This is a genomic window from Acetobacter oeni, assembly GCF_011516825.1.
GTDB classification, from domain to species: Bacteria; Pseudomonadota; Alphaproteobacteria; order Acetobacterales; family Acetobacteraceae; genus Acetobacter; species Acetobacter oeni.
Genome location: NZ_WOTA01000004.1, coordinates 1 through 57,171 on the forward strand (window position 1 = coordinate 1; position 57,171 = coordinate 57,171).

The following is a 57,171-nucleotide window of genomic DNA, read 5'->3' on the forward strand; positions in this document are numbered from 1 at the left end:
TGCCAGACTGAAGCAGTTCAGAGGTATTGCAACACGCTACGAAAAACTAAAGTCAACATGCCTCGCTGCCGTGCAACTCGTCTCCGCAATCAGCGGTATTAAATGACGACATGCCCTAGGGAGTTTCTGTCCAGATCGGAAATGTTTCTGTGTTCAGGGAAGAAGCGCGGGATTTCGCCAGCCCTGAAGACCATCCACGATTGTGACAGGCTTTTTGCTGTCCAGCGTGAAAATGCAGGGACGTTCGATTTCGGGTATCCATCCGGCGGCAGACAGGGTCGTAAAGAGACGCCCTTCGATTTCGCGTGAATGGGTGCCGATGACGAGACAGGCAACGGTGCTGTTCAGTTCCGGCAGGCAGTCTTCGATAAAATCCGCCTCACCGCCCTGGATATCCATATGGAGCAGATCGAGCCGTCCCCCGGGCGGGATGAGATCGGCAAGCGGCAGCATAGGCACTTCGACATGCGATCCTCTGGCTGTCGCTTCGCGCCGTTGCTGTTCCGATGCGTTGAAGACAGGCTCCAGGCCCCAGGACGCACCTTCGACCTGCTGGGTCGGAAAAAGGGCCATGCCTTTCCGACGCCCGGCGACCCCGTGAACAATCATGAATTCTTCGGGCTGAAACCCGTTTGTCAGACAGGCCTCTCTGGCAAAAGTCGCGTAAGCGGGTTCGCCTTCAACACCGATCAGGGTGACGCTTTTGCCGGCCCGACGTGCTGCGGCGCCGGCGTTGTTGATCCAGCACCCCCAGCCGCAGCCCAGCTCCATGACCGTAAAAGTCGGGCCGGACAGATCGACGGCCCGCAGAGCGGCACCCCATTCAGCGATGTCGGTATGCCAGTTTGCAGGAACGGGAAGACCGGCATTTACCTCACCTTCGCGGCCGGTGAGGATGCCGGGGAAAAAACGTGTGTCCGTATAGACGCCAAGATAATTGGCAAGGTGACCGACTTTGGGTCTGACATCGGTCGCCTGATATTTTTTCATCAGACCAACGGCATCGAATGCGCTGTTATAAAACCAGAACGGACTTTGGTGAGTGTTTCCGGTTCCTGCCGGACCGGTCAGGACCGCATCAAGCCGTGCCTGAACGGCATCCCGCTCTCTGACAAGGTCGTTTCGTTGTCTGTGAAGACGACGAAGCGGAGGAATACAAAGAGCCAGGGCGAGAGCGAGTTTTCGACCGATATCTCTGATATGTCCGGACCACCAGGAGATGATGCCGCCGGATGCAGCTTCGTGCGGCATAGACATATCAGTATTTACCCCGGCGACCTGTCAGAAACCATTATAGTGTAACAGGTTGCGGAAAATAACAAAATATTGCAGCAAAAAAGCACAATTATCAGAGACCCGGATTGTCTCTTTTTTCAGGTTTCTCTTCACGCTCCGCCGGAACGCTTTCGGGTGAAACGGTTCGCAGAAAACGTTCGGCGAGGGCGCCGTAAAGTGGTTGTTTGCAGATCATGCGGGAGACACCAAAGGCCAGAAAGGAACTGGCCAGAAGAGCAAGCGTCACCTGCTGATTGTCGCACATTTCCATGACGATAACAGTAGCAGTCAGAGGAGCCTGCACGACTGCGGAAAAATACGCCACGGTTCCAAGAAGAACGACTGCGCCGGGAGTGGTCTGAGGCAGAAACTGAGCCACCCAGCCGCCCATGCCGGCGCCCACGGAGAGTGACGGCGCAAACAGACCTCCGGGAATACCAGAGCAATATGAGACAATAGTGGCAATATACTTCAGGATAAAATAGGAGGCCGGGTAGTGTTCTTCGCCCTGAATGATGGCGCGGGCCTGAGCATATCCGGTTCCGTAGGTCATCCCGCCGGAAGCCAGACCGATGACGGCGAGAACCAGTCCGCAAAGGGCCGCAAAAGCGATGGGATGCTGAGCAATAAAACGTCCGGCCGTGCCTGGCAGCCCCCTGGAAGCACGGATCAGAATGGCAGAAAATGTCCCGCCGGTAATACCACCCAGCAGACCGCAGGCAATGACGGCCAGCCAACTCGCTCCGACGGGCACGACGGAATCTGTATGGCCGAAATAGCTGTAGTTACCGACCAGAGCGATCGCGGTGACACCGGCGAGAACGACACCAGCCAGCACAACGCCGCTGGTGCGCTGTTCGAAAGAGTGGGCCAGTTCCTCAATACCAAACACGATTCCTGCGAGCGGCGTGTTGAAGGCTGCGGCGACGCCGGCTGCTCCGCCTGTAAGGACGAGCGCGCGCCGGGAAAGAGCGTCACCGATATCTGTAAACCGGCCAACAGCGTTCATAATGGCGGCCCCGACCTGAACGGTCGGACCTTCGCGCCCGATCGACGCGCCCGCGAAAAGCCCCAGACAGGTCAGCAGGATTTTGGCGGCAGCGATTTTAAGAGAGAGAACGCGATTGACGACATCACCGTCGGAGAGATGCATGCAGGCGATGGCCTGAGGAATGCCGCTGCCCTGCGCACCGCGAAAATATGTGCGTGTCAGCCAGATAGACAGCGCGAGACCGCCGGGCGTAATGATCAGTATCAGCCAGGGACTGTAATCAAGAACATGATGACGGAGTTTTGCCGCATCATCGGCGAGAGTGGCGAAGGTGACCGCCACGATACCAACCATGACAGAGCCACCCCAGTAGATCAGTTTACGACGCCATTCCGCCGTTGTAATGCGGGCAGTTTCGCGAAAATGTCTGATACGGCCTGTAGCGGAGGACATGCGGTTTTTGTCAGCTTATTCCGGGATACGTGACGGGCGCCTTCGGAAGAACAGCGGAAGGCGAGGGACCTGATGTGGGCTTACGCCTCGCGGTATGACTTTCCAAGTCCTGAGATACAGTAATTACGTGGAATCTTACAGGCTGGTAACGCGGGTGCCATGACCGGGTTCATATCGTTTTTAGGAAAAGATTATTGTTCCCGCCGCATTGCATTTATGTGGAGATGAAAAATATCAACGCTGCATCACTCCGCCGGCAAGCGTTTCGATGCCGGAAATAATAAGGAAATGACTGGCTGAACAGCTAGTTAAAAGGAGAGTGAAATTATGATCCGTGTTCCGGACAAATCCCGGGGTGCGGACCAGAGCCATCCCCGGACAAAAGGTAGTCGACCGCAATCGTGGAAAGCACCCACCGAAATATAGCAGCAGAAAAACTTAAATCCGGACCCATTACAAAACATTGCTTTCAGCAGAATGCCTCTGCGATGCCGGAAAGACAGGATTCAGGATAATGCCCGTATTTTTCGCCTTATATTCCGGCTCGACATGGATATTGATCAGAGCGCGACCGATAACGCGGCGCAAACCGGCCTCAATGCGGTCGCAGATTTCGTGAACGACGGCGACGGTCATGGTGCCCGGAACCACGAGATGAAATTCGATGAAGGTGACCGCACCGACTTCACGCGTGCGGATGTCATGAGCCTCAATGGCGCCGGTAGCATTATCAGCGATTACTTCACGAAGTTTCTGCAGGGTCTCGGGGTCAGGCGCCTCATCCATGAGCCCCGCAACCGACTGACGAAGCATTTCCCAGCCAACGCGGAGCACGTTCACGGCGACAAGAGCGGCGAGAGCGGGGTCGAGCCAGCGCCAGCCGGTGAAAGGTATCAGGGCAAGCCCCGTGATGAGGCCAAAGCCAGTCCAGACGTCGGAGAGGACATGCTGTCCGCCGGCGACAAGGGCGGGCGAGCGCTTTGATCGACCGATCCGTAGCAGGGTCACGCCCCATGCGAGATTGAGAATTGTGGCAACCCCGTTGAGCACGATGCCGGCCCAGGGAGACGCAACGGTGGCAGGGTGGAGAAAGCCATCAACCGAGGCCTTGCCAATGGCAAACGCAGTGACGAGCACCATGGCGCTTTCGATAATGGCAGACAGATATTCGGCTTTATAGTGGCCGTAAGTATGGTTGTCGTCGGCCGGACGCTCGGCGAGTCTGATGGCCCACAGGCCGCCAATGGCCGCAACGACGTTGATGACGGTCTCCAGCGCATCCGATTTCAGCGCGACGCTGCCCGTACAGGCCCAGGCCGCGTATTTCAGGCAGAGAGCGAGAATCGCAACACCAAGACTCAGCCAGGCGACCGCTGTTTTGCTTTTATCGTCCGCTGTCACAGATACGGTGCTCTGTCCGCTAAGTTCAGCCTGAGGGGACGTTTCAGGCAACCGGCATCTCTCCGAGGCTGCACCCGGCATCACAGCGGGTCAGTTCGATCTGAAGGGTTGGGTGAATGATCCCGAAGCGCTCGCGCAGGGTCTGACCGGCGGCTTCGAGAATGGAATCATTGCCGCTGCTGTCTGCGGCGGTGCGGACAAGATGCGCGGTCAGGGCGGTTTCCGTGGTGCTCATGGCCCAGACGTGCAGATCATGCAGGCCGGTGACTCCCGGCAGACTGAGGAGATAGGTCTCGACGCCGCTGATGTCGATGCCTTTGGGAACACCGTCCAGCGCCATGTCGAGTGAGTCGCGCAGGAGAGACCAGGTCGCGGCGACGATCATTACCGAAATGGCAAGGCTGATGGCCGGGTCAAGCCAGAGAAGCCCTGTGAGCATGACGAGGGCGCCTGTGACGACCACGGCAAAGGAGGCGAGGGCATCCGTGGCCATATGCAGAAAAGCACCGCGAAGATTGAGATCGTTTTTCTGTCCGCCCATGAAGAGCAGGGCCGTGCCACCATTCACAAGGATACCGACAGCGGCGACGATCATAACGGTTTTGCCGACGACCGGTGCCGGATGCAGGAGGCGCAGCACGGCTTCCCAGGCAATGCCGCCCGTGACGAGCAGCAGAATCACGGCGTTGCTCAGTGCGGCAAGAATGGAGGAGCGACGCAGACCATAGGTAAAGCGGGCCGAGGGGGCGCGTCGGGCCAGATCGTGCGCGAGCCACGCGGCCCCGAGCGCCAGGACGTCCGACAGGTTGTGTCCGGCATCGGCCAGCAGGGCAAGGGAGTGGGAAAGCAGGCCCCAGATGGTTTCCGCGACCAGGTAGGCGGTATTAAGGCCGATCCCGAGAGCGAAGGCGAAGCCGAAGGATGAGGGGGCATGATGATGGTGCCCGAAGAGACCATGGTCATGATCGTGCTCGCCATGACCATGATCTCCGTGATCATGGTCGTGATTGTGCATGTGGTTCCCGTGATCACGCGAAATCTGAATACCGGACGATTCGTCATCTACGTGCGTATGACCGTCGTGGTCATGACCACAGGCCGTTGCGTGCGCGTGATGCGGATCGCTGTCTGTCAGGCGGGCTGTCATCGCACGGTCTCCTGGGGCGGACGAAAGAGCGCACGGCTCTGCATAAAAAAATATAGTCGGCGGACTTTAGTCCTGCGCTCCGTTTCCTGCGCCAGGGACGATATGGCGCCGGCCGGTGAATTTGCCTGCGGACGGGTATTGGGAAGATCAGAACGCTTTTGCGTCAAGAACGGATTTAACGATCCGGATCGCCTCGGCAAGAACCTGTTCGGCGATCAGCGTGTCCGTTTCGATTTTTACTGCGTCTGCCGCCATGCGAAGCGGTGCGGCCGAGCGGGAGGTATCGGCGCGGTCGCGTTCCGTCAGAGCGGCTTCGACTTCACTGATGCGGGCTTCCCGGTCAGGAGCGTCCACGCTTCCGCCTGTCTGCATATAGCGGCGTTCAGCCCGCGTCCGCACGGACGCGGTGATGTAGAGCTTAACGTCAGCATCAGGGAAAATTACGGTGCCAATATCACGACCGTCCAGCACGCCGCCGCGTTCGGCAGCGAAAGCACGTTGTGTGTGGACGAGGGCCTGTCTGACAGCTTGGTCACCGGCGACCAGGCTGGCGGCACGGTCAACATCCGGAGTGCGCAGATCGGTACGTTTCAGGTCGTCCGGACGCAGGGCAGCGGCGATCTGCTCGCCGGACTGCGTGGCAGGATCGAGATCTCCGTCAAGCATCAGACGACCGACGGCGCGGTAAAGCAGTCCGGTATCGAGATAGGGGAGGCAGAGGGCATCGGCGAGACATTTCGCGAGTGTCCCCTTGCCGGCGGCAGCAGGACCGTCCACGGCGATGACCGGTAGCGATTTCGTCATGGCATCATTCCTCTCTGCCGGTCTTTGTCATCCAGGCGACGTGTAGGGCAGGGCGATACCCCGTGGGGAAATTAACCGTCAACCTGCCGGCGCTGAGTCGGAAGCGGACAGATCAGGAGTGTCACTGTCAGAACACGCCTTCCGGAGAGCCTGTTTGCGGGTAAGCCCCACAGACACCAGGAAAGGGACCATTCTGACGCATAATGCGGTGACAGGGAAAGTGACAGCAGAAAGGACCGGTGGCACAGGCACGCAGACGGCACGGCTGACGCCGGTGATCCGGGCCGCATGGAAGTTCGACAGCGCCTGTTGTCCTGCCCGATGCGCGACCTGTTCAGGTGGAGTTCCCTGGGATGGACTGTGCTCATGTTGGTGTGAGCGTGCCTGTCGGCTGGAAGCATTCCCTCCGTTTCCTGTGCTGCAATCGAGGCACAGGCATAATGGTGTCGGGATCGTGAAGGCGGCGGGCGTGGCTTCGGGTGCGGCTGCGTGCAACGAACCGGGAGCGATCTGGAGACATTGCATGAACACTGAGCATATTTCCGCGTCTTCTTCCGGTGGGACAGCGGGTTGTGATCTGGCGACGGCGCGGCATGTTGTCGCCGCCTCTTTTCTGGGCTGGATGCTGGACGCATGCGATTTTTTCATCGTGCTGTTTACACTCGACAATGTGGCGGAAAGCTTTGCCGTTCCATTGAGCACGGTTCTGCTGGCGCCGACGCTGACGCTGCTGACCCGACCGATCGGCGCATTTCTGTGCGGCCGGGCCGCTGATAAATACGGACGGAAACCGGTCCTGATCTGGACGATCATGATTTACTCCGTGATCGAGGTCTCATCGGCTTTCGCGCCTACGATCGGCGTGTTTCTGGCGCTCCGGACACTGTTCGGGGTGGCGCTGGGCGGCGAGTGGGGCGTGGGTACATCCCTGATCATGGAGAGTGTGCCGTCGTCCTGGAAAGGCATGAGTTCGGGAATTTTACAGGCGGGCTATCCGGCGGGCTATCTGCTCGCTTCACTGATGTTTCTGCTTTTGCCGGCGTTCGGCTGGCGCGGTCTGTTTATCCTTGGCGGAAGCGCGGTGATTTCCGCGCTTTATATCTGGTGGCGGGTGCCGGAGAGCCCGGACTGGCTGGCGCGGCAGAAAGCTGGCAGCCGTGAGGTGGCTCCGGGACTGTGGAGCGTTATTCGCGGCAACACGGCTCTGTGCGTGTTTGCCGTGGCGCTGATGGCGTCGTTCAACTTCATGAGCCACGGCTCGCAGGATCTGTACCCGAAGCTGTTTCTGGCGCTGGAACGGAAAATCACACCGGATCATGTGACACTGATTGTGGTCCTTTATAATATCGGCGCGATAGCAGGCGGTATATTCTTCGGCTTCCTGTCCCAGAAAATCGGTCGTCAGTATGCGATTGCGACAGCAGCTTTCCTGGTTCTGCCGCTGTTGCCGCTGTGGACACTGCCGCATTCTTCGGTGTGGCTGACCATCGGAGCAATCTGTATGCAGTTCTGCATCCAGGGAGCCTGGGGGGTGGTCCCGGCTTATCTGAGTGAGTTGTCACCGGCGTCGGTGCGGGCGACATTTCCGGGTGTGGCCTATCAGTTCGGCAATCTGATTGCGGCAAGCAATGCGCTGTTGCAGCATGGAATTGCATCCTCTCTGGGGGTGGGACTGGCGTTGCCTCTGATGCTGGTTGTGGGCGCGGCGGCACTTTCGGTACTGACGCTGACGCTGTTGAATGCGAAGCTGCATCCAATGGAGCGGGTATGACGCTGACGGAGTAAGGCCGGAATGTCACGATTGCTGATTATGACAGGTCTGGCAATTGTGGCGGCAGGCGTGCTGTGGCCGTGGCTGATGCGGCTTCATCTCGGGCGGTTACCCGGAGATATCGTGATTCAGCGGCCCGGATTTACTTTTTATATGCCCATCATGACGGGGATATTGCTCAGTGTCGTGCTGTCACTGATTATGTGGCTGGCCAGGCGATAGAACGGCAGGACAACTCTGGTCCTGCTCACACCACAATCAGGCTGTTCTCTGCCATGCCAGCGCATTCCGGAGTCATTCCTGTGAGAATATGGCGAAGCGCCGCCGGATAGAGGACGTGCTCCTGTGCCAGCACCCGGGCCGCGAGAACGTCGGGGGTGTCTGTCGAAGGGAAGACCGGAACGGCGGCCTGAGCAATGATGGGGCCTTCATCCATGCCCGCCGTAACATGGTGGACGGTGCAGCCGTGAATACGCACTCCGGCTTCAAGCGCCCGTTCATGGGTGTGGGTGCCGGGAAAAAGTGGCAGCAGGCTGGGGTGGATATTGATCATGCGTCCGGCCCAGGCGTTTGTGAACCATGGAGTAAGCAGGCGCATGTACCCTGCGAGACAGACAAACTCGATACCGGAGGCGGTAAGAGCTTCGTTAACGGCGCGTTCGTGGGTTTCCCGATCTTTGCCGCAGGATTTGTGAGGGACAGCAATGGCCCGCACTCCGGCTTCACGGGCATAGGTCAGACCGGCGGCATCTTCGCGGTTACTCAGAACAAGAGCGACCGTTGCCGGAAAATCGGCAGCGGTACAGGCCGTAACGAGAGAGCGCATATTGCTGCCCCGGCCACTGATCAGAATGGCAATCCGGATTTTGCGTCGGGCAGGCAGGGAAGAAGACGTCACGGGCGATCTGATCCTGAGTGGCAGCTAAATTTGAGAAAATTTTATAATCAACATGCTATCTATGTTTTCTAAAGCATTTTCTCATAAAGCTTATTTTTATAAAAACTTTAAAAACAATAAGTTATATAGATTTTCTTATGTAAAGCCTGAATTACTCAGGGCCACGTGAATTCCGGCATGATCTTCATGTCGAGTGTCGGTGCATCATCTTGCGGAGCGCTTTCGATACGGCCCAGGACAACGGGGGCTTCACCAAGTTCCAGCAGGCGGGCGCATGTTTCATCCGGCTTCGGAGTCAGCAGGATCATGCCAAGGCCGCAGTTGAACACCCGGAGCATTTCATCGGGTGCTACATTTCCGGTCTGTGCCAGCCAGCAGAAGACGGGCAGCGGCGCCCATGGCCGATCGATGACGGCGCTGGTACCGGCAGGCAGGACGCGCGGAAGGTTACCAGGCAGCCCTCCGCCGGTGATATGGGCCGCGCCGGAAATCAGACCTTCGCGGTGAAGCGTAAGAACCTGCTGCACATAAAGCCGCGTCGGAGTCATCAGGGCTTCCGCGAGCGTTTTGCCTTCCGCAAAAGGAGCCGGATCGGAAAGGCTGAGGCCCGCGCTTTCCAGAATGCGGCGGACAAGGGAGAAGCCATTGGAATGCACGCCGCTGGAAGGCAGGCCGATGAGTGTGTCGCCTGCGCGGATGGAGCCGGGCAGAAGATTATGTCGCTCGGCAGCCCCGACAGAAAAGCCGGCGAGATCGTAGTGACCTGCGGCATACATGCCCGGCATTTCCGCCGTTTCACCGCCAACAAGGGCGCATCCGGAAAGGCGGCAGCCCTCCGCGATACCTCGGACAACACGGGCAGCATCCTCGACAGCGAGTTTGCCTGTGGCAAAATAATCGAGAAAGAAAAGTGGTTCGGCACCCTGAACAACAAGGTCGTTGACGCACATGGCGACAAGATCGATCCCCACGGTATCGTGCAGGCCGCTGTCGATGGCGAGATTCAGCTTGGTGCCGACTCCGTCGGTGCAGGACACGAGGACGGGGTCGGTAAAACCGGCCGCCTTGAGATCGAACAGTGCCCCGAAACCGCCCAGTCCGCCCATGACGCCACGCCGTGTGGTGGCTTTTGCCGCCGGTTTGATGGCTTCGACAAGAGCATCCCCTGCTTCAATATCCACACCGGCTTCACGATAAGTGAGGCCCTGGTTCCGGGCGCCGGACTTCACGGTGTCGGGTTTGGAGTGGCTCATCGGTCTGCTCGTCTTGTCTGAGGATGTCCGATCAGTGCTCGAACATCCGTGGCGTTTGAGGTAACAGGGTTCCGGGTTTCTTTACGGCAGGCGGGGCGGCGCGCATAGCGGTGACTGAGCAGGTTTCCGATCCGGAATGGTCTGAAGCGGCGCCCTCGCGCATCAGGGCAGGTGCGACCGGAGAAATCCGCGGGCCTGAAATGTCGACTCAGACAGCCTTTCTGTTCCGCCATCAGCCGCGATTTGATGAAACGGGATTTGTTGCGGCGCAATCCAATGCTTCAGCGCGGGCGTGGCTTTTTTCACGGGATGCCATGCAGGGCTGGTCGGAGAGCCGGCTGATTTTATGGGGCGCGCCGGGACGCGGCAAGACACATCTGTTACAGGCATGGGCAAAGCGATGCGGCGCTGCGGCTATGGAATGCAGCGATGGCATTCCGGACGCGGCGGTTCTGATGGAAGACGCTCCCGCAGCTCTGGCTCTTGATTCTGTTCCGACTGCGGATTTTGATGAGCTGGCGCTCCTGCGGATCGTCAATATGGCCCGCGAGCATCGGGTGCCGCTCCTGATGACAGCGCGGCTGCCACCCGGACGATGGAGAGTTTCTCTTCCCGATCTTTGCAGCCGTCTGAGGGCAACGATGACGGTGGAGCTGAAGCCCGCCGAGGATGCGTTGCTGCTCCGTCTGATGTTGCGGCTGCTCGCGGAGCGCCAGCTTGTGGTGACACGGCCGGTCACGGAGTGGCTGCTGCACCGCCTGCCGCGTGAAGCGCGGGCAGTGCACGAGGCTGTTGCCAGGATTGATGCCATGACACTGGCTGCCGGAATACCGCTGGACCGCAAAGGTGCCGCGCGGGTGCTGGAGGACATATGCGGAACCTCGGAATGACACGGAACCAGAACACCTGTCCGGTCGATTCAAAAAAAATGTCATGTGACAGCAGTGGATTGTCGGCGTACGGTTGCCGCTCTGAATTGACCCGGCGATGACCGGACCGGACTGACTGGAGTAAAGCGTTGGCGGGGAGTGAAGGTGGTAGCAGGACACGAGGCACGGGGCGCAGGGTAAAAGGCACGACGGGAGCAGAGGCAAAGGCCCGATCCCGGTCAGCGCGGAATGTTGCGGCAGTTGCCGAAAAAAAGACAGGCAAAACCAGGTCGGCTCTTGCTGCCGTCCGGACCAGAGACGCGGTCAGCCATACGATTGACGCAACATCTTCTGACCGTTTCATCAACAGGGAACTGTCCTGGCTGGCATTTAATCAGCGTGTCGTGGAAGAGGCGGAGAACGTCCGGAACCCTCTGCTTGAACGGCTGCGCTTTCTGTCGATCAGCGCCAATAATCTTGATGAATTCTACTCGGTGCGCGTGGCCGGTCTTGTTGGTCAGGTGCGGGAAGGGCTGATCTCACTGTCGCCCGACGGTCTGACGCCGGCACTGCAACTCGCTGCTGTCCGGGAAAGGTCGGCGCAGCTTCTGCGGGAACAACAGCGTATATGGACGCATCTGCGGGAGCTTCTGGCCGATGCAGGCGTGGTACTGTGCGGCCTTGAGCAGCTTGATGAAGCTGACAGGGTCTGGCTCACAGATTACTTCATGGAGCGTGTGTTCCCGGTTCTGACACCGCTTGCGGTGGACCCGGCACATCCCCTGCCATTTATCCCCAATATGGGGCTGGCGCTGGCGCTGCGTCTGATTTCGGCCGAGACGGATAAGTTCGTGATGAACGGGCTCATTCTGCTGCCGGCGCAGGTGGACCGGTTCATTCGTCTGCCATCTCCGCCGGGAAAGCCGCTTGTTGTCCGGTTCGTACTGCTTGAGAACCTGATTACGCTTTGTATTGACCGGCTTTATCCGGGTCTGGTGATCGGCGAAGGCGGTATGTTGCGTGTCGTGCGCGATACCGATGTCGAATTTGAAGACGAAGCGGAAGATCTTGTCCGTTCCTACGAGACGGCGTTGAAACAGCGGCGGCGCGGCGTGGTCATCCATGTGGATATGGAAGCACGGGTTCCTCCCGAACTGGCAGCCGCGATTGTCGACGAGCTTGATCTGCCGCCGGAAGAGGTCTCCGTTCATTCCGGAATGATCGGCGTGGTCGATCTGAAGCAGATGATCGTCGATGATCGCCCGGATCTGCTGTTTCCCCCTTATACGCCACGTTTCCCGGAGCGGATTGTCGATTTCGGCGGGGATTGTTTCGCTGCGATCAGGGCTAAGGATCTGATCGTTCATCACCCGTTCGAGAGTTTTGATGTGGTGGTACAGTTCCTGCGTCAGGCGGCGCTGGACCCGAATGTTATCGCGATCAAGCAGACGTTATACCGGACATCGCGTGATAGTCCGATTGTAAAGGCGCTGATCGAGGCCGCCGAATCCGGAAAATCCGTGACGGCGATGGTTGAACTGCGGGCGCGGTTTGACGAGGAGGCGAATATCCGTCTGTCCAGGGCACTGGAGGCAGCGGGCGTGCAGGTGGTCTTCGGGTTTGCGGATCTGAAGACGCATGCAAAGCTGAGTCTCGTTGTCCGGCGCGAAGGGAGCACGGTTCGCTCTTACGCGCATTTCGGGACCGGCAATTATCATCCGATCACAGCGAAGATTTACACGGATCTGTCCTTCTTCACCTGTAATCCGGAACTGGTGCGGGATTCGGCCCGGCTGTTCAATTATGTGACCGGCTACGCGATGCCGTCGAAGATGGAAGCGATTGCCTTCTCTCCGCTGACCTGCCGCAAGACGCTGGAGAAGCTGATCGACGATGAAATCGCCTTTGTGCGGGCAGGGAAACCCGGACAGATCTGGCTGAAGATGAATGCGCTTGTCGATCCTGAACTGATCGACAAGCTATATGCGGCGTCCTGCGCGGGCGTGAAAATCATGTGTATCGTTCGCGGGATGTGCTGTCTGCGTCCCGGTGTGCCGGGATTGTCCGAGAATATCCGGGTAAAGTCGATTGTCGGACGCTTTCTGGAACATGCGCGGATTTACGCATTTGGAAACGGGCACCGGCTGCCATCACGTTCAGCGAAAGTGTTTATTTCATCGGCTGACTGGATGACACGGAATATGGACTGGCGGGTGGAAAGTCTGGTTCCGATTATGAACAGCACGGTTCACGCTCAGGTGCTGGATCAGATCATGGTAACGGATCTGAAGGACAATCTGAATTCGTGGGTTCTGGAACGGACAGGACGTTATCGTCGGCTGGATCCCGGCACGAAGCCGTTTTCGGCGCATGAATGGTTCATGACGCATCCGTCCCTTTCCGGGCGCGGTTCCGCGGCCGTCGATGTGGGTATGCGCGCAGCATTGCCACCGCATCCACGGGACCGTCTGGCCGAAGATTAGGTTGTTTCGTTAGCGGGACAGAATGGATGCAGCAGCGAACCTGATGCGCGCTCGTTCTGTTCTGCTGCAATGTCGGTCTCAGCGGGTCGTTGCGGACCATTTTCCGCAAGGTTGTCAGATTTCCGTCTTTTTTAGAGCAACCGCACCGCGCCTGTGTATCCGGGCAGGCATGCTACCGGTCAGCACGTATCATTGCTGCAATCGATAGTCAGGAGACAAAAAAGCGCTCAATCGAGCCTCTGTGCGCAGGTTTTTCTCCGCTGTCATGACTTCGATATGTCCTTTGCGCCGAAGAGGCACGCGGTGTGATGCGTCAGGAGGTGCGTGTCTATCCGTTAAACACGCTCATTATGGTTGCAATGATCCCCCTTGGTAATCTGGTTCCCGGACTATGTGCAGCATGACAGATTTTTTGAAACGCCGAAGTTTGCTTATAAAGCTGACAATCTGTCCTGGCCCGTCCTAGTCATTAAGTGCTGAAGTTCTCGGTTATCTGCTTTTTCCTGAAATGGTTCTATATATAAACAAAGTTAAATCACGGATATTATGTTTGTCTATAGCATCCATTTCTCGTGCTCTCACCTGCCCTATACTCGTTACAACCCATCATGCTTATGATAATCCAACCGGTACAATGGGTGCCGTGCGCATGTTGGGTGGATTTATCGCCGGCATTTCTCTTGCTCGCCTGATGAAGCTTTCCCCGCCCGAAAATCTGCATCACGGGGCTGAAATAACCTGGGCGGCGCTGGCGTTTCTGATTCTGACATTTGTTTTCCCTGTTATAAATCCGATCCAGAGTTTTGGCTTTGCCGTGCTTATTATGGGGCTGGCATGCCAGGGCGGATTTATCGATCGCTGCCTTCGTTCACGTCTTGCATTATGGCTCGGCGCGATCTCCTTCCCATTTTATATGATCCATTACACCGCCTTTAAGATTTTCCAGTGGGCATGCGGCCCATGGATGGAGACGCTGCGGGCCGGAGAATGCGCCCTCGTACTGTGCGTTCTCGCCGGTGTGATTCTGTTGCTTGCGTGGGCATTACACGAATGGGTCGAACGCCCTTCACACAGGCTTGCTTGCACGGAAATGGACAGGCCCCCGGGTGCAGACCTGAGAAAGGACTGATACCTGTGAGATATCCTGCCAGATCAGTGAAACAGAATACCGTGATGTAACCCCCGTTTCCTTCGGAGCAGGTTTTACGATCCGGGAACTATGCGTCATACAGACTTCCGGATGAATGCTCCGGGGGACCGCTATGAATAATGAAATTCACACGTTCGGCGATGCCTTGCTAAAGGCAACGGTTTCGGCACGCGGTGCGGAACTGACATCGCTGACACAGGCGGATGGTGCGCCGCTGTTGTGGAACGCCGGACCGGAGTGGCGGCGTCACTCTCCGGTATTGTTCCCGATTGTGGGGCGTCTGCCAGGCGATACAGCAACGATCGACGGCAAAGCATATCATCTGACGCAACACGGGTTCGCACGCGATCAGGCGTTTCAGTTCGTCGAAACGACAAGTGATGGCTGTGTGCTGGAACTGCATGAAAACGAAAGAAGTCTGGCTGCTTTTCCGTTCCGGTTCCGGTTGAGGATCGCGTATGCGATTGCCGGTGGAAAGCTGGCGGTTCACTATACGGTCGTGAACCCCGATGACCGAAAAGTGCTGCATGCGTCTCTGGGTGCGCACCCGGCATTTCTCTGGCCCCTTCATAAGGGCGATCCCGGAACCGCGTATCGCCTGGTATTTGAAGAGCCGGAGCCGGAGCCGATCCGCCGGGTGTCCGGCGGACTGCTTTCCGCCGCAGCGTATCCGACACCTGTGAACGGCCGTGAATTGGCGCTCGATGATTCGCTGTTCGCAGATGACGCGGTGATTTTCGACCAGATCAGAAGCCGTTCACTTGTGTTCGGGCGACCCGGAGCAGCCGGGCTCAAAGTGTCCTGGGAAGGATTTCCCGAACTGGGTGTGTGGACAAAGCCGGGGGCCCCTTTTCTCTGCATCGAGCCATGGCACGGCCTCGCAACACCGCAGGGATTTAGTGGGGAATTTCGTGACAAACCGGGTCTGTTTCATCTTCAGCCGGGCGAGGCATGGGAAGCCGGATGGGCCGTGGAGGTCGTGAACGCTTGAGCAGACCCGCCCGAAAAAAAACAGACGGTGCGAAAAAACAGACGGCAGGGAAGCCTCGGCGCCGAAGCTGGCCGCGTCGTCTCGCCGGTCTTCTGGCTGGTAGCCTCTTGCTGGGCGGCAGCCTCGCCGGTGTCGGATACTGGCGATATGTAGCGCCCGGACCGCTGCCAGCTTCGACGCCGCTGGTCATTCCGCCCGGCGGTTATACCAGCACGATCGCCGCACTTCAGCATGGAGGCGCTGTAAGGGATAACCCGGTTGATACCTGGCTTTTTCAAACTGCGATCATCCTGACGCGTCGGGACGGGCAACTGCATGCGGCGGAACTGCAATTCCCGGCTATGGGGTCCATGCGCGATATTCTGTTCGTGCTGCGGCATGGTCAGCCCGTGCGTCATCCGATCACTATTCCGGAAGGTCTGACGGCAAAGCAGATTGCCGCGCTCGTGAATGACGCACCATTGCTGACCGGACATCTGGACGTGCCGCCGGAAGGCGAAGTGCTGCCTCAGACGTATAATTATCTTCGTGACATGCCCAGAACGACACTTGCTCTGCGGATGAAGCTGGCAATGCAGCGCGAAGTTGTGCGGATCTGGACGAGCAGGGTGCCTTCTCCCGAGTTGCGAGACCCGGAACAGTTAGTGATTCTGGCATCAATTGTCGAAAAAGAGACCGGATTGCCGGAGGAACGGCCCCATGTGGCACGGGTGTTCCTTAACAGGCTAAGGCTCGGTATGAAATTGCAGGCTGATCCGACCACAATCTACGCGCTGACAGATGGCGCCGGACATCTCGGTCGCCCTCTGACGCATGCGGATATGAGTATACAGAGCCCGTATAATACCTACGTCACAGCAGGGCTGCCGCCGACGCCAATCTGTTCGCCGGGCGTGGCGGCGCTTGAGGCCGTGGCGCATCCTGCCCCGGGAGACGACTTATATTTTGTAGCGTCCGGTAACGGCACGCATCGGTTTACGGCATCGCTGGATGAGCATAACCACAATGTCGATGCACTGCGGGCATTAAGGGAAAACGCTGCCAGCCCTCCCTAAGCCGTCGCCCCCGGCTGCCGATATCAGCGGGGACGACAGGGCCGGTCAGTAATGTTTGCCTGAGGTAACCGGGGGCAGGGATTGTGACTGGATAGCGCCGGAACCAGAGGAGGTGGACGGTGTGAGCGAGGTCGGGCCATCCGCCATCCCTGCTCCTGTTCCGGATGTGTCCGCTCCGGCAGCACCGGTTGACGTGGTGGCCTCGGCTGCTGTCGCACTCGTGCTGTAGCGTGTCAGGATTTCACGCAGCGGATCAGCTGCGGTATTGTTCACACGCATCGACACCACGATCTCCTCCGGGCCGACGATCTGATTGTAGTACGCACGATTCGCGTCGCTGTCGACGGTCAGTTTCGAGCCTCCGAGAGATACACCGGCAAACACGCCGGAGGATTTCTGGATAGCCATAATATCGGTGTTGGAGCGTCCGGCAGTCCCGCTTTCGATCCCGCCGCCCAGGGTCGCGAACGACGCATTAGCATTGGCGCCAAACTGGAACTGACTGTCGAGCAGGGCCTGCAAACCGCGATCAGTCATAACGAAGAATATGATCTCGGAAGACTGCACGCCAAGCTGAAAGCCCAGCGAGGCTGAACCAAGTCTGTAGAACGCGGGATCGGACCAGGAACCCCGGGCATCGCGCGACATGAGAACACATCCGCCTCCGGAGCCGCCGATACCGATCGACATGCGAAAGACGGAGGGACAGACCATGACAGCGCGGGATTTTCCAAGATAACGATAAACGCGATCCGTCGTTTTCGCACCGATAAAAATATCCTGCACAGCCAGCGTGGCTTTATCGACCAGTGTCTGCTGCGTTTCATTGGAAGCGGCGCGACTCTGTGCAGGCAGGGCGAACAGCCCCGCAACCGCCGTCGTAAGGGCGGCTGCGGTATAAATCGAAAGCCGAAAGGAACGGCGAGCCCGCATGCGAAAGGTCTCCTGTCACGAGGCGAAGCAGATCGAATCGCCTGAATTTGTGGCGGCAGCATGGCCGAGGTTACGGCCGCCTGCAATTTTAAGTCCTGTGAAAAAGATGCGACGTCACGCCCGGACCTGAGCCGGCCGCGTTATTTCAGAGGGAGAGGGACCCCGTTTACGGTGAGCACGCCACCTTCCCACGTTGTGTCCCAGGTATTGCCGCCATCTGCCTTGTGGCTGACCATACGCGCGAGAATCAGGGCGGTGGCAATCTTCATCTGACCATCCTGTCGTGCATGGTCGATCAGCGCGCTGATGTCGCGGACTTCGAGATGACCGCTCGCCGAAGTGTTGTCCGTTTCCCCCGTCAGCGTCGCTCGCCCGTTGCCGGACAGTTCGATTGTGTCGCGCTGTGCCGTCAGAGAACTGATTGTCACATGCACGGCGGGAAGAGTGGCAGTTTTGCCCGCCGTGGCGGCCATCAGCGGGGCAAGTTCGCCTTGAGGCAGCGTGAAACTGGCCGTGGCGGAAGACGGCATCAGGGACGGCGTGGCCACACCACTGACAGATACGCCGCTGACCGACAGAGTGGCATCCGCGCTGGCGCCGCCATTTTGTAGAGTAAGCCGGGTCGAGCCAATGCCGATATGAAGCGCACCGCGTTTGACGCTCACGCCACTCCAGTTCAGGGAAAGGTTGTGACTGGCGGCAAGGGTGGTCTCGGCGCTCCTGCCTTCGTTTTCCAGCCATGAGGAACAGGCCGCATCATGGTGGCCGGTGAGGGCCGCGAGCAGCAGAACAGAGGCCGCATCGGCAAGATCCGGTCCGGCATCTGCCGTTGTCCCTGTCAGCGACTGGCTGGTCGCGGTCAGAGTGCCGCCACCGGAGCCCGCCGTGACTATGATACGATCGAAAGAAGTCCGCTCCTGATCGGCGCTGTGCCCCCCATGCGTGATCCGGGCACAGCCGGCAGGGATCGCAGAAGCACGCGATACGGAAGATGTCACGGCTCCGCAAAGCAGGAGACCAGTGAACGCGGCGGCTGACAGGCGGTAACGGTATCGCGACAGCCTGACAGGATGAATGGCTAAGTATTTCATTTGACGGTAAACGTGGCCCAGATAGCGGTAATTCGCAATCGTGCCGGAGCACATGGTGCGCTGCGCCGTGTCTGCTCTGTGAATCTGGTCTGTGAATCTGGAAAAAATTATGCTGTTCAAGCCGGACCCGTTTCTGCTCAGTCTGATCGTGACGCTGATTATCGCAACGATTCTACCCTGTCATGGCGCGGCTGTTCCGGTGTTTCAGTGGCTTGCCATCATCGTGATTGCGATCATGTTTTTTCTTCAGGGCGCGCGACTGTCCCGGACGGCCGTGGTGAATGGGCTGACGGCGTGGAAGCTGCATCTGACGATTCTGGCCTGCACCTTCGCCTTGTTTCCCCTGCTTGGTCTGGCACTGCACGCCCTGGCGCCGGGACTGCTGCTTGATGATGTGTGGATGGGCGTTCTGTTTCTGTGCTGTCTGCCATCAACAGTACAGTCCTCGATTGCATTCACGTCGATCGGACGCGGAAATGTCCCGGCGGCCGTCTGTTCGGCGACGGCTTCGAACATCGCGGGAATTTTCATTACGCCCCTGCTGGTCGGGCTGGTTCTGGCGAAGCACGGCGCACAGTCAGGCGGAGTAATGGGTATTGTGCTGCAACTGCTCCTGCCATTTGTGGCGGGACAACTCCTGCAGCCCTGGATCGGCGGCTGGGCGCATCGCAATAAAAAGCTTCTCTCCATGACAGACCGGGGATCGATCCTGATCGTGGTTTACACCGCTTTCAGCGAGGCGATCGTGCAGGGGCTCTGGCATCGCCTGCCACTGGAACAACTGGCGATCATCGCACTTGTGGATACGCTGCTTCTGGTGACTGTACTGACTGTGACAACATTCGGCAGCCGGATGCTCGGTTTTTCGCGCGAAGACGAGGTCGCCATCGTGTTCTGCGGGTCGAAAAAGACTCTGGCATCAGGCGTCCCGATGGCAAATGTACTGTTTCCGGCCGCAAGCGTCGGTTTCGTTGTCCTGCCACTGATGCTGTATCATCAGATCCAGCTTTTTGTCTGTGCGTGGATCGCGCGTCGGTTCGCGCGGCAGGCGGAGATATCGGAAGCGGGCAGCAGCAATCAGACAGTCTGAAACGGTGCGGCGCCCGGGCTCCAGCCTTTGTCCGCCGCCTGGGTCGCAGCCGAAAGACTGGTTGCAAGCGCCGCATCAAGCAGTCTGTTGAGAACCGATGCGTCATGCACACCTGTCATCGCCAGTCCATCGATAATGATGGACGGGACACCGTTAATACCGGCGCGCTGGGCGTTGATCTGGTCAGACGTCACCGTTCCGATCAGCGTGCGCCCGACAAGAAAATGCAGCGCCAGGTCAGGATCAAAACCGTGCTGTTCCGCGATATAAGCAAGCGTGACAGGATTGCCGATATCGGCGCCATTTCTGAAGTGAGCGTCAAGAATCGCCAGCACGAGGCTTGTGCAGTCCCCGCGTGAGGCGGCCCATGCGATAAGCCGGTGGGCGTCCATCGTGGGCGGAACATGGGTAATGCGATCAAAATGCAGTGTTGTCCCGAGACTACGCCCCTGATTTTCAATGAGATGCAGAAGGCGGCGGCCGCGGTCATCGCTTCCGTGCCGTCCCCGAAGCCAGGCAGAAAAAGTTATGCCTCCCGGAGGAGCGCCGGGGTTCAGGATAAACGGGCGCCAGATATAGTTTATGTCGACATCGGTCCGGCTGCGGAATGCGGAAACCGCCGTTTCGACACCCAGACAGCTCCAGGGGCAGACAAAGTCAAAGACGACTTCGACACCGATTCTGGTCCGAACTGGGGCGAGCATGTTCATACACGTATAATAGGAAAAACAGATGGGGGTTGCCCACCTGTATTCTCAGATTTTTGCTTTATTGTGACCGTGTGCTCAGGATTGGGATTGAGTCTGACCGCTGGCCGGAGCCGGCTCAGGAGATTCAGCAATTATTGCGGCCATGCCAGGCTTCGGCCAGAAGGCGCCGGCAATTTCAGTCTGGATAACCTGCAGCTCATGCTGAATCCAGTCATTGAATTCATGCAGACCTCTCACGATGATTTCCTGCGCTGTCTGCTGACCAAGAATATTCCGCAGGTGCTCGATACGACCAACGATAGGAGAAGCGCCCCGAAGGTAATAATCGCGGCGAAGCTGCGTGAGATTGCCGTGCAGCAGGCGCAGATTTGTTGAAAGCGAGCGGGGAAAGGCCTCGCTCTTAAGGAGAAAGCCGACGATGCTTGAGGGCCGGATATCGGCCGTCATGACACGGCGATAGGCGTGATAGCCCGCCGCGGAACGCAGGACGGCAGACCACTGACTGATATCCACTTCAGAGCCGACGCCCGCCTCGGACGGAAGCAGCGTGTGATATTTGATATCAATGAGGCGCGTGATCTGGTCGGCGCGTTCCAGATGCCGGCCGGCGTTGTAAAAAATACTGGCCTGATCGCGATAAAATGTTCCTTCGGTAATGCCGGTATGGGTCTGGCACTCCTGTTTTATGCGGGCGCAAAGCTGAAAGATCTCGCTCGGGCGAATATCCTCCCTGCCCAGACCGCGAATGAATTTTGTAAAGATGTTGAGCTGGGACCACATTTCCGTGGAAATAACGGGGCGGAGCGAGCGGGCATTTTCCCGCGCGGCATGAGCAAGTGAAACAATCGAAGTCGGGTTTTCCGTGTCGATCGTATAAAAAGCGATAACACTCCGGGCTGTGGTCGCATCATGCGTGGCGAAGAACCGTTCCTCATCGGCATTGATCTGCACGATGCCGCGCCAGCCATCGGAGGCTCCGCTGCGAACGAAGGTCTCGGTAACGTCGATGATGCGGGCCAGGTTTTCGATGCGCTCCATATATCGCGCCAGCCACATGGTACATTCCGCATAACGGGACAGCAGCGGTAGCGGAACGGTCGCGATCGGATCTATGGTCGTAGTCATTGTGCAAGCACCCATGTGTCCTTGGACCCGCCGCCCTGTGACGAATTGACGACGAGTGATCCGCGACGAAGGGCCACCCGCGACAGACCGCCGGGAAGGACCCAGGTGGAGTGTCCGGTAACGGCGAAAGGACGCAGATCGACGTGTCGAGGTTCAAGGCCGTTCTCGCACAGCGTCGGTGAAACGGAGAGACTGATGACCGGCTGGCTGATGTAGTTTGCCGGATCGGCTTCCAGCTTGGTTCGAAACTCAGCAAGCTCGCCTTTTGTGGCGTGAGGACCGATGATCAGGCCGTAGCCACCGGATTCCCCGACGGGTTTGACGACCAGTTCCGCGAGATTGGCGAGCGTGTAAGCTAGGCCTTCGGGCTCGGCGCAGATATGTGTCTCGACGTTGGAAAGAACCGGCTCTTCCGAAAGATAGTAGCGGATGATGCGGGGCATATAGGCATAGACGGCTTTGTCGTCGGCAACGCCGGTGCCAATGGCATTGGCAATCGTGACGTTATTCTTGCGGTAGGCTTCGACGAGGCCGGGAACACCGAGCATACTTGTCGGGTCAAAGGCTTCGGGATCGAGAAAATCGTCGTTCAGACGGCGGTAGATCGAGTGGACGGGGCGCAGACCAGCGGTTGTACGCATATAAATGCGGTCGTTTTCGGCGACGAGATCGCGGCCTTCAACCAGTGGCACGCCCATTTCACGGGCGAGAAAAACGTGTTCAAAATAAGCCGAATTGTAGATTCCGGGAGAGAGCAGAACGACCTGCGGATCGGAAACCCCTGCCGGCGCCAGTTCGGCAAGCGCATTCTGCAGGCGCATGCCGTAATCATCCACCGGCATCAGATCTATCCCGGCGGCAATATCAGGCATGACGCGAAGCGTCGTATGGCGGTTTTCGATGACATAGGACACACCGGACGGAGTCCTCACGTTGTCTTCCAGCACAAGAAACCGGCCGGAATCGTCACGGACCAGATCTGTGCCGCTGATGTGGACGTAGGTACCGCCGGGCACATCCAGTCCGATCATGGCAGGACAGTAATTTGCATTCCCCAGAACGAGATCGCGCGGAATGACTCCGTCCCGGAGAATGTTCCGGTCGTGATAAATATCCCACAGAAACATATTCAGGGCCCGGACACGTTGCCGGACGCCGGCGTCAATGTGCTGCCATTCCGGCTGCGTCAGAATACGCGGAATGAGATCGAACGGCAGAATACGATCAATAGCATCGCGCTCGGAATAGACAGTGAAAGTGATTCCGAGATTGTAGAGCTCCTGTTCGGCCTGTTTCGCACGGGCGCGCAGGTCATGAAGAGGCAGGCTGGTGAGGCGGTCACGGATAAGATCAATCCGGGGATCTGACGGGCCACCACTGTTTGTCAGTTCGCAGAAGAAATGACCATTCCGGTAATCTGAGAAAAGACCTGAGCGGTCCGGAATATCGTGTCCGGCTGGTATCTGTCCCGACGATACGTCGATTTTATCAGCCAATGCCTGCTCCTGCCAGTTTTCTCTTTCGAACACTGAAGGCCCGGAAGAGTTCATTACACTCAAGCAAGAAAAACTTCAGGCGCCAAGCCATAAATGGTGTTCGAGGCCTGAGCCGCCCGGAGGACCCTGGGCGGGAAGACAGTTAACCCGTTGTTAAATTAAATCTTTCAGTCTGCGGATACCTGTTCATATACGGCTGCAAAACGCGGTCGATCTGGAGGCTTGTTTCATGTCCGGCACTATTTCGGGTCTTTCACCCGTTTCGACCTATCTCGCTGACGAGAGCAATGAGACGAAGGCTGCTGAGACCTATGCGAAAACGGACTCCACTGTGAGCAACTACGTCAAATCCTTTGAAGAGACGGCGCCTGGCATTACTTCCGCTGATGCGCTGCTGAAAAATTATAAAGCGCTGACCGTCGTCCTGGGGGCCTACGGTCTGAGCTCCCTCGCCAGCGAAACGGCTCTGGTGAAAGACTTGCTGACTCAGGACCCAACCTCATCGACGTCTGTGGCAAAAAAATCAGACAATGCGACCTGGCTGAAATTTGCCGAAGCGTTTTCAGCATGGAATGAAGTGTCGACTTCCTCATCTTCTTCCTCGACATCTCCTTTCGCCGATCCAACGGCACTGGAGAGTACTGTTTCTAACTATGAACAGCAGGCATACGAAACGTCGCTTGAAAGCTCTGATTCGACCACGGGAACAGTGTCCGGCGTCGGGAACGCCCTCTATTTCACCCGATCCATGACCACCAGCATGACACTTGATGACATTATGTCGGACTCAAAGCTTCTGACCGTTGTTGAGACAGTTTCCGGCTTTAACCCAACGCAGTTTGGCGCTCTGAATTATGACGAGCAGAAACAGTTGCTCAGCAAAGCCGTTAATCTGACGGATTTTTCTTCGACCAAAAAAATTCAGCAATATGCTGAACGCTACCTGGCAACCCTTCAGTACGCGCCACAGACCGTGACAAAGACCAATACGCTGCTCTCGCTCTATGGCGCGGATGGAAGCACGAATTCGACGCTTAGTCTGTTTGGCATAACATCGTCCAGCACATCACTTATCTCACAACTGTTCGGATAAAATCTGAATTCCTGTCCGACACGGTTATTCCGGAATACAATGTTCCAGAAACAGGCTGATGGCAGTTTCAACGTCCCCGGGTGCTTCTTCCGCAAGAAAATGCAGACCGTTGATCGCATGACCTTCCGTCGGAGCAGATGTTACATCGCACCAGCGTCTGACAGGATCATACCATCCGCCGATGCGACCGGATGCCGCCCACAATACGAGAACCGGGCACCGGATCGGATGACAGGCAGCCGCCCAGGTAACCGTTCTGGCATGCTGCCATATTGATGCCGACAGGTAATCTGCCACGGCTTCCGGAGCAAATACACTCTCTGCCGGGAGTGGTTTTTCCAGCCATTCAGCGGGAACCGGTATCGTATGGGATTCCGGCTTGGGATGGAGTTGCGCAAACCAGCAACTGTTATACTGAGCAAGCGAAAAAGCCATGTCGTCCCGCCCCTCGTGAGTGGCGGCGGGAAGGGCCTCCATGAGAACCAGGGCCTGAACGCGGTCCGGTGCCGTGGCCGCTGTGAGATAACCCAGATGAGCACCGTAATCCTGTCCGACAATCACGAATTTATCGTGTCCCGTGATCGTTGCGAGCGTCAGAAGATCATTGACCTGCTGTTCCGGTGAACGCTCCGGGTGAAGATCCGGACAAATGACCGTGTAATATCGGGCAAGCAAAGGTCCGACACGATGCCACATGACATGCGTTTCCGGACGACCATGCAGAAGAAAGATCGCATCCGGCGCGGTGCCACCGGACCGGAAACGATATCGCACACCCTGCACGTCCTGCGTGACGAGAGAAAAACCCTCAAAGAACATGGACTTGCATTTCTCCCGATATCATAGCCGACCTGTGCTGGGCCGGAGGCTCTGCTACTGATTTTACTGACTTGCAATGCTGGCTGAAAAGTCATTTTCCGCTTCTCAGAAGCGCAGCAACTTTATGTTAAAGCCGGTTTCACGACTGCCGGCGAGTGTAAATTGTATCAGGGACAGATCTGAATGACAGACTACGAATTTTCTTCTTCGTCACTTGATCCGTCCGGCAATGACTGGGAGCAACTGCGAACACAGGGGCATCGTATGCTCGATGCCATGATCGATAATCTCGCCACGTTGCGGGACAGGCCGGTCTGGCAGCCCGTGCCCGATGCCATCAGGACAGGTTTTCGTGAGGCTCCTGTGCCCCGGAAAGGCGAAGACCCGGCCGACTTCTTTGATCATTTTGCCCGCGAAGTTCTGCCATATTCCACAGGAAATCGGCATCCCGGATTTATGGGCTGGGTGCATGGCGGCGGAACGGCGATCGGTATGCTGGCAGAGATGCTGGCGGCGGGACTGAACGCCAATCTCGGGGGCAGGGATCATGCGCCCGTGGAAGTCGAACGCATGGTTATTCGCTGGGCAGCCACGGTCATGGGGCTGCCGGAAACAGCCTCCGGTCTGCTGGTAACCGGCTCGTCGATGGCAAATTTCATCGCGGTGATCGTCGCTTCCCGCGCACAACCGGATGGCGTGAAAATGCGGACCACCGGACTACAGAGCCGGAAACTCACCGGCTACGCGGCCCGGACGGTGCATGGCTGCGTGAGCCGGGCTTTCGATCTGGCTGGCCTGGGAACGGAGGCACTTCGTCTGATCCCGGTGGATGAGGCCTTCCGTATGGATGTGACTGCGCTCAGAAAGATGATCGCGGCGGATCGGGCTGCCGGGCTGGAACCATTCCTCGTGGTCGGCACGGCAGGCACGGTGGATACGGGGGCGATCGATCCGCTGAATGACATTGCGGCGGTAGCAAAGGCAGAAGGTCTCTGGTTTCACGTCGACGGCGCATTCGGGGCACTGGCTGTTCTGTCAGACCGTTTCCGTCCCGCGCTGGAGGCAATTGGACAGGCCGACAGTCTGGCGTTCGATTTTCACAAATGGGCGCAGGTTCCCTACGATGCAGGCTGCGTAATCGTTCGCGATCCGGTCCGCCATGCCGCCGCTTTCGCGCAGACTCTGTCTTATCTGTCACGCGAGGATCGGGGACTGGCGGCGGGAGCCCCATGGTTCTGCGATCTGGGTCCGGATCTGTCACGCGGCTTCCGGGCGCTGAAAGTGTGGGCAACCCTGTCCGTCTATGGCACGCAACGCCTCGGAGAAATGGTCGATCACTGCTGTGATGTGGCACAACATCTGGCGGCACGGGCAGAGCGTGAACCGAAGCTTGAACTGATGGCGCCGGTTTCCCTGAATATTGTCTGTTTTCGCGTAAGCCTCGCGGATGGAAATGAAGCGGCGCAGGATTCGTTCAATGCCGAACTGGTCAAAGACCTTCAGGAAAGCGGCATTGCCGCGCCATCTACAACGCGGATTGGCGGCCGGCTGGTCATCAGGGCGGCGATCGTCAATCACCGGACGACGCGGGCGGATGTGGACCAGATGGCGGACGCAGTGCTGGACCTGGCGGCGCGGCGAAGCCTGCCCGCGTCCGGCTGATTTTCAGAAGCCTGTGTCTGTCAGGCGGCCTGAATGCGGCGGCCCGATCTGCGATCTTCGTCGAACAGTTCCGAGAGTTTTTTCATCATCGTTCCACCAAGTTCTTCCGCGTCGGTGATCGTGACGGCGCGACGATAATAACGCGTGACGTCATGACCGATCCCAATGGCGATAAGTTCAATTTCCTTTCTGTTTTCGATACTCGCAATGACCTCGCGCAGATGATCTTCCAGATAGGAGCCGGGGTTAACGGAGAGCGTGCTGTCATCAACGGGCGCGCCGTCCGAGATGACCATGAGAATGCGGCGTTGCTCATGACGCACGCGCAGTCGGCGGGCGGCCCAGAGCAGAGCTTCTCCGTCAATGTTTTCCTTGAGCAGCCCTTCGCGCAACATCAGACCTAGGTTGCGGCGGGCACGCCGGAGCGGCGTGTCGGCAGCCTTGTAGATAATGTGGCGAAGATCGTTGAGGCGACCGGGATTCGGCGGCTTCCCCTCAGCAGTCCATTTCTCCCGACTCTGTCCGCCTTTCCAGGCCCGGGTCGTAAAACCGAGGATCTCCACCTTCACACCGCACCGCTCCAGGGTCCGGGCGAGGATATCGCCGCACATGGCAGCGACCGAAATCGGTCTGCCGCGCATGGAGCCTGAATTATCGATCAGCAGGGTAACGACCGTATCGCGGAACTCAGTTTCGCGCTCGCGTTTGTAAGAAAGCGAAAGCATCGGATTGACGACTATACGGGAGAGACGGCCTGCATCCAGGATGCCTTCCTCAAGGTCGAACTCCCAGGCACGAGTCTGCTGCGCCAGCAGTTTGCGCTGCAGGCGATTGGCCAGTTTTGAGATCACGCCGGAAAGACTGGCAAGCTGAAGATCAAGCTGCTGGCGCAACCGACTCAGCTCATCCTCATCGCAAAGATCTTCCGCCGCCGTTTCTTCATCGAACTGCGTCGTATAGGCGTGATAGCCACTGGCAGTATCGCCAGGCGTAGCGTGCCTGCCTTCATTCGGACCGGACGGGTCGCCTGAGCCTTCGCCCTCGCCACCTTCGGCATCGGATGTCTCGTCCGGCTCTCCGGCTTCGCCCGACTGCTCCATAAGCTGCGGCTCCGGGCCGCCATCCTGTTCCTCTGTGTCGTCGGAGGGGGGATGATCCTCAGTTTCCGGAGGCGGCTCTTCGCCGGCCTCTTCATCCTGAGACATATCCACGTCCCCGTCCTCGTCACTGTCCGGACGTTCGGAGTCCATTTCGACAAGAGAGCAGGCCGCCATCAGGCTTCGGGCCGCGCGGGAATAGGCCTCCTGATCGTTCTGAGCGGCGGCAAGTCCGGAAAGAGCGGTCTGCGCTTCCGGAGGCAGCTCCCGGCTCCAGTCATTGAGAAGAGCGCGGGCAGATGTCGGCGCCGGGCGGCCACTGAGTTTTTCGCGGGCGAGCAGACCGAGCGCGAGAGCGGTCGGGAGCTGCTCCCTGCTGGTCATGTGCGGAATGCCGGCATCGGTGCATTCCTGCTCCATGCGCCGGTCAAGATTGGCGGCAACGCCCTGCATGTAGCGTGAACCGATGGCTTCAATTCGGGCCTGTTCGAGCGCGTCGTACACGGCCCGGGCCGTCCCGTCGTCGGGCTGGCGGGAACGGTGCAGGTCAGCATCATGATGCCGCAGACGCAGAGCCGCGGCATCGGCTGCGCCGCGAACACGGGCGGCTTCATCTTCCGTGGCATGGCGGGAAGGCATGGGCAGCCGCACCGGACCATCCTGATCAAGCGCCCCCGGCGGCATGTTGCCTGCATGGAAGGTGACTTCCGTGTCTGTCCGTCCGCCGATGGCCCGCAGGACACCGACCGTATTGCGGCGGAACGCTTCGGCCTTTTCGGCAGCTACGTCCGACGGGCTCGAGGCGTTCGGGGCACTGGGGCGTTCGGCCATGTCCGGTCGTCTCCTGCGGGCCGGGAGCATGACGTTATCCGGCTACGGAACGCATCCCCGGCGGTGTATCCTGGCGGTCTTCAGATCGGTGCAGGCGTGTTCACCCGCAACGGACTATATGGCTTCAGCGCTTAGGCTTTGCGAGCGGGTCCACATTGAAGCAGCGCTGGTAGTATTCCGCGACCATCGCGCGCTCGGCTTCGTCACATTTGTTGAGGAAGGTAACGCGGAAAGCGAAAGCAATATCGTGGAAGATACGGTCGTTCTCGGCCCAGGCAATCACGGTGCGCGGGGACATGACAGTCGAGATGTCGCCAGCCATGAAGCCGGAGCGGGTAAGGCCAGCCAGCGCGACCATGTTATCGATCGTCTGTTTTGCCTTTTTATCGTCCGGCGCGATGCCGAGTTTCGACTGAACAATGGCGACCTCCTGCTGGTGAGGCAGGTAGTTCAGCGACGTAACGATATTCCAGCGGTCCATCTGGCCCTGATTGATCTGCTGGGTGCCATGATAAAGACCGGTCGTGTCACCAAGACCCACAGTGTTGGCCGTGGCAAAGAGGCGAAAAAACGGGTTGGGACGAATCACGCGGTTCTGATCGAGCAGCGTGAGATTGCCGTCGACCTCCAGCACGCGCTGGATGACGAACATCACGTCCGGACGTCCGGCATCGTATTCATCGAAGACGAGGGCACAGGGATGCTGAAGACACCAGGGCAGCAGACCTTCGCGGAATTCGGTGACCTGCTGACCATCTTTCAGAACGATGGCGTCCTTGCCGATCAGATCGATGCGCGAGATGTGGCTGTCGAGATTGATGCGGACACAGGGCCAGTTCAGCCGGGCCGAGATCTGCTCGACATGCGAGGATTTACCCGTGCCGTGGAAGCCCTGGACAAGAACGCGGCGGTTGAAGGCGAACCCGGCAAGAACGGCCAGGGTCGTGTCATGGTCGAATACGTAGGACGTATCAATTTCCGGCACGTGCTCCGTGCGGATCGAAAAGGCCGGAACTTTCATATCCGTGTCGATGCCGAAGACGTCGCGGGCGGAGACTTCGAGATCCGGGACCGAGATGGCGGATGTGGGGACCAGTTCGTCGCTCGCTTCGTTCATGATGAATCCGTTCATTGTGTTGCGGCAGAGCCTGCCACGATCAGGCAGATTTTTCGAGACCGCCGTCGCTGTTCGATGCGAAATGGGCACGCAGGGTCGAGTAGGCCACATTGATGACCTTCAGTTTCTCTTCTGCATCCCGGTCGCCATGATTAATATCCGGGTGATGCTTTCTCGCGAGGCTTTTATAACGCGCCTTTATCTCGTCGAATGACACGGGCCATTTCAGCCCCATCGTGCTGAGCGGCTCGCGCAGGGGCTCCGGCGTCTTCGGCTCGCGCGCCTTGCGATGACGTCTCGCCCGGTCAGCGCGGGAAGCGTTGAGCACATCCAGCGGGTCCAGAATGTCTTCCTCGCTGAACGGCTGACGACCGATATGGCCGACTTTCCAGGACGGCCGGTCCCAGGAAACGTCGGAGCGCAGCTGGGCCTCGATCTGGATCGCGCTCATCCCTTTATAATAATCCCAGCGGGAATTGTACTCCCGGACATGATCCAGGCAGAACCAGAAATATTCGTTCAGCGTCGTACGTGACCGGGGGGCGCGATAACCGGCTTCTTCATCACAGCCGGGCGCGTCACAGCACTGCCGTGGCGCATCCGGATCGGGATCAAAGGCCCGATGGCGTGTGTTTCGTCTCCTCATGCGACCTGTTATGTGTGCCCCTGCGGGCGCTGCGCAAGAGGGATTTCGGTGTAGCTGACCCGGAAAACGATCTGAGAGGACGGCGTGTAATGGCATCAGAGGCAACAGGACCACGTGCGCAGCGCGTCAGGAAACTGCTTGAGGAGAAGCTGTCTCCCGTAACGCTGGAGATCGTGGATGAGAGCGATCGCCACGCCGGTCATGTCGGTCGCCCGCGTGGACCGCAAGAGGGAATTGCCGAGACTCATTTCCGGTTGGCGATTGTGAGCGAAGCGTTCGACGGGGTGTCGCGGGTCGCGCGCTCGCGCAGAGTGCATGCCCTTCTGGAGCCGGAATTCGCTGACGGCCTGCACGCACTTGCGCTCTCACTTCGCACGCCAGCCGAGACAGCCGCCCGATGAGACCCGGCCTGTCCCGGCGGACGATGCTTCTGGCCGGACTGGCCCTGGCCGCCTGCGCGCAGTCGGGCACGGCAATACTCTCGGGCGGCGATCAGCACGATATTGCCCGGGTTGAAGCCTATTTCAACAATCTGACATCGTTGCGGCTTCTGTTTGAGCAGACTTTTATTGATGGAGGGCACGGTTCGGGGGTGATGAGCTACGCTCCGGGCAGCTTCCGGCTGGATTATTCCGTACCGCGTGGAATGACACTCGTGGCCGGAGACGGGCACCTGGTGCTGAGCAACCCTCAGACCGGCGCTGTCACGCGGATGGGACTGTCGCACACGCCTCTGGGGCTCCTTCTGGCGCGACCGGTCAGGCTCAGCGGTCCGGTGACAGTCACCTCGGTCAGGCGCTCTCCGGGCGTTCTGCAGATGTCGATGGCCAAAACGGACCGAATGTCGGATGGCCTGCTAACACTTCAGTTCGCCGATACGGGCGAAACGCTGACACTCTCCGGAATCGTGCTGGTCGATGACCGGCAGCATGTCACGACGTTACAGATCAGGGGCGCCGCATCGCCGTAGCCGGATGAGAACAAACCGGCCATCGCTGGAATGGCATCCCATCGTCCGACTGTCAGGATAATTACGACAGAAACTATATTTTTCAGGTAAAGAAAAATCTGGCGCGCCCTAATGGATTCGAACCATTGACCCACAGCTTAGAAGGCTGTTGCTCTATCCAACTGAGCTAAGGGCGCGCAGCGGAGCACTTCGGCTCGTGCCTGGGTTTTATCGGAGGTTCTTCCTGGAAAAACAAGGGGCTTATACAGCCCGGAACCTGAAGATTCAGTGCGTCCAGTTCTCGACACGATTAGCCGCGAAATTATCCGCGTAAACTTTTGGCTTGCGTGTATGAGCCGGGGCAGGCTGCTCAAGATTATACGCGATAGCATGTTTCCTGGCATACGCCACCGCAGCATCGCTGCTCTCGAAACGAAGACGAACCTGCGACTGCGTATCTCTGCTGCTGCCCGTCCAGCCCATCAGCGGATCAGGGTGACGCTGAGCGGACTGACCGTAATCAAGAACCCAGGTATGAGTGCCGTGAAAACCCGACTGGCCGGCAGCCTTGGGCTGCCTGTAGATCCGTGTCGTCATGCTTGCCCTCTCCGGTGCAGTCACGTCATCGTATCGAAATGGTCGGGGCGACAGGATTCGAACTTGCGACATCCTGCTCCCAAAGCAGGCGCTCTACCAGGCTGAGCTACGCCCCGACACAGGGCGGTGTTTAAGTATCTCGCCGGCTGCTGGCAAGTCCCAATTCGTTGATCGCGTTACGAAGATTATCGCTGTTGCGGGAAAGTGCAGCCAGCGCCTCATCTCTGTCCGTTCCGCGCGCGATAAGAACAGCCGGTTTAACGTGCCCGTCCGTCTGCTCCAGAGCGATTCGGGCCGTCGCTTCAGGGCAGGCGGCAAGCCCCATCACCATCCGGACAGCCCGGCGGCGCAGTTTCGCGTTCCGACTGCGCATATCGACCATCTGAGCACGATAAACGCGTCCGAGACCGGTCATCAGGGTCGTGGAGAGCAGATTCAGAACGATTTTCTGGGCGGTTCCGGCCTTCATGCGTGTCGAACCGGCGATCGGCTCGGCACCGGTGCCAACGAAGACCGGACACGCCGCACCCAGAAGCAACGGTGTCTCAGGTACGTTCGCAATGCCGATGGTCAGAGCCCCCGCGCTGCGGGCCGCTTCGACAGCAGCAACAGTGTAAGGGGTGCGGCCACTGGCGGCGACGCCGACAAGAACATCATCAGGTCCGATAGCGGCCTCCCGCACAGCAGCACGGGCGGCGACCTCATCGTCTTCCGCGTTTTCCACGGCATTCAGAAGTGCGCCCGGTCCCCCCGCAATCAGGAGCAGCAACCGTTCCGGTGGCCAGTTATAAGTCGGCTCAAGCTCCGCACCATCCTGCGCCGCGAGCCGTCCTGAGCTTCCGGCCCCGGCATAGATCAGCCGTCCTCCATTGCGAAGACAGGGCAGGGCGGCTTCCGCCGCGACAGAGAGGGCAGGGAGGGCTGAGGAGACGATTGCGGCAGCCGCAAGCTGGGATTGCCACAGAGCACCGAGTTGCGTGGAAACCGGCCAGGTATCGAAAGCATCGAAAGCGGGATCGGCACCTTCGGTGGCCGGTAAAGGCTGGCCAGACTGAGCAACACCGGACATGATTTACGCAGTCGGTGCCGGCTTGCGGGCGAGCGGCGGCACGAAGAGCGGCGCGGTATCCCACGGAAACAGAACCCAGGTGTCCTGCGGTACCTCGACCACGAACAGATCCGTAAGAGGCTTGCCGCTGGGCTTGGCATAGAGGCACGCAAAAACCGCTTTCGGCAGGCGCTTGCGAACAGCCTGCGCGGTCACACCGGAATCGACCAGATCGTCGATAACCAGGAATCCGTCTCCGTCTCCCGCAGCGACCGGGTCTTTGATGATCCGTGGCTCTCCGCGTTCTTCCTCGTTCTGATAGGTAACGACGGAAATACTTTCGATCAGCCGGCAGTCCAGTTCGCGGGCAATGATGGCAGCAGGAATCAGGCCCCCGCGCGATACGGCAACGATCCCCCTGAATGGCCCGCGTGACATCAGTGTTTCCGACAGAAGCCGGGCATCGCGATGGAGCTGGTCCCATGTCACGGTTGCGTAATTGGTTGCCATCTTTGCCATAGCCTTTCAGTGGTCCCGGAACGCGCCGCGTCGCCACCGGGAGGCGGTTGGGACGAGCGTTAAAGGCTGGTATTGCCCGTGCGCCGGGTCATTTGCAACGCGGATCATTATCAGCCCCGTGCCAGAGCGCGCGCGGCCTGCTAGAGACGCTGCATGTCTGAGCAAACCATGACCGATACAGCCCTGCTTCGTCAGCCGGGACTGCTGGCCTGTCTCGTCGGGCGCAATGTCGCCGCCTTCTCATCCCAGGTGCAGTCCGTGGCGGTCGGCTGGCAGATCTACGCACTGACACACAGTGCCGCCGCCCTGGGATTCGTCGGCCTGATGCAGTTCCTGCCCATGTTCGCTCTGATCTTTCCCGCCGGACACGCAGCGGATCAGTTCAACAGACGCCGGATCGTGATGATCTGTCAGATCGTTGAAACCTGCTCGGCCGCCATCATGGCGATCCTCTCTTTTGAACACGTCCTCGGACCCTGGGGCATTTACGCAATGGTGATGCTGTTCGGAGCCTGTCGCGCATTTGAAATGCCGGCGCAGCAGACATTTTTGCCTTCCCTGGTCCCCGCGTCACTGTTTCCGAAAGCATCGGCGCTGTCATCCTCGCTGTTCCAGGTGGCCTCCATAGCCGGCCCGTCTCTTGGCGGCGTGCTCTACGGGCTGGGCGCGGATACCTGTTACGCACTCTGCGCCATCGGATTCGGTGTCTCGGCCGTGGCGACAGGTGTCATGCGGCTGCAATTCACAGTGCGCCCCCGGCAGCCCGTGACACTGGAATCCGTTTTCGGCGGGATCGCTTTCCTTCGCGGTAAACCCGCCATGCTGGGTGCGATCTCTCTGGATCTGTTCGCCGTGCTGCTGGGCGGCGCGACCGCGCTGCTGCCGTTGTATGCGGACACTATCCTGCATGCGGGATCGACCGGCCTGGGCCTGCTCCGGGCCGGCCCGGCAGTCGGAGCCATGCTGATGGCGGGAATTCTCACCCGCTGGCCACTCAACCGTCATGCCGGGAGAATCATGTTTCTGAGCGTGGCGATTTTCGGCGTGGCGACGATAGTCTTCGGGTTGTCCCGCTCAGTCGCGGTATCCGTGATCGCGCTGATGGTGCTCGGCGCCGCCGACGTGGTGAGCGTCATGGTCCGTGGCGCCCTGGTTCAGCTGGGCACACCGGACGAAATGCGGGGCCGCGTCTCGGCGGTGAATATGCTGTTTATCGGCTCATCGAATCAGCTTGGTGAGTTTGAGAGCGGCATGGTGGCGAGTGCCATAGGGGCCGTTCCCGCCGTGGTGCTCGGTGGGATCGGCACCCTGATCGTTACGGTCCTCTGGATGCGTCTGTTTCCAGGGCTCCGTGACCTCGACAGACTGGATGAAATTACAAGTGACTGAAACGATACCGGGTCCGCGCGGAGGTGTTCTCGCGGTCATGCAACGAGACAGCGACCGGGCATTTCTGCTCGTCCGCAGGGCCAATCCGCCCGATGCGGGGCTCTGGGGATTCCCTGGCGGAAAGATCGAGCCAGGCGAGGAAATGCGGTGCGCGGCGGTGCGGGAACTGAAGGAAGAAACCGGGGTGGAAGCTAAGGGCGGCGACGTTCTTTCTGTGTTTGATTCCATCCATCGCGCCGAAAATGGCCAGCTGCTGTTCCACTATCTGATCGTCGCCGTGCGTTGCCGTCCGGTCGATCCGCTTCTGCCGCTGGCGGCGCGCGCCGGCGATGACGCGCTGGAAGTCGGCTGGTTCGACATCGCGGCAATACGCGCTCTGGGCAAGCGGGCCAGCGCCGGATTACTGCCTCTGGCCCTTCTGGCGGAGGAACGGATGTGACGGTCTTCTCCTTGCGCTTCCCGCCCGGCTTGTCTATCGCGCTGGCATGAGCAGCAACGAACAACCGGCCCCGGAAACGGCTGAAAACACGATGGCGGACGTGTCTTCGCCTCGCAGGCCGCCGGTGCCCGATGAGCCGGAACTGCGATCCGAAATCGCCGCGCAGGGACCGGAGCCGGTTCTGGACCTGCGCCCCGAGAAAGGATTTGCTCACATCCGCCATGCGGCGCGGGATTTCCGCGATGGTTTCGCGCTGTTCAGGCTCGGCTGGACGCTGGGCTGGCTGGATATCAAACTCCGTTATCGCGGCTCCATGCTGGGACCGTTCTGGATGACAATTTCAACAGCGATTCTGGTCGGCTCGATGGGCGTGCTGTATGCGACGCTGTTCCACATCGAACTGCGGATTTATCTGCCGTTCCTGTCATTTTCTCTGATTTTGTGGGCCTACCTCAACACCACAGTGTCCGATGGCTGCGCGACGTTCACCAGCTCTTCCGGCCTTATTCACGCCATGAGAATGCCGTTCAGCCTGCATGTGCTGCGCGTGACCGTGAGAAATTTCCTGACCTTCCTCCACAGTGTCGGCGTCATTGCGCTTGTCTTTATTATTTTCCGCATCGCGCCTGTGCCAGACTGGCAAATCCCGGCCGGTCTCGTTTTGTGGGGAACAGATCTTTACGCCATCACCCTTCTGACCGGCGTGCTCGGCGCGAGGTTCCGGGACATGCCGCCAGTCACCGCGAGCATAATGCAAATCCTGTTTTTTGTGACGCCCGTGCTCTGGAAACCCGATCTGATTTACGCCGGGCGCCAGTATATGCTACTCGATCCGTGCTATCCCCTGATCGAGATCATCCGCGGCCCCTTCATGGGCCTGAGCGTAAGACCTTCCATCTGGCTCGTCGCGGTCCTTTACAGCATCGCACTCTGGATCGTTTCATTTTCGCTGTTTGCGCGGATGCGCGCGCGGCTGGCTTATTGGGTGTAAGCGGGCATGGCGAGCGTTGACGTTTCAGGTCTCACAATCTCTTTTCCGCTCTATCATGGCGATGCGCGAAGTCTGAAGAAGACGCTCGGCGGCGCTCTGAACCGGCGTGCCCTATCCGGCAGATTCGCCCAGGACAACCGGCAGCGCGTGATGGTTCAGGCCCTTACGGATGTAAGTTTCTCACTGTGTCCGGGCGAACGGCTCGGGCTGGTCGGCCGGAACGGCGCCGGCAAAACAACTCTGCTTCGCGCGCTGGCGGGCATTTACGAGCCGGTCAAGGGCAGAGTGCTCCTTCGGGGACGGATCGGCAGTCTTCTCGACACATCGCTCGGCATGAATCCGGAATTATCCGGACGGGAAAACATCCGGCTGCGCTGCCTGTTTTCCGGCCTCTCGGAAAAAGCGATCGCCGAAGTCGAACAGGACGTCGAATCCTTCGCCGGCCTGGGTTCCTTCATGGATCTGCCCCTAAAAACATACAGTTCCGGTATGGCTGTCCGACTGGCATTCGGCCTCGCAACCGCGATCATGCCGCAGATTCTAATCATGGATGAATGGTTCATGGCCGGCGACGCCTCCTTCATCCAGAGAGCGGAACAGCGCATCGCCGGACTTGTGGAAGGCGCGGAAATTCTGATCGTCTCCAGCCACATGCCGGAAATCATTTCGCAATGGTGTACGCGGCTCATCTGGATGGAACAGGGCCGCGTGGTCATGGACGGACCAACCGAAGAAATCCTCCACGCGTATCTGAGCGCTGAGCAGTAACCCGATCCCGGGTCCGGTTTAGCCCGACCCGGATCAGACCATTACCGGATCTTCTTCTTTCAGATGCCGCTGTTTTTCCCGGGCTTTGCCCTGAAACTCACCAAAGACCGTCAGCCTGTTGAAACCTGTTTTTATATAAACGGATCGGGGGGCAGGGGGCTGTTGTTCCCGCCGGCCATTCGGCCCGAACCTGCATCACTAAAGACTATTCTGTCAGCTTGTCGCCACGATACAGGCATCACCATGCCCTGGATGATGCTGAGCAACATCCGGATTTTCCGGATCAATAAGATAAAAATCAGTAAAATTCGCCGTGCCGAGCGCCTGGAATATATGTCCGTCCGGATTATGAAGCACACCGGCGCTGCTGACATTATGCGTCTCGGTCCTGCCTTCCGGCGCCCGGATCGTGATCTCTCCGCACAGAGCATAGGTGTGTTCAACACGGCCCGCCTGAGTCGGGATCGTTTCGACCTTGCGCGTCGTGTCGCCGTTCAGAACAAAGGTCGCAACGAGTTCGCCATCGACATACAGACGGGAAACTTCCGAAATTTCCTGCGGGGCTTTCTCGTCCACAACAACAAACTGCCCCGCCAGAGCCGGCGTCGCACCCAGGATTCCGGATGAGACAAGAATTGCGGAAAATACGTAAACACTGTAGCTGGCACGACTGAACATCTTCATCATAAGACGAATATAACCTGGTATCCGGCTCACCTGAACCAAAAAGCATTCGCCCCGACTACAGGTTGACACAGCAGGGGTGACACCGTCTTTGCTTCCCGCCATGGTTGCGGACCCCACATTGCCACGTTCATCTGCGTCGGAAACGGTCGCCAGTCTCATCGCGCGGGGGACGAAAGAACTCGCGGCTTCGGGGATCGGGGAGCCACGCCGGGAAGCCCGTCTTCTGCTGAACATCGCCTTTGGCCTGACAACCGGCTGGCAGCTTTGCCACGCGGATGAAGTCATCGCGAACGCCGTCCCTTATGACAGGCTTCTCGAACGCCGCGCGCATGGCGAACCGGTTGCCTATCTCTCCGGAAAACAGGGATTCTGGACCCTTGATCTCGCCGTCTCCCCCGAAACACTCATTCCACGCGCCGATACGGAAACACTGATCGAAGCGCTCCTCAGCCAGCGCCCGGAACGGGAGTCCGTTCGTACAATCCTGGATCTTGGCACCGGCACCGGATGCCTGCTTCTTGCCGCGCTAAGCGAATATCCTCTGGCAACAGGAATCGGCGTGGACCGTATTCAGCAGGCCACGATCCTTGCGGCCGACAATGCCCGGCTGAACAATCTTGAAGATCGCTGTTCGTTCGCGGTCAGTCAGTGGAATGCGGCCATCGCAGGCCGGTTTGATGTTATTCTTTCAAATCCCCCTTATATTCCGAGCGGCGACATTCCGGGGCTTATGCGTGATGTCGCCGATTATGAACCGGTCAGTGCCCTGGACGGAGGGACTGACGGACTGGATGATTACCGCATCCTGATCCCGGCGCTGAACCACCTCCTCGCGCCGGATGGCGTGGCAATTTTTGAAATCGGCATCGGACAGGATAAATCAGTTCCGGCGCTGGGCTGCCAGGCCGGACTGCGCGTCGTGGAAATATGTTGCGATCACGGCGGCCACCCCCGGGCGGTTATCTTTGCCGCCTGAGCCCGGTTTCTTCAGCTTGTTGGACTTGCCGTCACAGCGGTAATTACATTGTGCTTGCGTCCGCACGCATCCTGTGGTCAAAGACAAACCGGAGTGTCTGACGTTATTCCCGGCAGATCAGGTCATAAATGACCCGGTTGTTCTGTCCGGATATCAAAACACCCGCCAAGGTCTGTGTCCGCGAATCGGTTACACGCTCGCACCAGTCCTTAACCCGAAAAACACAGGTTTTCGAGAAGTCAGTCAGTAAATACACTACTCTTACGCTGACTGTGCAGAGACAGGAAAAAGTGTCGTGGCAACACCATGAATATGAAACGCACACGCAGCCGCCATCACCGGCCCGGAACTAATAACAGCGGGGGAAGCGGAAGCGCGCCGCGCCATCAGAATGGCCAGATTCCACTGAACCGGAATCATGTATTCGACAGCAATGGCCCGGAAGTCCGTATTCGTGGCACGTCACAGCAACTGTTCGAGAAATATCTCCAGCTCGGACGGGACGCGACTTCGAGCGGAGACCGGGTAACGGCTGAAGCTTACTTCCAGCATGCCGAACATTATTTCCGTATCCTGAACGCCATGAACCAGGCCGCCCAGCAGGCGCAGGCCGAGCGCCAGGAACGAGCCGCAAGGTCGCGACCGGTTTACCAGCAGCAGCCGGAAAGCGGTGCGGAAGAAGATTACGATGACCAGCGCGGTGAAGCGCAGCCTGAATCGGAAGCCGTCGCTTCCTGATGGCCGACCGGGCAGGCGGGAGAAAGGGCTGGCAAAGCCCCGTCTCCGCTATCCCGGACGTGGATTACCTGACAGCCGCCGGATAATCCACGTAGCCTTCGGTCCCTTGGGAATACCAGGTCTGCATGCTTTGAAGCTGCGCCAGAGGCAGCCCCTTGCGAATGCGGTATGGCAGATCCGGGTTTGCCATGAACAGCCGCCCGAAGCTGATCGCATCCGCTATCCCCGAAGCAACCGCCTTCTCCGCCGCATCTGGCGTGTAATCAGAATTCAGAATGAGAACCCGGTCAAAGACCTCCCGAATCTGCGGCGACAGCTTCGGCACATCGGTTGAACCAAATGTTCCCTCAGGTCCTGGCTCGCGAAGGCTGAGAGAGGCAATTCCCAGACCGGACAACATCTTCGCCGCCGGGATAAATACGGCCACAGGATCGCTGTCATCAGTCCCCTGCGAATCTCCGTTGGGCGAAAGACGCAGATGCGTGCGATCCGCGCCGACAGCGGAAATGACCCGTTCCGTCACTTCGCGCAGCAGCCGGATGCGATTTTCCGGCGATCCGCCATAAGCATCTTCACGGTGATTGACGCCATTGCGCAGAAACTGATCGATCAGATAGCCGTTCGCCGCATGAATCTGAACGCCGTCAAAACCCGCCGCGATCGCATTGCGCGCGGCACGGTCATAGTCCTCCAGCAAACCCGGGATCTCATCGAGACGAAGCGCCCGAGCCGATTCATAAGGACGTTTGCCCTCATAAGTGTGAACCTCGCCTGGCGCCGCACCCGGCGAGGACGACACCGGCTGCTCTCCCGTGACCGATGAGTGAACCAGCCGCCCCATGTGCCAGAGCTGAGCAATGATCCGCCCGCCACGCTCGTGCACGGCCTTTGTCACCGGCTTCCAGGCCTCGGTCTGCTCATCGGACCACAGCCCGGGCGCGTAAGGCCAGCCAAGTCCCTGACGGCTGATCCCCGTCGCCTCGGAGATGATCATGCCCGCGCTGGCCCGCTGGGCATAATACTCGGCCATGACCGGCGTCGGAACATGGGCGCGGGTGGCACGGCCGCGCGTAAGCGGGGCCATGATGATCCGGTTTGGCGCCTCGATTGCGCCGATACGGAGAGGATCGAACAGGGTGGTCATCGAATGCAGCCCTTTCATGAGTGGCAGGAGATGACCTGTTATAGTTCGTATTTCATCGAACTTCAAATAAGGGATTTTATTACAATGTGATAATCTCGACGCCGATGTCCCGCGCCCGCATAATACGGATGAAACGCGGAGCAGGGGAGGGAAGTCATGGAGCGTTATACTCATCCGTCGATTGATGCCGTGGAAACCTGCGCGGTGTTTCACGCCCTTTCCGACCCGTTCCGGCTCGATATCGTGCGGACCCTGGCGCGACGCGGTCCGCTGAACTGCGCCGCCCTGAGCTGCGACCGGCCACGCTCGACCATGTCTCATCATTTCCGTGTGCTGCGCGAGGCCGGCCTGGTCAGAACCGCCACTCAGGGCACCGAACATATCAACACCCTGCGACAGGATGAACTGGAACGCCGTTTCCCCGGGCTTGTCGCGCTTATTCTCGGAACGACAGTACCGCCGGAATTGACAGAAACCGCCTCCTGACCTATAGGCGCCACCCATTGCCGGGAACGTGGACGGACCGGCCGGCCCAGCGGGTATTATGCTCCCCGGGGCCGGTAATACGGAACGCGCCCGCTCTGAACCATGCTGGTCAGAGACTACCGGTGCCACTGCGGGCAGACGGGGATTAATGTCCGCGCTGCCTTGCAAAAGATGAAAGCAGAGCGCGCAGATGAGCAAGCGCCTTGAGAGCAAATACAAAATTAACCGTCGTCTTGGCGTCAACCTGTGGGGCCGTGCAAAGTCTCCGGTCAACCGTCGTGACTACGGACCTGGCCAGCACGGTCAGCGCCGCAAAGGCAAGCCTTCGGACTTCTCTGTCCAGCTCATGGCAAAGCAGAAGCTGAAAGGCTATTACGGCAATATCAGCGAGAAGCAGTTCCGCAAGTATTATGAGGAAGCGGTGCGTCGCAAGGGCGATACCTCCGAAAATCTCATCAATCTGCTGGAGCGTCGCCTGGACGCCGTCGTGTATCGCCTGAAATTCGCGATCACGCCGTTCGCTTCACGTCAGTTCATCAACCACGGCCATATCCTGGTGAACGGCAAGAAGGTGAATATTCCTTCCTACCTGGTTCGCGAAGGCGACGTGATCGAAGTCCGCGAGAAGTCCAAACAGCTCGCTGCGGTCCTTGATGCGGCTCAGTCTAACGAGCGTGACGTTCCTGAATACATGGAAGCCGATCATCGTCAGATGAAAGGCACGTTCCTCCGTGGTCCCGGCCTCTCCGATGTGCCTTATCCGGTGCAGATGGAACCGAACCTCGTGGTCGAGTTCTACTCGCGCTAATTCCTGCGAGACTACCCGGTCCTTACCGACCGGGGCCGTTCTGGCGCCGGGCGGAGAGTCTCTCTCCGCCCGGCGTTGCCGTTTTCAGGCCGTCAGACTTCGTGCCTCCATCCATCGCAGGATGATCACCCGCCATGACAGACACTCAGACCGCAACCGGAGCGCCGGACGACATCCGTGACGCTATCTCGCGCCGCCGGACTTTTGCGATCATCTCGCACCCGGATGCCGGTAAGACGACACTGACGGAACGCATCCTGCGCGCGGGCGGAGCCATTCAGCTTGCCGGTAACGTGCGGGCCAAGGGCGAGCGCCGCCGCACAAGGTCGGACTGGATGGGCATCGAGCGGGATCGCGGCATCTCCGTCGTCACCTCTGTCATGACATTCGAATACGGTGGCTGCGTCTTCAACCTTCTCGATACCCCGGGTCATGAAGACTTCTCGGAAGACACCTACCGCACACTGACCGCCGTTGATTCGGCCGTCATGGTGATCGATGCAGCGAAAGGCATCGAAGACCGGACACGCAAGCTGTTCGAAATCTGTCGGATGCGCGACATCCCGATTGTCACTTTCATCAACAAGATGGATCGCGAGGCCCAGGACCCCTTCGCCCTGCTGGACGAAATTTCTTCATCGCTGGCTTTGGATACCACCCCCGCGACCTGGCCGGTCGGACGCGCTGCAAAATTTGTCGGCACCTACGACCTGCGAACCAGGGAGTTGCACACCACAACGACGCTGGAACAGTCCGATCCGCGCATGATCCAGCTTGGCGAGGATCTGGAACTGATCGAAGCCGCTCTTCCGGAATTTGATCGCGAATCCTTCGACGCCGGCCATCTGACCCCCGTCTTCTTCGGCAGCGCCATGAAGGAAATCGGCGTCACCGATCTGCTCGACGCCCTCGTAGCCTTCGGTCCGTCACCCCGCGATCAGGCCACGGAAACGCGCACCGTCCACGCCGATGAGCCGGGTATGACAGCGCTGGTGTTCAAGATTCAGGCCAACATGGACCCGAATCACCGCGATCGCATCGCCTTCGCCCGCGTCTGCTCCGGCCGCCTGTCACGCGGCATGCGCCTCCACCATACCCGGACGGGCAAAGGCTTTGCGCTTCACACCCCGCAGTTCTTCTTCGCCCGCGACCGCCAGATCGCGGAAGAAGCCTTCGCCGGTGACGTGGTCGGTATTCCCAATCACGGCACGCTTCGCATAGGCGATACCCTGACCGAAGGTGAAAATATCCGCTTCACGGGTGTTCCGTATTTTGCGCCCGAAATCCTGCGCCGTGTCCGTCTGGAAGACGCGATGAAAGCCAAGAAACTCCGTCAGGCCCTCACGGAACTGGCCGAAGAAGGTGTGGTTCAGCTTTTCCGTCCGCAGGATGGCGCCCAGCCGATCGTCGGCGTGGTCGGCACCCTCCAGCTCGACGTTCTGCAGGCCCGTCTCAAAGGTGAATACGGCGTCGGCATAGGCTTCGATTCCACGCCGTTCTCGCTCGCGCGCTGGGTAACGGGCGATCACGCAAAACTCGATCTGTTCGCCCAGACCAACCGCTCATCCATGGCGGATGATCTCGACGGCGATCCGGTTTTTTTCGCCAGTTCCGCCTTCATGATGCGGCGTACCGAAGAAATGAATCCGGATCTGAAATTTCACGACATAAAACAGATCGGTCTGGCTGTCGGCTGAAGGGGAAGACTTTCTTTCCATCTGCTATCCTGCCGGAGAACTGGGATGCGCGTCCGGGTTCCGGCGATTCAGCAGGAGACCCGCTTTATCATCCACGCAGAACAGGATACCTGAAAAGAATCAGCCTGACAGAGACCGGTCAGCAAACCCGGGAAAGTTACGATTTTTGCGGTAAAGACGAGATCGTGTTCAGTTTCTTATTGTTCATTATATTGAACACGATCCCGTATGTCGGATATAGGCGATTCCAGTAAGCCGCGTCAAGGACCAGAATCTGGTGACAACAAAAGAAAACGAGTCCGTTCCCGCATTGAGACGGGCGGTCAGAATACTCGATCTGGTCGGGTCGCAGCCGACACCGCCAAATGCCGCGGAAATTGCCCGCCTGCTGGATCTGCCGCGCAGCTCCACTCACGGTCTGATCGGCGTGATGACCGAACTCGGTCTGCTGGAATCCGCCGCCGGGCACGCATCAGGCTACCGCCTCGGCCCGCGCCTGCTGGACTGGGCCGCCCATGTCAGCTCCCGCCAGGACCTGATCGGCGCCTTTCACCACGTGGTCGGATCAAACCCGGAACTGGCGCCTTACACCGTCAGCCTCAGCACACTCGATGGCGATGAGGTCGTCTACCTCGCCAGCCGCGCCAGCGAGCGGGGCCTCGGCGTTCATTACAGCGTCGGACTGCACCTGCCGGCAGTCTATACAGCGACAGGAAAAGTCCAGCTCGGTGCCATGGACAGAGCGGACTTCCGCGAATGGCTGACACTTTATCCGCTTCCCGCCTGGCCACCCGTGCCCACGGCGCACAACAAAATCACGCCGTCCGAAATCATGGAGGAAATCCGCATCGCCCAGAATGACGGCTACGCAATGGATGACGGCCAGATCCATCTCGGCGTCTGGTGCTTTGCCGCCGCCGTGCACGATTCGAGTGGCAATACGGTCGCCGGACTGGGCATCAGTCAGCCCAAACCGGCAAACGCGGAAAAAATGCGCGACGTCATGGCGCGGCTCGCCATCTCAACCGCCGCCGAACTCTCCGCGCGGCTCGGCTACCGTACCGCCTGAAGGCAGGCGGGGCAGGGGAGCGGCACCCGGCTTGCCGGGTGCATGTCGCTGTGCTGAAATCATACGGATGACAAAGGTCAATACCGGAGCGGCAACCGCGATCAGCCTGCACGCTCTTCGGATGACACGGACCCGCCGTCCGTTCCGCCGGCTCCTTCTTTCCCTCGCCTGCTCCCTGCTGACCGGTGCCGTCGCCGTGCAGGCGCAGACTTCTTCCGGAGGAACTGGCACCGCTCCCGCAGGCGCTGTCACCGGCAGCCAGACGCCTCAGAAGACACACCTGTCCTATACGCTCTATTCACACTGGTTCTCCGTTCTGGACATCACAACGGATTACCTGCTGGATTCGGCCCGTTACGATGTCAGTATGGATGCCCATGCCAGCGGGCTGCTCAGCCTCTTCATGCGGATGAATATCCATTCCAGGGCTCAGGGCAGCGTCAGTGACAGCGTGGTCCGGCCGCAACGCTACGACAGCGCCGGCTGGGCACGCAAAACTATGCGGCACGTCATCATAGATTACCCGCTCTCCGGCCCCCGCGTCGTGCTGCAGGATCCTGCGGAAACCGATCGTGAGCCTGTCTCCGAAGACCAGCGTCGTGCCGCGACCGATATCCTGGGCACCATGATGAAAGTACTGGCGCAGATCCGTCAGACAGGCCGCTGCGACGGAACCTTCGATATCTTCGACGGCATCCGCCTGACACGCATGACGCTTTCAACCGCAGGCATGGAACCTCCCCCGGATATTCGCAAAGAATGGCGCGCCCCGGCCATGCGCTGCAACTTCACGGGCAGGCAGATCGCCGGGTTCATCAAAGGACATGAATCGACCTCGTCGCTGCGCGAACAGCACGGTGGCTCCATGTGGTTCGAAACCATTCCTGGCTTCGGCCCCGTCGCGGTTCGCGTGGAAATGGAACATCCCAAAATAGGCAAGGCCACCGCGCTGCTGACCAAAGACCCGACGCTGGTTCCGTAATAAACCCCGTCAGCACGCTCCGGGCAGCAGACGCGCCGCAATCTCAGGCACCTCGTCAATCGTCGTTGCTGTTGCCGTCGCGCCATCGGCACAGGCCGGAATGCCATAACCCCAGGCGGCAAAAATCGAGCAGGCGCCGGCGCCGGTCGCAGTTCTGATGTCGTTGGCATGGTCCCCGATCATCACGCTGTCCGCCGCGTCCCCGTCAGCCAGACGGATCGTGCCGAGCAGATGACCGGAATCGGGTTTGCGTGTCGCGAAGGAATCTCCGCCACCCACCGCAGAGAGCAGGTCCATCAGACCGTATCCCTCAAGGATCGAACGCGCCGCCGATACAGGCTTGTTGGTACAAACAGCCAGATGCCATCCCTGATCCCGCATCCGGATAAGCGTGGCCTTCGCACCGGGAAACAGCCGTGACCGCTCCGTCGCGCGCGGCCCGTAAATCTCCATGAAACGCTTTGTCGCTTTCTGCCGGTCAATCGTCGCGGCCCCCGGCCCGCTGCGCGACAGGGCACGCTCCACCAGAACCGCCACACCATCGCCGATCATACTTCGGACCGCACCGACATCCAGTTCAGAAAGTCCGTAGTCCTGAAGCAGGATGTTTACGCTGTCCGCGAGATCCGGAAGGGAGTCGACAAGCGTCCCGTCAAGATCGAAAACCGCCAGCCGCATGATCTTTCTCCTCCCGGTCACATTCTCGGAAAATCATCGTAACGCGAAGTGACAGCTCGGGGCACCCCGGAGGTTTGACAGGACTCCGGCTCTGGCTTACCGCAGAAAATATCATGATAAATTCGCAGTTTTCCGCTTCATCGTCCGGTTTGTCACCTACCGGCTCCTCAACGGCCGTTCTTCTCGCCGCAGGCCTCGGCACCCGTATGCGGTCCGCGCTCCCCAAAGCCATGCAGCCGCTCGCCGGCCAGCCCATGCTCTCACACCTCATCGCCAGCGCCGCCAGCGTCTTTGATAAGGTCGTCGTCGTAATCGGTCCCGACATGGACGATGTTGCGAAACTCGCCGCCCCCCACGCCACCGTCATACAGCATGATCGCCTTGGCACCGCCCATGCCGCTCTTCAGGCCGAAAACCTGTTCGGCGATGGTGACGTCGCCGTGCTCTACGCCGACAACCCGCTTATCAGCGCCGAAACCATGGAACGCCTGCTGGCCACCCAACGCGCGGGAACCGGCCCGGACCGCGCTGATCTCGCCCTGCTCGCCATGCGCCCCGCCGATCCTGGTCGCTACGGTCGCGTCATAACGGATGCGGACGGCACTGTCCGGGAAATAGTCGAATGGGCGGATGCCACGGAGGCGGAACGTGCCGTCGGTCTCTGCAACGCCGGTGTCCTCTGCGCGGAAGCCGGCCGCTTCCGCGAATGGCTGCACAAAGTCGGTAACGCCAACGCAAAAGGTGAGTATTACCTGACCGATGTCGTCGCCGTTGCCCGCAGCGAAGGCGGTATCGTCCATGCCGTCGAAGCCCCCGAGAGCGAGTTGCGCGGGATTAATTCCCGCGTGGAACTGGCCGAAGCCGAAGCCATCGTCCAGCACCGCCTGCGCCGTGAGGCCATGCTCTCAGGCGTCACCCTGACAGCCCCGGAAACCGTGTTTTTCTCTTTCGATACGGTCCTTGAACCCGATGTCACCGTTCAGCCGAATGTCGTCTTCGGTCCCGGCGTTACCGTTCGCAGCGGTGCCGAAATCCGTGCCTTCAGTCACCTCGAAGGCTGCGAGGTCGGCCCGCGCGCCCTAGTCGGACCTTATGCGCGCCTGCGCCCCGGCAGCACGCTCGGCGAAGCCTCGCATGTCGGCAACTTCGTCGAACTGAAAGCCACGACCCTCGGCGCGGGCGCGAAAGCCAACCACCTGACTTATCTCGGCGATTCCAGTATCGGCGCCGGCACCAATGTCGGGGCGGGTACCATCACCTGCAATTACGACGGCGTGTTCAAACACCGTACCACGATCGGTGAAAACGCCTTCATCGGATCGGATTCTATTCTTGTCGCCCCGGTGACCATAGGCGACGGTGCCCTGATTGCGGCCGGAAGTGTGATTACCAGGGATGTCGAGACTGACTCCCTCGCTGTCGCGCGTAGCACACAGGTGAATAAACCGGGCCGGGCCGCGCGTTTCCGCGCCGCTCTGCGGGCAAAGAAGGAACAGGGCTGATGTGTGGCATCTGCGGCGTCGTCGGGCACCGCCCCGCGACCCCCATCGTTTTTGAGGGACTGCGCCGGCTCGAATATCGCGGCTACGACTCAGCCGGCATCGCAACCCTGGACGATGGTCGTATCGAACGTCGACGGGCGGCGGGAAAACTCGATAACCTCGCAGCCGTGCTCGAAGATCAGCCGCTCTATGGCACAACCGGGATCGGACACACCCGCTGGGCCACCCACGGCGCCCCGACCGTGAACAACGCCCATCCGCACAGCACGAGCCGTGTCGCAATTGTTCATAACGGTATCATTGAGAACTTCGAGACACTCCGTAAGGAACTCGAAGCTGCCGGAGAGGTTTTTGAAACCGAAACCGACAGCGAAACCATCGCCAGACTGGCCGATTTTCATCTCGCCGCCGGCAAATCTCCGCGCGAAGCCGCGTTCGCAACTCTGCGCCGCCTCGAAGGCGCCTATGCCATCGCCATGATCTTCGCCGGACACGAAGGCCTGATGATCGGCGCCCGCCGTGGTGCGCCGCTTGCCGTCGGCTTCGGGGATGGCGAGATGTTTCTCGGCTCCGACAGCCTCGCTCTCGCGCCGCTGACCCGCCGCATCGCCTATCTCGATGACGGCGACCGCGTCATCATCACACCGGAAAAAGCCGAATTTTTCGATCATACCGGCAAACCTGTGGAGCGCACGATCCAGACCACAGCGGCGATCGCCGGCTCCGTCGGAAAAGATGGCTACCGGCACTTCATGGAAAAGGAACTGCACGAACATCCGCTTGTAATCGGGCAAACCTTGCAACGCATGGTCGATCCGGCAACGCGCAAGGTCATCCTGCCGGATATGCCGTTCGATCTCGCCACCATTCCGCGTGGCGTGATCACGGCCTGCGGTTCCGCCTATTTCGCAGGAATGATCGGACGCTACTGGCTGGAAGAAATCGCACGTCTGCCCATCGACATCGATGTCGCCAGCGAACTTCGCTACCGCAATCCCCCGCTCACACCCGGTTCCCTCGGGATGCTGATCTCCCAGTCCGGCGAAACAGCAGACACACTGGCCGCTCTGCGCGCACTCAGGGGCATCGGTTTGCCCGTGCTCTCCGTGCTGAACGTCGAACACAGCACCATGGCACGCGAGAGCGATGTCGTGCTCGGCACCGTTGCAGGTCCGGAAATTTCCGTGGCCTCAACAAAGGCCTTCACAGCCCAACTCACGGTCCTCGCCTGTCTGACCATCGCCATCGCCCGGGCAAAGGGAACTCTGGACGAACAGGGCGAAGACGAACTTGTCGCTGCCCTTCTGGATCTTCCCACAAGGGCGGAGCAGGTCTTCGCGCACCAGGACGCCATACGAAACATGGCGAGAATCGTCGCAGAAGCACGGGACGTTCTTTATCTCGGTCGGGGCAGCGCCTTTCCGGTTGCCATGGAAGGCGCCCTGAAACTCAAGGAAATTTCCTACATCCATGCCGAAGCCTACGCCGCCGGCGAGATGAAGCACGGGCCGATTTCCCTGATCGACCGCACCGTCCCGATTGTTGCGTCCATCCCGTCCGGACCCCTGTTCGAAAAAACCCTGTCAAACCTTCAGGAGGCAAAGGCGAGGGGAGGGCGACTGCTCGCCTTTACCGATGAAGCCGGTGCCGACCGGCTTTCAGCCGTTGCCGAACAGACCATCGCGCTGCCGAAAGTGCATCCGTTCGTGACACCGATCATCCAGACCATCGGCGTGCAGATTCTGGCTTACGAAACAGCTCTGCTGAAAGGAACGGATGTCGATCAGCCACGGAATCTGGCGAAATCCGTTACCGTGGAGTGAACCCCGGAGCAGTCCGCCGCGTGCAGTCCGCCTGCGTCAGGATGTCCGCAACCGTAAAGCGCCCGGAAAATGGCGCGTGCAATCCGTATCGAATCAGATGCGGCGACCGGAAGACCGAAGACGAGACATAAAAAAACCGTGGCCTTGTAAAAAACCATGGCTCAGACTGGCATACCGCTCGGATGCGACGAGAGACCCGTCGCATCCTGAGACAGCCCGCGATCAGTTCTTTGCGGCAGGGGCCTGTCCAGCCGCTGGCGCACCCTGAGCACCTTTTCCCTGAGCTTGGGAATCGATGAAGTCATCAGAAACAAACACAATTCCACCGAGCGCCTCATTCAGCGCATCAACAGCCGATTTCGCATCCCGACCTTCCGTGAAAACCGTCGCGCGGTTCACAGCACCTTCGGTCGGCGTCAGCGGAGCCAGAGCCACGATGAAATCGACGTCTTCACTGACAACCTGCATCGTATCGGCAGCCTGCTGGGTGGTGCCGGTCTTCAACTGACCATTCGCTGTTCCGACAGCGGCCTTCTTCTCAGGAGCAAGATTCTCGCTGGCAATCCACTCGCCACCAACCGGAACCCAGACATCAGGCGTCGCTGAAGGCACATGACCCGGAACAGCCGGATGCTGCGGAGCCGGCGTCAGCGCATTCTCAGCGGTCATCAGCTTCGTGTCAGCCTTCGCGGCCGCCTGAAGGCGCTTCTGTGCGTCGTAAAGCGCCGGAATGGCCTGATCGGTTTTACCAGCCGAAAGCATATCGCGCGCCATAAGAATATCGACAAGCGCACGCTGACCATCAGCCGACAGATGCTTCAGCGCCCGGCCGGCCTTATACTTTTCCCAGGCCACATGAGCGCCATGAACAGGGCCGGCATGGGCCAGAACAGGTGCCGCAGCCAGACCAGCAGCAAGAACCAGTGCAGAAAGACGTTTCATAAATTCAGTATCCTGACGACTAAGTGTAACATTCAGTTTCATGTCTATTTTATCTTATTACATAATGCGCGGAAATACCCGCCACGCACCGAATATCAGCTATTCCCTGTTATCAAAGGCGGAATAAATGATGCTGAAGAACGCAATTTTCCGGAAAATATCCCGGCTGCATAAGCATCAGAGATCCATAAAGAGCTGACAATATATATCTCGCGTCCGGGTTTTTTCTGCCCGGAGATGAAGTTCTTCCTTCCACATATCTTTTTGAAAAAACCTGCAGGAATAACTTCAGACCGCACATAAAACACGCGGGAATCATAAATAAAAATGCCCGCGCAACCCGTCTATGACAGGCATTCACCAACATTCCGGAAAACCCGCCGGCCGCTTACCCCAGAGGGATACCGACGGAAGCGGAAAGTGCATCAGCAATCCCCGGCGCCGTCGCGAGGATCGTCCCCGGCCCTTCAATTCCGCCATCCCGCAGAAATGGCGATACCCGCGCCCCGGCCTCAGACAAAATCACCAGCGCCGCCGCCACATCCCAGAGATTGATGACAATCTCAATGTAACCATCCAGCCGGCCACACGCGACATCCGTCAGAGCCAGAGCGCCCGACCCGCCCGAACGCGGCATCGCTCCGAGATCCAGAACAGCCCCGATTTTCTCCATAAAAACCGGCTTCGGAACCCGGCTGCTCCACCCCATCTCAATCATCGCACTGCGCGGGTCAGTCACCGTCGAAGCGGTAATCTTTTCCCCGTTGAGATAAGCGCCATGCCCCGCAAGCGCCGTGTAAGTCTCGCGCAGGGCAGGGGCCACAATCACCCCCGCTACCGGCCTGTCGCCCTCAAGAAGCCCGAGCGACACACACCAGCGATTCCGGCCCCGCGCATAGTTCGAAGTCCCGTCAATCGGATCCACCACCCAGCGCAAACTGCCATCACGCGCCCGGCCGCCTTCCTCGCCCTGAAAACCATCCTCCGGAAACAGCGCCTGCATCCGCCGCGAAATAAACGCCTCAACAGCACCATCCGTCTCTGTCAGCCAGTCCTGCGCCGATTTCTGAACAGCAATTGGCCCCCCCGAAGGAGGGCGCATCGAAAGAGCCATGCGGGCGGCATCATCCACAACGGCACGGGCGGCTTCAAAACGACGTTCAAGAGCGGCTGACATCTGATCCTCCGGCACATCGGCCGGCCTCTGCTGCGGGGAAACACCGGAGTCCGGTTCCCCTCCTGACACGAAACACCTTCCAGATAGGCCGCCCCGCTACGGGAAGTCGACCCTCCCGCCGCTCATAACCAGCAGACAGGCACGGTATTTTGTTTTGGCATCAGGCTGCATCGCGCCTAACGTTCGTTCCGTCTCATCTTCGGCTGTAAAAACAATAACTAAAGGCGAAGCCGGGATTTCGGAGCGGTCAGGATGCGCGACTATGGGTGGTCAGCGTTCAGGCCCTGTTCCAGCCGGATTCAGGACAGAAGAATGAATATTCATGAATATCAGGCCAAGGAACTTCTGAAGTCCTTTGGTATACCCATCCCCCGTGGCGTCGTCGTCCACTCCCCGGATGAAGCCCGTGACGCAGCAAAGTCCCTCGGCGGGCACCTCTTCGTCGTCAAGGCCCAGATCCACGCAGGTGGCCGAGGCGCCGGGCACTATTCCGGTGAGCCCGCCTGTAGCGGCGTCCGGCTCGTCAAGACACCGGACGAGGCCAGAACAGCCGCTTACGAAATGCTGGACCGCACCCTCATCACCCGTCAGACCGGTCCCCAGGGACGCGTGGTCCGCAAACTCTACATCGAAGAAGGATGCCCGATCGAACGCGAACTCTACTTCTCCATGCTTATAGACCGGGCGGAACGCTGCATCGTCATCGTCGCCTCCGAAGCAGGCGGCATGAGCATCGAAGACGTTGCCGAAAAAATGCCCGACAAGATCCGCAAGGTCGCCATCGACCCGGCGCTCGGCCTCGCCGATCACCAGTCCCGGGAACTCGCAACCAGACTCGGGCTGCACGGCTCGCAGATCCACCAGTTCGCGGAAATCGTCCGCTCCGCTTACACAGCTTTCACCACGCTCGATGCCGCCCTGATCGAAACCAACCCGCTGGTCGTGCTGAAAGACGGTTCCCTGCTGATCCTCGATGCGAAAATGGCCTTCGACGACAATGGCCTGTTCCGTCATAAAGCCATCCTTGAACTCCGTGATCCCAACGAAGAAGACCCCCGCGAGCAGGAAGCCGCCCGCTTCGGCCTGTCCTATGTCGGCCTCGACGGCACCATCGGCTGCATGGTCAACGGCGCCGGTCTCGCCATGGCCACCATGGACATCATCCACGAAGAAGGAGAATCCCCCGCCAACTTCCTCGATGTCGGCGGCGGCGCCTCAAAAGAAAAAGTCAGCGCCGCCTTCCGCATTCTCCTGGGCGATTCACGGATCGAAGGCGTGCTGGTCAACATTTTCGGTGGCATCATGCGCTGCGATGTCATCGCCGACGCCGTCATCTCGGCCTGTCGTGAAGTCGGCCTGCACGTGCCCCTCGTCGTCCGCCTCGCCGGAACCCGCGTAGAGGAGGGCATGGCCCTGATCACAAATTCCGGCCTCAATGTCATCGTCGCGACGGATCTCGGAGACGCCGCCCGTAAAATCGTTGCCGCCGTACGCGCCCGGAGGACTGCCTGATGTCCATTCTTGTCGATCACAACACAAAAGTTATCGTCCAGGGCTTCACCGGCGCACAAGGCACGTTCCACTCGCAGGAATCCCTAGCTTACGGCACGAAAATCGTCGGCGGCGTCACGCCTGGCCGGGGCGGTGAGAGCCATCTCGGCCTGCCGGTTTTCGACACTGTCGAGCAGGCACAGCAAGAACTGAAGGCCGATGCCACAGTCATCTTCGTCCCGCCCCCCGGCGCCGCCGACGCCATTCTCGAAGCCATCGCCAATGACATCCGGCTTATCGTCTGCATCACCGAAGGCATCCCCGTGCAGGATATGCTCCGTGTCCGCATGGAACTGAACCGCTCATCCAGCCTTCTCATCGGCCCCAACTGCCCCGGCGTGATCACCCCGGACGCCTGCAAGATCGGAATCATGCCAGGCCCGATCCATCGACGCGGCCATGTCGGCATCGTCTCCCGCTCCGGAACCCTTACCTACGAGGCCGTAGCCCAGACCACAGCGGTCGGCATGGGTCAGAGCACCAGTGTCGGCATTGGTGGCGACCCCATCAAAGGCCTTGATTTTGTCGATGTGCTGGAAATGTTTCTCGCTGATCCGGAAACAGAATCCATCATTATGATCGGAGAAATCGGCGGCACCTCGGAAAATGACGCCGCCCGCCTCCTCCAGGACAGCCACATCAAAAAACCCGTCGTCGCCCTCGTTGCCGGGATCACCGCTCCCCCGGGGCGCAGAATGGGTCATGCCGGCGCCGTCATTTCCGGTGGCGAAGACACAGCCGCAGCCAAAATCGAAGTCCTCCGCAGCGCCGGAATCCACATCGCCCCAACTCCCGCCGACCTCGGTACCACTCTCCAGACCGTTCTGCGCGGATAGAGCAGGAAGCGAAGTCTTGCACGCCTCTGCTTTGTCCATCAGACAGATCGTATTCCACCCGTGGGGCGCCGCCTAATTCCTTAAGACCATGACAACAGAGTTTTGAAACACGATTGCAGAGCCGGCACACTCTGCAATCCATTCTGCTGCTCCGCACAAGTCATTGTCAGCTGTCATACTGCCCCGATCGCCCGGTCTTCCCGACATCCCAATATAAAAACCAGGAAAAGGGATTGGCTGGGCTGAAGACGTCATGATGCTTTTTTACTGCGCCACCGCGTACTGAACGTAATGATCAGCATATTCCTGCACCGAAAAGTTTATGTCGGCGGCGATGCGGATGACGGATAGAGCCTGCGGGCGACCCGCTCCATGGTCAGCCCCTGCACGATAATGGTGAACACAACCACACCATAACAGACAGGCAGAAGAAGATCCCTCAGGTCGCCCGGCGGTAACCCAAGCGCCAGCGAGACCGAAATGCCTCCTCGCAGTCCGCCCCATGTCAGAATACCGAGTACACGACCGCGCTCCCATCGCCGGAGATGAACCGGCAATGTGGACAGCAGCACGCTCAGTGCCCGGACCCCGATGGACAGCGGGATGACAGCCAGTGTGGCGATGACAGTAAACAGATGCGGCGTAATCTCCAGAATTTCAAATCCGATGAGCATAAACAGCAGCACATTCAAAACCTCATCAATGAGGCTCCAGGCAATGTCGAGTTCCCTGCGGGAGGCTGTGTCGAAAATGGAATGGCTATAGTTTGTCCCGAAGCAAAGACCGGCGACGACAACAGCAATCGCGCCTGACATGCCAAGCTGACCGGCAATGCTGAAGGTTCCGGTCGCCAGAGCGAGCGAGGTCAGCAGATCGATGTGTGAATCCCGTTGCGTTTTAAGCACGCGAAGCGCGATCCATCCCGTCACCGCTCCCAGCACTCCGCCACCGAGCGCCTCGCGACAGAAACTCATGGCAATATCGGACGCTGCTATCCCGTGGCTGTCTCCTGTCGCGAGCCCGATCGTCACGCCAAAAATGACAACGCCCACCCCATCATTGAACAGGCTCTCACCAGCAAAAACAGCCTGAAGCGGCCCCGGAAGTCCCAGACGTTTCAGCATGCCCACGACGGAAACCGGGTCCGTTGGCGCAAGAATGGCGCCGAGCACGATGCACCATATAAAGGGAGTGGGATGCCCCAGCAGAGGAAAAACAGCCCAGGCCGCGACCGCCAGGAAGATAACGGCAAGAACGGTCCCCAGAATGGAGAGGGCTGTGACGGATGCCAGTCTGGCTTGCAGATGTGCGACATTCACCTGCATGGCTCCGGCGAAAAGAAGGAGCGACAGGGCACCATTCAGAAGTGCCGCTGGCAGATTTATGGCTCCGAGAACGGACCGGGGGAGCGCCTGGAGATCGTATGCCGGGATCAGCGGGTTCAGGATCATAATCAGCAGCGAAGTCAGTAGCGAAAAGACCAGAACGCCTATTGTCACAGGAACGCGCAGCGTGTGGTGATTGAGAATGCTAAAGCCGGCTGAGAGTGCGAGGAGTAATGCGATCAGGCTGATAGTATCCATGAAGGCGACCGCTGACCCTTCCGGTGCCCCGCGTCAAGAAAAACTCCTCATGCCCCGAATAAGATGACAGAGCCCTTACAGGTCGTCCCGCTCCGCCACCTCCAGAAAACCCTCGATATCCGAACTCATCAGTCCCGGCAGCCGCTCGCGCAATACATCCTCCGCCCAGTCCCACCACGCCACCGCCAGCAGCCGCGCAATAACCTCCGGGCTGAACCGATGCCGGATCACCCGTGCCGGATTACCCCCCACAATCGCATAAGGTTCCACCACGCCCCGAACCAGCGCCCCCGCCGCAATAATCGCTCCGTCGCCAATCCGCGCGCCGGACAGGATCGTGCAGTTCGCCCCGAACCACACATCGTTGCCCACCACAATATCGCCGTTCGTCGCGTGATCGTCTTCACCCGCCTCAGCCTCCGGCCAGAAATGCGAGAGCGTTTTGAACGGATATGTCGTCACCATATCCATCCGGTGATTCCCCAGGATCATCGTTACATTCGGCCCGATCGAACAAAACCGTCCGATCTCCAGCCCGGCATACTCTGCCTCGAAAACAACCGGCTTTCCATAAGTATGATCGCCAATCTTCCAGCCCCGGTCAGCAATCATCCACGACAGCGCATGCCGGGTCAGCAGGGAAAAAGAGTTCGTGCCGAACATGAGCGTCTCCGTCAAAAAGCTGTCATAGCATCTTCCCCGAAAATGACGCGTAAATCACACCCGCTTCACATCCGGTGAAAACCGCGACGCAAGACGGATGTCCCGGCCGCTCCCCGAGCCGCACGAAACAGCTTCAGCACATTGTCAGACCAGCATATCCGGCGCGCAGACCGCTATGTTACTGAATGTAGTCCGGCTGTTCGCGATCGAGCTTACGACGCAGCGCCTGCCAGCACAGACGGCCCTGGTCGCCGCCGGTTTCAAACTGAGCGCGGGTTCGCAAAATTTCTTCTTCAGAAGGAAGATGAGCCGGCACACCGGTCGACTGCACGGCAATCTGGATACGACAGGCCTGTTCCATGTACCAAATGCGATAGAATGCCTCCGCAACAGTTCCGCCTGCCGCGAGCAGCCCGTGGTTTTGCAGAATTAATCCGTAATTATTGCCAAGATCACGAACAAGACGCTCCCGCTCGCTCAGATTGTCATCGGCCGCAATGCCTTCATAGGCATGAAACCCGATGCGTCCGTAAAACTCCATGCTGATCTGGTTGAGCGGTAAAATCCCGCCTTCCTGTGCCGCAACAGCCATACCGGCAAGGGTATGAGTGTGCATCACGCAGGCAGCGTCCGGCCGTGCCCGGTGAATGGCGGAATGGATCACAAAGCCCGCCGGATTGACCGGCCAGCTTGTCTCCTGTTTCGGATGACCTTCCGCATCGACCAGAACAAGGGAGCTGGCCGTAATTTCCTCGAACAGCAGACCGTAAGGATTGACGAGAAAACTGTGGCCTTCTCCCGGCACCCGAACGGAAAGATGAGTATAGACGAGGTCCGTCATGCCAAAGAGCGCAACGAGACGATAGGCCGCCGCAAGA

Annotated in this window: 53 protein-coding genes, 2 tRNA genes and 1 pseudogene (1 of these 56 only partly in view); 27 read left to right on the top strand and 29 right to left on the bottom strand. The window is 59.1% G+C overall.

The window, feature by feature from the left end:
* Positions 1-153: 153 nt before the first annotated feature.
* The 5 genes from GOB90_RS03545 to cmk all read right to left on the bottom strand — a co-directional run bounded on the left by GOB90_RS03545 (position 154) and on the right by cmk (position 6,071).
* On the bottom strand, positions 154-1,257 hold the full coding sequence (locus GOB90_RS03545) for an FkbM family methyltransferase (protein WP_198912611.1): 1,104 nt from the start codon (positions 1,255-1,257) through the stop codon (positions 154-156).
* A 91-nt stretch (positions 1,258-1,348) separates the two neighbouring features.
* Positions 1,349-2,719, bottom strand: coding sequence for a chloride channel protein (locus GOB90_RS03550; RefSeq protein ID WP_146885816.1), 1,371 nt, complete (start codon positions 2,717-2,719; stop codon positions 1,349-1,351).
* A 453-nt stretch (positions 2,720-3,172) separates the two neighbouring features.
* A complete protein-coding gene (locus GOB90_RS03555) occupies positions 3,173-4,120 on the bottom strand; it encodes a cation diffusion facilitator family transporter (RefSeq protein WP_261765911.1) in 948 nt (315 codons plus the stop codon).
* A 43-nt stretch (positions 4,121-4,163) separates the two neighbouring features.
* The gene (locus tag GOB90_RS03560; protein ID WP_173571908.1) at positions 4,164-5,267 is read right to left on the bottom strand and encodes a cation diffusion facilitator family transporter; all 1,104 of its coding nucleotides are present in this window, start codon (positions 5,265-5,267) and stop codon (positions 4,164-4,166) included.
* A 147-nt stretch (positions 5,268-5,414) separates the two neighbouring features.
* A complete protein-coding gene (cmk, locus tag GOB90_RS03565; protein ID WP_146885820.1) occupies positions 5,415-6,071 on the bottom strand; it encodes a (d)CMP kinase in 657 nt (218 codons plus the stop codon).
* Positions 6,072-6,594: 523 nt separating this feature from the next.
* Between cmk and GOB90_RS03570 the strand changes: the two genes are divergently transcribed.
* Together GOB90_RS03570 and GOB90_RS03575 are read left to right on the top strand one after the other, a co-directional pair.
* A complete protein-coding gene (locus GOB90_RS03570) occupies positions 6,595-7,842 on the top strand; it encodes an MFS transporter (protein WP_146885822.1) in 1,248 nt (415 codons plus the stop codon).
* Positions 7,843-7,863: 21 nt separating this feature from the next.
* A complete protein-coding gene (locus GOB90_RS03575; RefSeq protein WP_146885825.1) occupies positions 7,864-8,064 on the top strand; it encodes a DUF2905 domain-containing protein in 201 nt (66 codons plus the stop codon).
* A 25-nt stretch (positions 8,065-8,089) separates the two neighbouring features.
* Here the strand turns inward: GOB90_RS03575 and purN are convergent, their stop codons facing one another.
* Together purN and purM are read right to left on the bottom strand one after the other, a co-directional pair.
* Complete coding sequence (gene purN, locus GOB90_RS03580) at positions 8,090-8,740, bottom strand: phosphoribosylglycinamide formyltransferase (protein WP_261765912.1); 651 nt, start codon at positions 8,738-8,740, stop codon at positions 8,090-8,092.
* Positions 8,741-8,895: 155 nt separating this feature from the next.
* On the bottom strand, positions 8,896-9,993 hold the full coding sequence (gene purM / locus GOB90_RS03585) for a phosphoribosylformylglycinamidine cyclo-ligase (RefSeq protein ID WP_146885827.1): 1,098 nt from the start codon (positions 9,991-9,993) through the stop codon (positions 8,896-8,898).
* Positions 9,994-10,103: 110 nt separating this feature from the next.
* Between purM and GOB90_RS03590 the strand changes: the two genes are divergently transcribed.
* From GOB90_RS03590 to mltG, 5 genes and pseudogenes are all read left to right on the top strand, one after another.
* The gene (locus GOB90_RS03590; protein ID WP_146885829.1) at positions 10,104-10,883 is read left to right on the top strand and encodes a P-loop NTPase family protein; all 780 of its coding nucleotides are present in this window, start codon (positions 10,104-10,106) and stop codon (positions 10,881-10,883) included.
* Positions 10,884-11,197: 314 nt separating this feature from the next.
* The gene (locus tag GOB90_RS03595) at positions 11,198-13,345 is read left to right on the top strand and encodes an RNA degradosome polyphosphate kinase (RefSeq protein WP_373322122.1); all 2,148 of its coding nucleotides are present in this window, start codon (positions 11,198-11,200) and stop codon (positions 13,343-13,345) included.
* A gap of 478 nt (positions 13,346-13,823) precedes the next feature.
* Positions 13,824-14,474 (top strand): annotated as a pseudogene (locus tag GOB90_RS03600) (acyltransferase family protein); the annotation flags it as partial.
* Positions 14,475-14,607: 133 nt separating this feature from the next.
* The gene (locus GOB90_RS03605) at positions 14,608-15,486 is read left to right on the top strand and encodes an aldose 1-epimerase family protein (RefSeq protein ID WP_146885836.1); all 879 of its coding nucleotides are present in this window, start codon (positions 14,608-14,610) and stop codon (positions 15,484-15,486) included.
* A complete protein-coding gene (gene mltG, locus GOB90_RS03610; RefSeq protein WP_242011768.1) occupies positions 15,483-16,541 on the top strand; it encodes an endolytic transglycosylase MltG in 1,059 nt (352 codons plus the stop codon). Before GOB90_RS03605 ends, mltG begins: the two co-directional genes overlap by 4 nt.
* Positions 16,542-16,586: 45 nt before the next feature.
* Here mltG and GOB90_RS03615 read toward each other — a convergent pair whose 3' ends face one another.
* Entirely contained in the window at positions 16,587-17,474 is an 888-nt protein-coding gene (locus GOB90_RS03615) for a lipid-binding SYLF domain-containing protein (RefSeq protein WP_146885840.1), read from the bottom strand.
* Between the two features lie 140 nt (positions 17,475-17,614).
* Positions 17,615-18,472 carry a hypothetical protein gene (locus GOB90_RS03620; protein WP_242011769.1) on the bottom strand — a complete coding sequence of 286 codons (858 nt, stop codon included), beginning with the start codon at positions 18,470-18,472 and terminating at the stop codon, positions 17,615-17,617.
* 202 nt (positions 18,473-18,674) lie between these two features.
* Between GOB90_RS03620 and GOB90_RS03625 the strand changes: the two genes are divergently transcribed.
* Positions 18,675-19,655 carry a bile acid:sodium symporter family protein gene (locus GOB90_RS03625; protein WP_146885842.1) on the top strand — a complete coding sequence of 327 codons (981 nt, stop codon included), beginning with the start codon at positions 18,675-18,677 and terminating at the stop codon, positions 19,653-19,655.
* On the opposite strand, the gene GOB90_RS03630 is transcribed toward GOB90_RS03625, so the two are convergent.
* From GOB90_RS03630 to GOB90_RS03640, 3 genes are all read right to left on the bottom strand, one after another.
* Positions 19,643-20,365: a DsbA family oxidoreductase gene (locus GOB90_RS03630; protein WP_146885844.1), complete on the bottom strand. Its 723-nt coding sequence runs from the start codon at positions 20,363-20,365 to the stop codon at positions 19,643-19,645. The genes GOB90_RS03625 and GOB90_RS03630 overlap by 13 nt on opposite strands.
* Positions 20,366-20,440: 75 nt before the next feature.
* The gene (locus GOB90_RS03635; RefSeq protein ID WP_146885846.1) at positions 20,441-21,505 is read right to left on the bottom strand and encodes an alpha-E domain-containing protein; all 1,065 of its coding nucleotides are present in this window, start codon (positions 21,503-21,505) and stop codon (positions 20,441-20,443) included.
* Positions 21,487-22,953, bottom strand: a complete 1,467-nt coding sequence (locus GOB90_RS03640) for a circularly permuted type 2 ATP-grasp protein (RefSeq protein ID WP_261765918.1) — start codon at positions 22,951-22,953, stop codon at positions 21,487-21,489. Before GOB90_RS03640 ends, GOB90_RS03635 begins: the two co-directional genes overlap by 19 nt.
* Before the next feature lie 262 nt (positions 22,954-23,215).
* On the opposite strand from GOB90_RS03640, the gene GOB90_RS03645 reads away from it, so the two are divergent.
* Positions 23,216-24,079, top strand: coding sequence for a DUF1217 domain-containing protein (locus tag GOB90_RS03645; protein ID WP_146885849.1), 864 nt, complete (start codon positions 23,216-23,218; stop codon positions 24,077-24,079).
* 24 nt (positions 24,080-24,103) lie between these two features.
* Here the strand turns inward: GOB90_RS03645 and GOB90_RS03650 are convergent, their stop codons facing one another.
* Positions 24,104-24,898 carry an alpha/beta fold hydrolase gene (locus tag GOB90_RS03650; protein ID WP_146885851.1) on the bottom strand — a complete coding sequence of 265 codons (795 nt, stop codon included), beginning with the start codon at positions 24,896-24,898 and terminating at the stop codon, positions 24,104-24,106.
* Between the two features lie 183 nt (positions 24,899-25,081).
* Between GOB90_RS03650 and GOB90_RS03655 the strand changes: the two genes are divergently transcribed.
* A complete protein-coding gene (locus GOB90_RS03655; RefSeq protein WP_146885854.1) occupies positions 25,082-26,560 on the top strand; it encodes a pyridoxal phosphate-dependent decarboxylase family protein in 1,479 nt (492 codons plus the stop codon).
* 20 nt (positions 26,561-26,580) lie between these two features.
* Here GOB90_RS03655 and cobT read toward each other — a convergent pair whose 3' ends face one another.
* The 3 genes from cobT to GOB90_RS03670 form a co-directional block, all read right to left on the bottom strand.
* On the bottom strand, positions 26,581-28,488 hold the full coding sequence (gene cobT / locus GOB90_RS03660; protein ID WP_146885856.1) for a cobaltochelatase subunit CobT: 1,908 nt from the start codon (positions 28,486-28,488) through the stop codon (positions 26,581-26,583).
* A gap of 124 nt (positions 28,489-28,612) precedes the next feature.
* Entirely contained in the window at positions 28,613-29,605 is a 993-nt protein-coding gene (gene cobS, locus GOB90_RS03665; RefSeq protein ID WP_146885858.1) for a cobaltochelatase subunit CobS, read from the bottom strand.
* A 40-nt stretch (positions 29,606-29,645) separates the two neighbouring features.
* Positions 29,646-30,251 (bottom strand): J domain-containing protein, encoded by a 606-nt coding sequence (locus GOB90_RS03670; protein ID WP_146885860.1) that lies wholly within the window; start codon positions 30,249-30,251, stop codon positions 29,646-29,648.
* An 89-nt stretch (positions 30,252-30,340) separates the two neighbouring features.
* Between GOB90_RS03670 and GOB90_RS03675 the strand changes: the two genes are divergently transcribed.
* Together GOB90_RS03675 and GOB90_RS03680 are read left to right on the top strand one after the other, a co-directional pair.
* Entirely contained in the window at positions 30,341-30,652 is a 312-nt protein-coding gene (locus GOB90_RS03675) for a BolA family protein (protein WP_146885862.1), read from the top strand.
* Positions 30,649-31,221 carry a LolA family protein gene (locus GOB90_RS03680; RefSeq protein ID WP_146885864.1) on the top strand — a complete coding sequence of 191 codons (573 nt, stop codon included), beginning with the start codon at positions 30,649-30,651 and terminating at the stop codon, positions 31,219-31,221. The genes GOB90_RS03675 and GOB90_RS03680 overlap by 4 nt, the downstream gene beginning before the upstream one ends.
* A gap of 99 nt (positions 31,222-31,320) precedes the next feature.
* Here GOB90_RS03680 and GOB90_RS03685 read toward each other — a convergent pair.
* From GOB90_RS03685 to gpt, 5 genes are all read right to left on the bottom strand, one after another.
* A tRNA-Arg gene (locus GOB90_RS03685) sits at positions 31,321-31,397 on the bottom strand.
* Between the two features lie 88 nt (positions 31,398-31,485).
* Positions 31,486-31,797, bottom strand: coding sequence for an ETC complex I subunit (locus tag GOB90_RS03690; protein WP_146885866.1), 312 nt, complete (start codon positions 31,795-31,797; stop codon positions 31,486-31,488).
* A 39-nt stretch (positions 31,798-31,836) separates the two neighbouring features.
* A tRNA-Pro gene (locus tag GOB90_RS03695) sits at positions 31,837-31,913 on the bottom strand.
* Positions 31,914-31,927: 14 nt separating this feature from the next.
* Positions 31,928-32,866 carry an N-acetylmuramic acid 6-phosphate etherase gene (locus tag GOB90_RS03700; protein WP_146885868.1) on the bottom strand — a complete coding sequence of 313 codons (939 nt, stop codon included), beginning with the start codon at positions 32,864-32,866 and terminating at the stop codon, positions 31,928-31,930.
* A 3-nt stretch (positions 32,867-32,869) separates the two neighbouring features.
* Complete coding sequence (gene gpt / locus GOB90_RS03705; RefSeq protein WP_146886054.1) at positions 32,870-33,355, bottom strand: xanthine phosphoribosyltransferase; 486 nt, start codon at positions 33,353-33,355, stop codon at positions 32,870-32,872.
* A gap of 162 nt (positions 33,356-33,517) precedes the next feature.
* Between gpt and GOB90_RS03710 the strand changes: the two genes are divergently transcribed.
* From GOB90_RS03710 to GOB90_RS03725, 4 genes are read left to right on the top strand one after another with little or no spacing between them, the layout of a single operon-like run.
* On the top strand, positions 33,518-34,753 hold the full coding sequence (locus GOB90_RS03710; protein ID WP_146885870.1) for an MFS transporter: 1,236 nt from the start codon (positions 33,518-33,520) through the stop codon (positions 34,751-34,753).
* Entirely contained in the window at positions 34,746-35,192 is a 447-nt protein-coding gene (locus GOB90_RS03715) for an NUDIX hydrolase (RefSeq protein WP_338077421.1), read from the top strand. The genes GOB90_RS03710 and GOB90_RS03715 overlap by 8 nt, the downstream gene beginning before the upstream one ends.
* A 46-nt stretch (positions 35,193-35,238) precedes the next feature.
* Positions 35,239-36,183 (top strand): ABC transporter permease, encoded by a 945-nt coding sequence (locus tag GOB90_RS03720; protein WP_146885874.1) that lies wholly within the window; start codon positions 35,239-35,241, stop codon positions 36,181-36,183.
* Positions 36,184-36,189: 6 nt separating this feature from the next.
* Positions 36,190-36,951: an ABC transporter ATP-binding protein gene (locus GOB90_RS03725; RefSeq protein ID WP_146885876.1), complete on the top strand. Its 762-nt coding sequence runs from the start codon at positions 36,190-36,192 to the stop codon at positions 36,949-36,951.
* A 213-nt stretch (positions 36,952-37,164) separates the two neighbouring features.
* On the opposite strand, the gene GOB90_RS03730 is transcribed toward GOB90_RS03725, so the two are convergent.
* On the bottom strand, positions 37,165-37,629 hold the full coding sequence (locus GOB90_RS03730; protein ID WP_146886056.1) for a hypothetical protein: 465 nt from the start codon (positions 37,627-37,629) through the stop codon (positions 37,165-37,167).
* A gap of 109 nt (positions 37,630-37,738) precedes the next feature.
* On the opposite strand from GOB90_RS03730, the gene prmC reads away from it, so the two are divergent.
* Both prmC and GOB90_RS03740 read left to right on the top strand, forming a co-directional pair.
* Entirely contained in the window at positions 37,739-38,614 is an 876-nt protein-coding gene (gene prmC, locus GOB90_RS03735) for a peptide chain release factor N(5)-glutamine methyltransferase (RefSeq protein ID WP_146886058.1), read from the top strand.
* A 306-nt stretch (positions 38,615-38,920) separates the two neighbouring features.
* Positions 38,921-39,352, top strand: coding sequence for a DUF4167 domain-containing protein (locus GOB90_RS03740; protein ID WP_146885878.1), 432 nt, complete (start codon positions 38,921-38,923; stop codon positions 39,350-39,352).
* Positions 39,353-39,416: 64 nt separating this feature from the next.
* Here the strand turns inward: GOB90_RS03740 and GOB90_RS03745 are convergent, their stop codons facing one another.
* Positions 39,417-40,496: an alkene reductase gene (locus GOB90_RS03745; RefSeq protein ID WP_146885880.1), complete on the bottom strand. Its 1,080-nt coding sequence runs from the start codon at positions 40,494-40,496 to the stop codon at positions 39,417-39,419.
* Positions 40,497-40,652: 156 nt separating this feature from the next.
* On the opposite strand from GOB90_RS03745, the gene GOB90_RS03750 reads away from it, so the two are divergent.
* The 5 genes from GOB90_RS03750 (at position 40,653) to GOB90_RS03770 (ending at position 45,538) form a co-directional block, all read left to right on the top strand.
* Positions 40,653-40,982, top strand: coding sequence for an ArsR/SmtB family transcription factor (locus GOB90_RS03750; protein ID WP_146885882.1), 330 nt, complete (start codon positions 40,653-40,655; stop codon positions 40,980-40,982).
* Between the two features lie 190 nt (positions 40,983-41,172).
* Complete coding sequence (gene rpsD / locus GOB90_RS03755; RefSeq protein ID WP_146885884.1) at positions 41,173-41,790, top strand: 30S ribosomal protein S4; 618 nt, start codon at positions 41,173-41,175, stop codon at positions 41,788-41,790.
* A gap of 134 nt (positions 41,791-41,924) precedes the next feature.
* Positions 41,925-43,487 carry a peptide chain release factor 3 gene (locus tag GOB90_RS03760; RefSeq protein ID WP_146885886.1) on the top strand — a complete coding sequence of 521 codons (1,563 nt, stop codon included), beginning with the start codon at positions 41,925-41,927 and terminating at the stop codon, positions 43,485-43,487.
* Positions 43,488-43,764: 277 nt separating this feature from the next.
* A complete protein-coding gene (locus tag GOB90_RS03765; protein WP_146885888.1) occupies positions 43,765-44,556 on the top strand; it encodes an IclR family transcriptional regulator in 792 nt (263 codons plus the stop codon).
* 67 nt (positions 44,557-44,623) lie between these two features.
* Positions 44,624-45,538, top strand: coding sequence for a DUF3108 domain-containing protein (locus GOB90_RS03770; RefSeq protein WP_146885890.1), 915 nt, complete (start codon positions 44,624-44,626; stop codon positions 45,536-45,538).
* Between the two features lie 9 nt (positions 45,539-45,547).
* Here GOB90_RS03770 and GOB90_RS03775 read toward each other — a convergent pair whose 3' ends face one another.
* The gene (locus tag GOB90_RS03775; protein ID WP_146885892.1) at positions 45,548-46,216 is read right to left on the bottom strand and encodes an HAD hydrolase-like protein; all 669 of its coding nucleotides are present in this window, start codon (positions 46,214-46,216) and stop codon (positions 45,548-45,550) included.
* A gap of 113 nt (positions 46,217-46,329) precedes the next feature.
* On the opposite strand from GOB90_RS03775, the gene glmU reads away from it, so the two are divergent.
* Together glmU and glmS are read left to right on the top strand one after the other, a co-directional pair.
* Entirely contained in the window at positions 46,330-47,718 is a 1,389-nt protein-coding gene (gene glmU / locus GOB90_RS03780) for a bifunctional UDP-N-acetylglucosamine diphosphorylase/glucosamine-1-phosphate N-acetyltransferase GlmU (RefSeq protein ID WP_146885894.1), read from the top strand.
* Positions 47,718-49,541 carry a glutamine--fructose-6-phosphate transaminase (isomerizing) gene (glmS, locus tag GOB90_RS03785; RefSeq protein ID WP_146885896.1) on the top strand — a complete coding sequence of 608 codons (1,824 nt, stop codon included), beginning with the start codon at positions 47,718-47,720 and terminating at the stop codon, positions 49,539-49,541. The genes glmU and glmS overlap by 1 nt, the downstream gene beginning before the upstream one ends.
* Positions 49,542-49,763: 222 nt before the next feature.
* Here the strand turns inward: glmS and GOB90_RS03790 are convergent, their stop codons facing one another.
* Positions 49,764-50,483 carry a YfdX family protein gene (locus GOB90_RS03790; RefSeq protein ID WP_146885898.1) on the bottom strand — a complete coding sequence of 240 codons (720 nt, stop codon included), beginning with the start codon at positions 50,481-50,483 and terminating at the stop codon, positions 49,764-49,766.
* Between the two features lie 388 nt (positions 50,484-50,871).
* Complete coding sequence (locus GOB90_RS03795) at positions 50,872-51,660, bottom strand: inositol monophosphatase family protein (RefSeq protein ID WP_146885900.1); 789 nt, start codon at positions 51,658-51,660, stop codon at positions 50,872-50,874.
* A gap of 312 nt (positions 51,661-51,972) precedes the next feature.
* Here GOB90_RS03795 and sucC point away from each other — a divergent pair, with 312 nt between their 5' ends.
* A complete protein-coding gene (gene sucC / locus GOB90_RS03800; protein ID WP_146885902.1) occupies positions 51,973-53,172 on the top strand; it encodes an ADP-forming succinate--CoA ligase subunit beta in 1,200 nt (399 codons plus the stop codon).
* Complete coding sequence (gene sucD / locus GOB90_RS03805; protein WP_146885904.1) at positions 53,172-54,047, top strand: succinate--CoA ligase subunit alpha; 876 nt, start codon at positions 53,172-53,174, stop codon at positions 54,045-54,047. The genes sucC and sucD overlap by 1 nt, the downstream gene beginning before the upstream one ends.
* Before the next feature lie 320 nt (positions 54,048-54,367).
* Here the strand turns inward: sucD and GOB90_RS03810 are convergent, their stop codons facing one another.
* From GOB90_RS03810 to GOB90_RS03820, 3 genes are all read right to left on the bottom strand, one after another.
* Positions 54,368-55,630 carry a cation:proton antiporter gene (locus tag GOB90_RS03810; RefSeq protein ID WP_146885906.1) on the bottom strand — a complete coding sequence of 421 codons (1,263 nt, stop codon included), beginning with the start codon at positions 55,628-55,630 and terminating at the stop codon, positions 54,368-54,370.
* 75 nt (positions 55,631-55,705) lie between these two features.
* Positions 55,706-56,293 (bottom strand): CatB-related O-acetyltransferase, encoded by a 588-nt coding sequence (locus GOB90_RS03815; RefSeq protein WP_146885908.1) that lies wholly within the window; start codon positions 56,291-56,293, stop codon positions 55,706-55,708.
* A 178-nt stretch (positions 56,294-56,471) separates the two neighbouring features.
* Positions 56,472-57,171, bottom strand: partial view of a class II aldolase/adducin family protein gene (locus GOB90_RS03820; RefSeq protein WP_146885910.1) — the 3' portion only. It continues 53 nt past the right edge of the window; only the last 700 of its 753 coding nucleotides appear in the window; the start codon falls outside the window, past its right edge; the stop codon is at positions 56,472-56,474.

Bases quoted from the DNA above. Each gene is read 5' to 3' on its own strand.
- GOB90_RS03545 (WP_198912611.1), bottom strand. From the start codon at position 1,257: ATGTCTATGCCGCACGAAGCTGCATCCGGCGGCATCATCTCCTGGTGG.
- GOB90_RS03550 (WP_146885816.1), bottom strand. From the start codon at position 2,719: ATGTCCTCCGCTACAGGCCGTATCAGACATTTTCGCGAAACTGCCCGC.
- GOB90_RS03560 (WP_173571908.1), bottom strand. From the start codon at position 5,267: ATGACAGCCCGCCTGACAGACAGCGATCCGCATCACGCGCACGCAACG.
- cmk (WP_146885820.1), bottom strand. From the start codon at position 6,071: ATGACGAAATCGCTACCGGTCATCGCCGTGGACGGTCCTGCTGCCGCC.
- GOB90_RS03570 (WP_146885822.1), top strand. From the start codon at position 6,595: ATGAACACTGAGCATATTTCCGCGTCTTCTTCCGGTGGGACAGCGGGT.
- GOB90_RS03575 (WP_146885825.1), top strand. From the start codon at position 7,864: ATGTCACGATTGCTGATTATGACAGGTCTGGCAATTGTGGCGGCAGGC.
- purM (WP_146885827.1), bottom strand. From the start codon at position 9,993: ATGAGCCACTCCAAACCCGACACCGTGAAGTCCGGCGCCCGGAACCAG.
- GOB90_RS03605 (WP_146885836.1), top strand. From the start codon at position 14,608: ATGAATAATGAAATTCACACGTTCGGCGATGCCTTGCTAAAGGCAACG.
- GOB90_RS03615 (WP_146885840.1), bottom strand. From the start codon at position 17,474: ATGCGGGCTCGCCGTTCCTTTCGGCTTTCGATTTATACCGCAGCCGCC.
- GOB90_RS03625 (WP_146885842.1), top strand. From the start codon at position 18,675: ATGCTGTTCAAGCCGGACCCGTTTCTGCTCAGTCTGATCGTGACGCTG.
- GOB90_RS03630 (WP_146885844.1), bottom strand. From the start codon at position 20,365: ATGAACATGCTCGCCCCAGTTCGGACCAGAATCGGTGTCGAAGTCGTC.
- GOB90_RS03635 (WP_146885846.1), bottom strand. From the start codon at position 21,505: ATGGGTGCTTGCACAATGACTACGACCATAGATCCGATCGCGACCGTT.
- GOB90_RS03645 (WP_146885849.1), top strand. From the start codon at position 23,216: ATGTCCGGCACTATTTCGGGTCTTTCACCCGTTTCGACCTATCTCGCT.
- GOB90_RS03650 (WP_146885851.1), bottom strand. From the start codon at position 24,898: ATGTTCTTTGAGGGTTTTTCTCTCGTCACGCAGGACGTGCAGGGTGTG.
- GOB90_RS03655 (WP_146885854.1), top strand. From the start codon at position 25,082: ATGACAGACTACGAATTTTCTTCTTCGTCACTTGATCCGTCCGGCAAT.
- cobT (WP_146885856.1), bottom strand. From the start codon at position 28,488: ATGGCCGAACGCCCCAGTGCCCCGAACGCCTCGAGCCCGTCGGACGTA.
- cobS (WP_146885858.1), bottom strand. From the start codon at position 29,605: ATGAACGAAGCGAGCGACGAACTGGTCCCCACATCCGCCATCTCGGTC.
- GOB90_RS03670 (WP_146885860.1), bottom strand. From the start codon at position 30,251: ATGAGGAGACGAAACACACGCCATCGGGCCTTTGATCCCGATCCGGAT.
- GOB90_RS03675 (WP_146885862.1), top strand. From the start codon at position 30,341: ATGGCATCAGAGGCAACAGGACCACGTGCGCAGCGCGTCAGGAAACTG.
- GOB90_RS03680 (WP_146885864.1), top strand. From the start codon at position 30,649: ATGAGACCCGGCCTGTCCCGGCGGACGATGCTTCTGGCCGGACTGGCC.
- GOB90_RS03690 (WP_146885866.1), bottom strand. From the start codon at position 31,797: ATGACGACACGGATCTACAGGCAGCCCAAGGCTGCCGGCCAGTCGGGT.
- GOB90_RS03700 (WP_146885868.1), bottom strand. From the start codon at position 32,866: ATGTCCGGTGTTGCTCAGTCTGGCCAGCCTTTACCGGCCACCGAAGGT.
- gpt (WP_146886054.1), bottom strand. From the start codon at position 33,355: ATGGCAACCAATTACGCAACCGTGACATGGGACCAGCTCCATCGCGAT.
- GOB90_RS03710 (WP_146885870.1), top strand. From the start codon at position 33,518: ATGTCTGAGCAAACCATGACCGATACAGCCCTGCTTCGTCAGCCGGGA.
- GOB90_RS03720 (WP_146885874.1), top strand. From the start codon at position 35,239: ATGAGCAGCAACGAACAACCGGCCCCGGAAACGGCTGAAAACACGATG.
- GOB90_RS03725 (WP_146885876.1), top strand. From the start codon at position 36,190: ATGGCGAGCGTTGACGTTTCAGGTCTCACAATCTCTTTTCCGCTCTAT.
- GOB90_RS03730 (WP_146886056.1), bottom strand. From the start codon at position 37,629: ATGTTCAGTCGTGCCAGCTACAGTGTTTACGTATTTTCCGCAATTCTT.
- prmC (WP_146886058.1), top strand. From the start codon at position 37,739: ATGGTTGCGGACCCCACATTGCCACGTTCATCTGCGTCGGAAACGGTC.
- GOB90_RS03740 (WP_146885878.1), top strand. From the start codon at position 38,921: ATGAATATGAAACGCACACGCAGCCGCCATCACCGGCCCGGAACTAAT.
- GOB90_RS03745 (WP_146885880.1), bottom strand. From the start codon at position 40,496: ATGACCACCCTGTTCGATCCTCTCCGTATCGGCGCAATCGAGGCGCCA.
- GOB90_RS03750 (WP_146885882.1), top strand. From the start codon at position 40,653: ATGGAGCGTTATACTCATCCGTCGATTGATGCCGTGGAAACCTGCGCG.
- rpsD (WP_146885884.1), top strand. From the start codon at position 41,173: ATGAGCAAGCGCCTTGAGAGCAAATACAAAATTAACCGTCGTCTTGGC.
- GOB90_RS03760 (WP_146885886.1), top strand. From the start codon at position 41,925: ATGACAGACACTCAGACCGCAACCGGAGCGCCGGACGACATCCGTGAC.
- GOB90_RS03770 (WP_146885890.1), top strand. From the start codon at position 44,624: ATGACAAAGGTCAATACCGGAGCGGCAACCGCGATCAGCCTGCACGCT.
- GOB90_RS03775 (WP_146885892.1), bottom strand. From the start codon at position 46,216: ATGCGGCTGGCGGTTTTCGATCTTGACGGGACGCTTGTCGACTCCCTT.
- glmU (WP_146885894.1), top strand. From the start codon at position 46,330: ATGATAAATTCGCAGTTTTCCGCTTCATCGTCCGGTTTGTCACCTACC.
- glmS (WP_146885896.1), top strand. From the start codon at position 47,718: ATGTGTGGCATCTGCGGCGTCGTCGGGCACCGCCCCGCGACCCCCATC.
- GOB90_RS03790 (WP_146885898.1), bottom strand. From the start codon at position 50,483: ATGAAACGTCTTTCTGCACTGGTTCTTGCTGCTGGTCTGGCTGCGGCA.
- GOB90_RS03795 (WP_146885900.1), bottom strand. From the start codon at position 51,660: ATGTCAGCCGCTCTTGAACGTCGTTTTGAAGCCGCCCGTGCCGTTGTG.
- sucC (WP_146885902.1), top strand. From the start codon at position 51,973: ATGAATATTCATGAATATCAGGCCAAGGAACTTCTGAAGTCCTTTGGT.
- sucD (WP_146885904.1), top strand. From the start codon at position 53,172: ATGTCCATTCTTGTCGATCACAACACAAAAGTTATCGTCCAGGGCTTC.
- GOB90_RS03810 (WP_146885906.1), bottom strand. From the start codon at position 55,630: ATGGATACTATCAGCCTGATCGCATTACTCCTCGCACTCTCAGCCGGC.
- GOB90_RS03815 (WP_146885908.1), bottom strand. From the start codon at position 56,293: ATGTTCGGCACGAACTCTTTTTCCCTGCTGACCCGGCATGCGCTGTCG.